The sequence below is a fragment of the Bifidobacterium cebidarum genome (assembly GCF_009193305.1).
Classification (GTDB): domain Bacteria; phylum Actinomycetota; class Actinomycetes; order Actinomycetales; family Bifidobacteriaceae; genus Bifidobacterium; species Bifidobacterium cebidarum.
This window is the reverse complement of the sequence record NZ_WBVS01000011.1, coordinates 1-57157: the sequence shown is the minus strand read 5'-3', so window position 1 is coordinate 57157 and position 57157 is coordinate 1. Positions and strand designations below refer to the sequence as shown.

Genomic DNA, 57157 nt, shown 5'->3' with positions numbered 1-57157 from the left:
TGGATGCGGCATTGTTAATGAGTACGTCGAGCCGGCCGAATCGGCGATTGACTTCGGTCGCTGCCGCCTTGACGCTAGCCTCGTCGGTGGTGTCCATCACCACGTAGCTGGCGGAGATGCCTTGGTCGATGAGCTTCTGGGTGAGCTGCGCGAGCTCTGGGCGGCGTGCTGCGAGGATGACGTGATAGCCGGCTTCGCCAAGCTGACGTGCGGTTTCGTAGCCAAGGCCGCCTTTGCGGCCCGAGCCGGTGATGAGTGCGATCTGCATGATGATGGTTGTCCTTATACGGTGTGATTGATGCGTTTTATGTTGCGGGAGCGTGTCTCAGAATTCGCGGCCGAGCTCGCGGGCCTTCTCGAGATATGGGGTGCCGGCAACCTGTCCCGGCGCGAATACGCCGGCTGCAATCACCGAGCCTTTGATCTTCCAGCCGAGGCTTTCGCCGAAGCACATCTGGTAGTAGCCGAATACGTTCTTGGTGAGCACCTCTTCCGGGCTGGCGCCGGCGACCAGCAGTACGGATTCTTTGCCGGCCAGATCATCGTGCGCGTCGAACGGCAGACGATCCATCATCGCTTTGATCTGTGCGGAGAACTGCATCCAATAGGTTGGTGTGGCGATGACGATGCCGTCGGCGGACTTCATCTGCTCCATGACTTGGGCCATATCGTCGGCTGGCTGGTCGTAACCGGTGAATGGGGCAATGTTCATATCCGCAAGCGTGAGCTTGGTGGCTGTGTTGCCGGCCGCTTCGACACCTTCGATGAAGGCGTCAGCGAGCATATCGGCGTTGCCGCCTTTGGTGGGGCTGCCCTGGATGACGAGGATGTGCTTGCTCATGATGATTCCTGTTCCTTTCGGTGTCGTTGCGGTCGTGCCGCCGTGTTCTTGATAAGGACAGTATGCATCAGTACATATACTTTTCGTCCTTAGAATAAAAAACTGATTTTTGTGATATGGCAGCGATGTTGGTTAGGATGAGGAATTATGAGCGAACGCATAGTAACCGGTGAAACCAATGTAGAAGGCGCAGTCGCGGCATCATCGAAGGCAAAGGCCTCATCGACAGCTGGTCTCACCGCGCCCACCTGCGCAATGGGCTATGCCTTCAAAGCCATCGAAGGCAAGTGGAAGTTGCCGGTCATGTATGTGTTGAGTGAACGCGGTGCCGCACGATACAACGAAATCAAACGCGAACTCGGCATCACCAATATGATGCTTACCAATACGTTGCGCGACCTCGAGGAATACGGCCTCGTCAATCGCACCCAATATAACGAGGTGCCCCCGCGCGTCGAATACTCACTGACGGACAATGGCTACGCCATCATCCCCGCCCTCAAGGAATTCGAAAAGTGGGGGCAGTTCTTGCTTGACGCAAAGGATGGTGGTGCGCAGAGCTAAGTACTGCCTTTGCCGAATTGCTGTTCGGTAATATTGCTGCCGGACCAGCGGCTATTGCGCCCGCCAAATCATGCCGATGTGGGGGATGCCGTCCTCGAGGAATTCATCGGAAACCTGCGTGAAGCCGAGTTGCTCATATAGTTTGCGTGCGTAGGTCTGGGCTTCGATGTGCACGGTGTCGGTGTGCATACGCTCCTGTGCCACCTTGAGGCCTTCGCTCACGATTCTGGTGCCTAAGCCTTGCCTGCGGCGGGTGGCCAATACGCGGCCGATGGATGCTTCGGGGAAGGTGATACCCGGGTCGATGACACGGCAGTACGCGGCGATGCCGTTCTCATCATGCAGGAATACATGCCAGCAGTGACGGTCCGCCTCGTCCACTTCCTGATAGGCACAATGTTGCTCCACAACGAACACCGCCACGCGCACGCGGTAGATCTCGTACAATTCCGCTGCGCTGAGCTCCTCGAACCGTTTCACCGTCAACTGCATGCGGCTAGTGTATAAGCACATATGAATTTCATGCCTGGCATGCATGGCTGGGCATGAGATGGCTGAAATCATGGAAGGCATGAACGAGCCGCACCACGTCGACGGCGCAATCGATGCCATAGCTTTGAAACTCACGGATGAAGAGATCGCCTACCTGGAGAAGCCATACGTGCCGCACAAGCTCGTCGGCGTGATGGCCTTCAACCACTGATTGCTGACGGATGTCGTTTCGCAATTCTATTGCGCATACCACATCACCAGCAGAAAAACCAGTCTGTTGCATCGGTGATTGATTCCGTATGCTTGAGGCCTATGAACGAACGCAACAGTACTATGGCGGCAACGTCCATTGAACAATCGAAGCTACCTCAGGCTGATCGTGGCGCGGAACATATGCAGGGCCATTGGGTGCTGGCCCAGCTTGGTAAGCGCGTGCTCAGACCGGGTGGGGAGAAACTGACCAAGCGCATGCTGGCACACGTGACCATTGCGGGCAATCGTGTGGTGGAATTCGCACCGGGGCTCGGCCGTACTACTCGGCTGATTCTGAACGCTGGGCCTGCTGGTTACATCGGCGTTGACCGCGACGAACAGGTGGTGAAGATCATCGGCCCGTTGGCAGCTTCGGTGGGTGGTACATGCATCAATGCCGACGCTGCACAGACCGGTCTGCCGGACGAATCGGCAGACATGGTGATCGGCGAGGCGATGCTGACCATGCAGTCCGAGCGTGGCAAGCATGCGATCATCAGCGAAGCCCATCGCATCCTGAAGCCAGGTGGATTGTATGCAATCCATGAAATGGGTCTTGCGCCGGATGAATTGGACGACTCCATCAAGGATTCGATTCGTAAGGATTTGGCCCACGCCATCAAGGTCAACGCTCGTCCGCTGACCGCAGCCGAATGGCGAGCCGTACTGGAATCGGAAGGATTCGAAGTGTTGTGGAGCGGCGTGGAACCGATGGCATTGCTCAAAATGCGCCGCAATCTTGCGGACGAGGGTATTGGCGGCGTGCTGCGCATCATGCGCAATGTGTTGACTCACCCGGATCTGCGTGCGCGTGTGTTGGAAATGCGTCGCGTATTCAACAGGTATGGCGATGCGCTCACGGGCATCGCATTCGTTGTGCGACGCAAGGATTGATGCCAGCAATATCGCGGTTGCGAGACTAAGCTACTGTCTAAGTCTCGCAACCGTAGACATAAGCGGTGGCCGGCACTGAAGCCGGGCGCATGTGTTGGCGCCGCCACGTGTGCGATCTGTATATATATAAAGGAGTCTGATATGACTGACGAAACCGCATCCAAGAACACTGAGCCGATGGTCATGGAATTCATCGATGATCTGAATCCGCTGGTCGAGATTCAGCCGGAGGCCACCGTCTCCCGCACGGTGATGCAGGTGGAGGGTGCCAATGTGGTGCTGTTCTCCTTCGACAAAGGGCAGGAGCTCAGCGAACACACCGCCGCCATGCCGGTGCTGGTGCAGTGTCTCGAAGGCCACCTCAAGGTGACCGGCGGCGGCAAGACCGTGGACCTCAAGCCAGGCGGCATCCTGCACTTCCCGACCCGCCTGCCGCACGCGGTCTACGCCGAAGAAGCCTCCAAGATGATGCTCATCATGATGCGTCGTTGATTGGCATCACCGCAGTCATACGTGTCCGATTTCGCGGGCGGGGTTGCCGGCCACAATGGACTTGGCTGGCACATCATGGGTGACTACTGCTCCGGCACCTACGATGGCACCGTCGCCGATGGTCACGTTTTGCAGCACGATGGCTCCTGCTCCAATCCATACATGCTTGCCGATAGTGATGGGCAGGCTCATCGTGGTGGCGCGGTCCATCGGATTCTTGCTGTGATTGATGGTGATGAGCTGCACGTTCGGGCCGATGAACGTGCCGTCGCCGATGGTGATGCCACCGCGGTCCATCAGCGTGCAGCCCCAGTTGATGAACACGCCCCGGCCGATTTCGATGTTATGCCCGAAATCCGTGTAAAACGGCGGATTGAAGCGGAAGGATGGGTCGACTGGGTGGCCGACGATGCGCTCGAATAGCGTGTGCGCTTCGGCTGGTTTGTGGTATCCGGTGTTGAGCTCGGCGCAGAGTCGCTCGGTCTCGCCGATGATGGTGGCTATGGCGCAATAGCCAGGGTCGCATGGATTGACCGGCTTGCCGGTGCGGTCGCGCTCAAGAATATCTGCTGCTGTGGTGGTCATGATGGCTCCTTGGTCGTGTTCTGCCATCATTGAATCGCGTTGATGCGGCACTGTCTAATACTTATGGTTTATGCACGTGCATGCCGCTGGGGCATGCAACGCCAGCACTTGTCTTTTTGCTGCTCTCCCTCAGTCAGCTTCGCTGACAGCTCCCTCACCAGAGGGGAGCCAAAGTCGACGGAAAGCCATCATAGATGTTTACATGGCTTGTAGGAACTTGGCGAACGCAGCGGCCGCGGGGGAGGCAGCTCCTTGCTTTTTCCACACCAGAACCGAGCTGCTTTCCAACGGCGGCGCAAGGCGTATGCCGCGCACGCCCGGATATGTGGTGCCGTGGTCAAGGCACAAATACAGTCCGAGACCGCTGGACGCCATCGCCGCGCCATTGGCCGGCAGATTGCACGTACCGACGATATTGAGATGCGGGGCATAGGGGCCGAACCAGTTCATCACCACACGGCGTACCGGTTCTCGCGAGGGCAGGAGCAGCGCCTCGTTGGCCAGGTCAGCAGGGGAGAGCTGATCGTGGGTTTGCAGCGGGTGGCCGTTCGGTACCATCGCACACCAGTGTTCGGTGATATTGGTGCGGAGGAATTCGTATCGGCTCGTATCCACCGGGTCGGCGAGCAGACCGAAATCCAGTAGGCCTTGCTCAAGCTGATCCTGAATCACGTCCGCGGTGGTACTGACTACATGGAAACGCACGCCTGGGTGCAGTGTGCGGAACGCTGCCATGCGGTCGGCGAGGAATGACATGGCGCGCACTTCGCCGCAGCCGGCCATGATATCGCCGCTTAATTCGTAGCTGGACTGCTTGAGCTCGAATTCCGCCTTGTCTGCCAAGGAGACAATGGTTTGCGCGCGGTCGCGCAACAGTCGGCCTGCTTCAGTCAAAGTAATGGTATGACTGCCGCGTTCGAACAAGGTGACCCCGAGCTCTTCCTCCAGTTGCTTCAATTGCCGGGAAAGCGTCGGCTGGGAGATGCGCAGCAATTGCGCAGCCCATGTGATATTGCCTTCCTCGGCCACCGCCAGAAAATACCTGAGCACGCGCAGTTCCATGATGTATTGTCCCCTGTTCGCAACTGATGTGTTGCAACCATTGTAGAAGGTGGGGTTGTAGGAGCGTAACTGAAGGCTTGAGCGGCGCCTGCGCGCAGTTGCTGCCGGTTTTCCGGTCTATTCAGGCAGTAACTGCGCGTTCTGGCGACGCATATGCGCAGTTACTGCCGTATTTCTTGGTTCTACGGGCAGTAACTGCACGGCCTTGTCGGTACTCGGTTTCAATGAATTGATGAGCTGGGCAATGATATCCGGCAATATGGAATGACTCAGCCATTCGATATTCTCCCGTGTGAACAGTGCAGGTGCTTTGGCGAGAAGACCAAGCATGCCGCTTGAAGCGAATTCCAGTAGTATACGTTGGCCGGGATTCAATGTGTCCGGGTCGCATCCGAGCGTTGCCAACCAGATCTCGACGACGTGGGCTTTCAACTGCGTGGCAAGACCTGTGGAACCGTGAGGGCCGGCGATAAGCGAGAGCCTGTGAATGGCAATGAGACGTTGCGGCATTTGGATGCTTTGCAACGCGTATGCGCGAATGCCTTCCGTGGGTTCATCTTGCCGGATGATATGCGCGATGAACTCGGTGATATCCGGCTGTTCGTAAATCGCCGCGATGGCGTCATCGGCAAGTTCGGGAATATTGCCGTAATGGTAGTAGAACGCACTGCGATTGAGTCCGCTTGCCCGCGTGACATCGCTGATGGTGATTTGGGCGTATGGCTTTTGCTCGAGCAGTTGCCAGAACGCTTCCTGCATTTTCTCCGGTGCGCTGTGCTCGCTCGTCTTCGGTCGTGCCATACTGTCCTCTTTCTGGCTCCTCATCTGCAATCAATAACTCAACATCGTATCGTGTTTTCCGCATGTACTGCGGTTTCGTAGTATAAACCCAACACAATGTGGAATTGCGTGGATTTATTTACCCGACATGGTGATGTATTTCTTGGAGTCGCGACATCATAAAGGCATCGCAAGAGAGGACCGATTGATATGACCTTCCTTGAATTCCACGACGTGGTACGCCAATACGGCAGCGGTGAATCCGCGGTGCTGGCGTTGAATCATGCCAGTTTCGACATTGAACAGGGCGAGCTCGCCGTTATCCTCGGCGCATCCGGCGCAGGCAAATCCACGACGCTGAACATCCTGGGCGGCATGGATTGCGCCACCTCGGGCTCAGTGATCGTCGACGGTAACGACATCACCAAAGCCGATGAAGCGCAACTTACCGACTACCGCCGCTTCGACGTGGGCTTCGTCTTCCAGTTCTACAACCTCGTGCCCAATCTGACGGCGCTGGAAAACGTGGAGCTCGCCTCGCAAATCTGCCCGAACGCATTGGATGCCCGGGAAACCCTGAAGAAAGTCGGGCTCGGCAATCGTCTCGCCAACTTTCCTTCGCAACTCTCCGGCGGCGAACAGCAGCGCGTCTCCATCGCCCGCGCCCTCGCCAAGAATCCGAAACTGCTCTTATGCGACGAGCCGACCGGCGCGCTCGACTACAACACCGGCAAGGAAGTGCTCCAACTCCTGCAGGACTCCTGCCGGCAGCATGGCATCACCGTGGCACTCGTAACGCATAATTCCGCACTCGCCCCGATGGGCGACCGTCTGATTCGCTTCCGCTCAGGCAAGGTCACCGAAATCACGCGCAATTCGAATCCCACACCCATCGCGGATATCGAATGGTAGGGGAGCGGTAGGAACACCCATGAAGAAAACAGCACTCTGGAAAGACGCATGGCGCGCCATCGCCGACAACGGCAAACGCTTCACCGCCATGCTGGTGATCGTGGCGGTCGGCGTGATGATGCTCGGCGGTCTCAACACCATCGCCAAGGATATTCGCGCCGGCTTGGACGACTTCTTCGATTCAACCGGAATGCATGACATCGCCATCATCTCCACCCTCGCCTTCGATGATGACGATATTGCCGCATTGCGGCAGGTCGATGGTGTGGCCAAGGTTACAGGCGAACATTCGGCCAGTGTGACCACATCCGTTGATGGCAAGCAATCCTCAACAACAGTCACCACGCTGAACGATCAGGGCATCGAGCAGCTATATCTGAAGGATGGCAGGCTGCCGAAGACCGGTCATGAAATCGCCGTCACCGAGCAGTACCTGAACGATAGCGGCAAAGCACTGGGCGAAACCCTGACATTCAAACCTGATGATTCCAATACGTCCGGCACGTTTGCGGAAGGCAAGTACACCATCGTCGGCACGGTGATCGACCCGAACGACATCGTGAACCCGACCGGACCGCTGGCTTTGGTCTCCGGTGCAAAAACCGTCTATCCGATGTTCGTTGCCCAAGATTCCCTCAGCGACGACGATGCCCCCTATACTTCGGCGGTTATCACGGTAACCGGTGCGAAAGCGCTGAACACCTACGATGACGACTATCGCCACGCCGTTGATGATGCGATCGCCAATATCGAATCCATTCAGAAGGAACGCGAGCAGGCGCGCACCGATACCGTGCATCAAGCCGCGCTGGACAAGGCCATGGCATCCATCGAAGCGCAAAAGGCCAAAGTCACGGCGCTGCCGGAAGGGTTGCCGGCCAAAACGGCCGCCGAACAGAAGATTGCCGAAGCCGAAGCGCAAGCCAAAAGCACTGTGGATGCCATGCCGAAAGCCAAGTGGATCATCCGCGACCGCAGCGCCGTGACCAGCTATGAGGATGTGAAAACCCAAACCGAAATGATCGCGCGGTTGGGCACCATGTTTCCGGTGCTGTTCCTGGTGATCGCGTTGTTGGTGAGCCTGACCGCCATCACTCGTATGGTTGAAGAGGATCGCGGACTCATCGGCACCTATAAGGCGCTTGGCTACACACGCCACGAAATCATGCTCAAATACTTGGTGTATTCAGGTGCCGCATGTCTGCTCGGCGGCCTGCTCGGCGATGTGCTGGGATTGATTGGTCTGCCATACATGTTCATGCGAAACATCATCACCAATATGTATGTGTTGCCGAACTATCCGCTGCTGGTTGACTGGCGCCTTGCACTGGGCGGCGTGCTGCTGTTCGTGGCGGTGATTACTGGTGCCGCCACGATCGCATGCGCTGGCTCACTGCGGCTGGAGCCAGCTGAATTGATGCGACCGAAGGCGCCAAAAGCAGGTAAAACCATCGTGCTGCAGCGCATCGGATTCATCTGGAATCATTTGAGCTTCCTCGGCAAGGTGGCCGCGCGCAACCTGTTCCGCTACAAGTCCCGTGCGCTGATGGTCATCATCGGCGTGCTTGGTTGCACGGCTCTGATGACCGCAGGATTCGGTATGGGCAGCTCCGCTCTGACGCTGATGCCGCGTCAGCACAGTGAAATCGCGCCATACGATGTGATGGCCGTGACTTCAGCCGCTGACCATGACCAGGCACAGACGGCACTGGACCAGAATAGTGACGTGAAATCCACCTTGCCACTGCAGCTGGGCAGCGTCACCCTTGCCCCGGTGCAGCATTCCGATGCCTCCAATGCTTCCAGAGCGGCGGACGATGCCAAGCTCACCGCGCAGCTGATGGTCATTCCGGACGGCAAATCAACGGATGGTTACATCAATCTGCAAACGCCGGATGGATCGCCCATCGAGCTGGAATATGCGGATGGTGACATCATCGTCACTGCCAATGCCGCGCGCAAGTTGGCGCTCACCTCCGGCTCCAGCGTGAACCTTACCGATCAAATGGCCAATACGGCTGACGTCACCGTGCATGAAGTCGCCCAGTACTACACCGGTAACCTCGTTGTGATGAGCCGGTCCACGTATGAGAAAGTATTCGACACGGATTACGCACCGAACGCCGACCTGATCAATGTGAACGGAGACGACGATGCGCAAATCGCGTTTGCGGATGGTCTTGCCGAACACAGCGAATACCTATCGGTGACGAGCTCCGCCCAGCAGGAGCGTGACTTCTCCAAGAGCTTCCGACTGTTCTTCATCATGATCGGCTTCATCGTGGTCATGGCCGCGATCTTGGCCGTGGTGGTGCTCTATACGCTGGCCAGCACGAATATTTCCGAACGCGAACGCGAGCTGGCCACCATCAAGGTGCTCGGCTTCCGCAAGCGTGAAGTGCATGGCTATGTGAACAAGGAAATGCTGCTGATAAGCGCCATCGGCATTGCAATCGGCATGCCATGCGGACGCGCGCTGCTCGGCTTCCTCGTAAGCCAGCTGGATCTGCCGGGCATGAACATCGTGCCGAACGTGCTCTGGTTCTGCTATGCGGGCGCCGCAGCGCTGGCGCTCGCCTTCACGCTGCTGGTGAGCCTCGCCACCAACCGCTCGCTCGACCGCATCGACATGGTCGGCGCTCTGAAAAGCCCCGAGTGATCGGTTTGCTCGTGGGCGGGGCGGCATGACATACAACACCGTGCCGCCCTTCTGTATACCCGTTGTGGCATAATTGCCGAGGCAATTTTTGGGCATTGCCCTAGAAGTTTGATTTGAAAACAGGTGAATAACGTGGCACAGACTACCAATGACATCAAGAACGGTTCCGTCCTGAACCTGGACGGCCAGCTGTGGACCGTCATGAAGTTCCAGCACGTCAAGCCGGGCAAGGGCCCCGCTTTCGTGCGCACCACCATCAAGAACGTGCTCTCCGGCAAGATTGTTGACAAGACCTTCAACGCTGGCATGAAGATGGAATTCGAGACCGTGGACAACCGCACCCTCCAGTACTCCTACGAGGATGGCGACAACTTCGTGTTCATGGACATGACCACCTACGACCAGATCATGGTTCCGAAAACCCTCGTGGGCGACAAGGCCAAGTTCCTGCTCGAAGGCACCGACTGCCTCGTGTCCTTCCACGACGGCACCCCGCTGAACGTTGATCTGCCGGGCTCCGTGGTCCTGACCATCACCCACACCGAGCCGGGCCTGCAGGGCAACCGCTCCAACGCTGGCACCAAGCCGGCCACCGTTGAAACCGGTGCCGAGATCCAGGTGCCGCTGTTCATCAACGAGGGCGACCGCGTCAAGATCAACACCGAAGACGGCTCCTACACCGGCCGCGAGAACTGATTCTTTCCGCAGCACTGGAGGATTAGCAGCAGTATGGCACGTTCCACCGCGCGTAAGAGAGCTCTGAACACCCTGTATGAGGCAGATGAAAAGAGCCAGGATATCCTGTCTCTGCTCGATGAGCGTATCGCTCACCCGGGTGCTCAGACCCCGCTTCCTGACTACGCCATTGAAATCGTTCGTGGCGTGGCGGAACATCGCCGCCAGATCGATCGCACACTGGATGATTACTCCACGGGCTGGAAGGTCAGGCGCATGGGCGTGGTCGATCGCAATATTCTGCGTATCGCCACGTGGGAGATTCTGTTCAATGACGAGGTGCCGGACAAGGTAGCCATCGATGAGGCATTGGCCTTGGCCAAGACCTTGTGTGATGACGATGCCCCGGCGTTCATTCACGGATTGCTTTCCGCGATTTGCAATGCGAAGGACGCCGAACCGGCTGATGTCGCAGCGCAGGAGCCCGGCGATGGCGAGTCCGCCGACGCCGCTGATTCCGCAGTCCCGTCCGTTGATAATCAGCAGACGGAAGAATAGTTATTGATTAAGCCTCCCCATTGCGGGGAGGCTTTTTCATGGGCAAGTGGCAATTGCTTGCACCATGTGAACCGGTACCAACCGGATGCCTTCGCCAGCGAGGCATGGTTTGCATGCCGTATTCCAGTAAGGCGGCGTGTGAGTCTTAGCTGGCCGTTAACCTTGGTACGAATACCCGAAACAGCATAAGGGGGTTTTGGTGAGCCAGAACGAGTCCGGAACCATCGCTATTCCGATGTATGACAAGGACGATGCAGTCCTCGTTTTGGAAGACGGACAGGTGTATGTGGGAGAGCCGTATGGCGCCCTGGGCAAGACGACCGGTGAGATCGTCTTCGCCACCGGTATGACCGGATACCAGGAGACGCTCACCGATCCGAGCTACGATCGCCAGATCGTGGTGCAGACCTTCCCGCACATCGGCGATACCGGTGTGAACAGCGAAGATCCCGAATCCTCCCGCATCTGGGTCGCCGGCTACGTAGTGCGCGACCCTTCCCCGAACGTGAGCAACTGGCGTGCCGAGGGCAGCCTGGACGATGACCTCAGGAAGAACGGCATCGTGTCCCTGAGCCACATCGACACCCGCAAGCTCGTGCGTCACCTGCGTTCCGCCGGTGTGATGCGCGCCGGCATCTTCTCCGGTGAGGCGCTGCTCAATCCGGAGACCGGCAAGCTGCGCGACATCGACAGCATGCTGGAAGACGTGAAGAACACCCCGCAGATGCAGGGCCTGAGCCTCTATGACGAAGTCTCCACCAAGGAGATGTACACCATCGAGCCATGCGGTGAATATGAGGGCAAGGAGCCGCTCTACACCGTGGCCGCCGTGGATCTCGGCATCAAGGGCATGACCCCGCACCGCATGGCAGAACGCGGTTGCCGCGTGCACGTGGTGCCGTCCACCACCACGTTCGAGCAGATCGAAGCCCTGAACCCGGATGGCGTCTTCTTCTCCAACGGCCCGGGCGACCCGGAACAGGCCGGTCCGGAAATCGAACTGCTGAGGAAGGTGCTGGATGCCGGCTACCCGTTCTTCGGCATCTGCTTCGGCAACCAGCTGCTGGGCCGCTCGCTTGGCTTCGGCACCTACAAGCTGAAGTTCGGCCACCGTGGCATCAACCAGCCGGTCAAGGACCTGACCACCGGCAAGGTGGAGGTCACTGCCCACAACCATGGCTTCGCGGTCGATGCCCCGATCGGCGAGACGGTGGATGCCCCGTTCGAGAACGGCAAGTACGGCAAGGTGTTCGTCTCCCACATCGATCTGAACGATGACGTGGTCGAAGGCCTGCAGTGCGTGGATATCCCCGCATTCTCCGTGCAGTACCATCCGGAGGCCGCAGCAGGCCCACACGATGCGGCCTACCTGTTCGACCGTTTCTGCGAACTGATGAAGAACAATCCGCGCGACGCCCGCGCCAATAGCAAGGAAGGTAAGTGATATGCCGAAGCGCACCGACATCAAATCCGTGATGGTCATCGGCTCCGGCCCGATCGTAATCGGTCAGGCTGCGGAGTTCGATTACTCGGGCACCCAGGCATGCCGCGTCCTTCGTGAGGAAGGCATCCGCGTCATCCTCGTCAACTCGAACCCGGCCACCATCATGACCGATCCCGAGATGGCCGACGCCACCTACATCGAGCCGATTGCCACCCCGATCCTCGAACAGATCATCGCCAAGGAGCGCCCGGACGCGCTGCTGCCGACCCTTGGCGGCCAGACCGCGTTGAACGCCGCCATGGCACTGGGCGAGGCCGGCGTGCTCAAGAAGTACAACGTCGAGCTCATCGGCGCATCCCTCGAAGCCATCGACCGCGGCGAGGACCGTGAGCTGTTCAAGAAGGTCGTGGATGAGGCCGGTGCCGAATCCGCACGTTCCCGCATCGCCCACAGCCTTGAGGAATGCGACAAGATCGCTGAGGAACTCGGCTACCCGCTGGTCGTGCGCCCGAGCTTCACCATGGGCGGTCTGGGCTCCGGCATCGCCCATGATGAGGAGGAACTGCACCGCATCGCCGGCGCCGGCATCCACTACTCGCCGACCGACGAGGTGCTGATCGAAGAGGGCATCGAGGGCTGGAAGGAATTCGAGCTCGAGCTGATGCGCGATCGCAACGACAACGTCGTGGTCGTCTGCCCGATCGAAAACGTTGACCCGGTGGGCGTGCACACCGGCGACTCCATCACCGTGGCACCATGCTTCACCCTGACCGACCGCGAATACCAGAAGCTGCGTGATATCGGCATCGCCATCATCCGTGGCGTGGGCGTGGACACCGGCGGCTGCAACATCCAGTTCGCCATTCACCCGGACACCGGCCGCATCATCGTCATCGAGATGAACCCGCGCGTCTCCCGTTCCTCCGCTCTGGCTTCCAAGGCCACCGGCTTCCCTATCGCCAAGATCGCCACCAAGCTGGCTCTTGGCTACACGCTGGACGAGATTCGCAACGACATCACCCAGTCCACCCCGGCATCCTTCGAACCGACCATCGACTACGTGGTTACCAAGGTGCCGCGCTTCGCCTTCGAGAAGTTCCCGGGCGCCGACCCGACCCTCACCACCTCGATGAAGTCCGTGGGCGAGGCCATGGCATTGGCCGGCAACTTCCAGGAGTCCCTGGGCAAGGCCATGCGTTCCATCGACAAGCGCCACATGGGCTTCAACTGGGATGGCGCCAAGCCGTCCGCCGAGGAAGTCGCCGAACTGCTCGAACAGGTGCATGTGCCGACCGAGCACCGCTACCTGCAGCTGATGCGCGCCATCTGGGGCGGTGCCACCGTTGAGCAGCTGTACGCCGCCACCAAGATCGACCCGTGGTTCTTGAAGCAGATCACGCTGATCAACGACATGGCCATGACCGTTCGCGCAGCCGAAACCCTGACGCCGAAGCTGCTGAAGAAGGCCAAGCTCGCCGGTCTGTCCGACGTGCAGATCGCACATCTGCGCGGCTTGGGCGACGAGGGCGAGAACACCATTCGTGAGCTTCGCTGGAACTACGGCATCCGCCCGGTCTACAAGACCGTGGATACCTGCGCCGCCGAGTTCGATGCGGCAACGCCGTACTACTACTCCTGCTACGCCGACGAAACCGAACTGCGTCCGCGTGAACGCGAAGCCGTGATCATCCTCGGCTCCGGCCCGAACCGTATCGGCCAGGGCATCGAGTTCGACTACACCTGCGTGCACGCCGTGCAGGAGCTCGGCAAGGACTATGACACGATCATGGTCAACTGCAACCCGGAGACCGTATCCACCGATTACGACATGTCCGACCGCCTCTACTTCGAGCCGCTCACCTTCGAAGACGTGCTCGAAATCTACGAGGCCGAGAAGAAGATGGGCCCGGTCAAGGGCGTTATCGTGCAGCTCGGTGGTCAGACACCGCTGTCTCTGGCGGCACGTCTGAAGGCTGCCGGCGTGCCGATTCTGGGCACCACGCCGGAATCCATCGACTTGGCTGAGAACCGCGAGCTCTTCGGCGAAGTGCTGAAGAAGGCGGAGATGAACGCTCCGCGCTACGGCACCGCCCTGAGCCTCGAAGAGGCCATGGACGCCGCCCACCGCATCGGCTACCCGGTGCTGGTGCGCCCGAGCTACGTGCTCGGCGGCCGCGGCATGGAAATCGTCTACGACGACAAGCAGCTGACCAAGTACGTCGATCGCGCACTGGCCCAAGCTCAGGCCGATACCGTGGTCTCCGGCCGTCTGCCATCCCCGCTGCTCATCGACAAGTTCCTGCAGGACGCCATCGAAATCGACGTCGACGCCCTGTTCGACGGCGAGGAACTGTACATCGGCGGCATTATGGAACACGTCGAGGAAGCCGGCGTGCACTCCGGTGACGCCGCCTGCACCCTGCCGCCGTCCACCTTGTCCGACGACCAGATTCGTCGCCTGCGCGAAGGCACCTACGCCATCGCCAAGGGCTGCCACGTGCAGGGCCTAATCAACGTGCAGTACGCCTTCATGGCCAATACGCTGTATGTGATCGAAGCCAACCCGCGCGCCTCCCGCACCGTGCCGTTCGCATCCAAGGCCACCGGCGTGGCCTTGGCCAAGGCCGCGGCCCGCATCATGGCCGGCGAGACCATCGAAGACCAGCGCAAGAACGGCCTGCTGCTGCCCAAGGGCGACGGTGGCGTGATGCACCGCGGCCAGCAGGTGGCGGTCAAGGAATCCGTGATGCCGTTCAAGCGCTTCCGCACCCCGGTGGGCAAGACCGTGGATATCCTCCTCGGGCCTGAGATGCGCTCCACCGGCGAGGTCATGGGCTTCGACCGCGACTTCCCGCACGCATTCGCCAAGAGCCAGCTCGCAGCCTACGAAGGTGGCCTGCCGACCTCCGGCAATGTGTTCATCTCCGTGAACGACACCGATAAGCGCCAGTTGCCGCTGCTCGCCGTGCGTCTGGTGGAACTCGGCTTCAAGATCTGGGCCACCGAAGGCACCGCCTCCGTGCTGCGCCGTTATGGCATCGACTCCAACATCGTCGACAAGATCAGCACGCGTATGGACTCCGATCCGGAAGCGCCGGTGGTTGTGCATCACGCCGAAGGTTCCGTGGGCAAGAACGTGGTTCAGCTCATCGAGGACGGCAAGATCGACATGATCCTCAACACGCCGAACTCCCGTGGCTCCCGCTCCGATGGCTACTCCATTCGTGCGGCCGCTATTGCCGCCGATTTGCCGCAGTTCACCACCGTTACGGAATTCCAGGCAGCGCTGCTCGCCATCGAGGCCGTGAAGCATAATGATTACCAGATCATGAGCATCCAGGATCATTCGAAGCAGCTGTTCGAATTGGAGAGACAGGAGTTCTGATGGTTACCACCAGCGGCGAGGAGCTACAAGCTCAGCGTTCCGATTTCGGTTTACGATTGAGCAATTCGATGGCCAAGTACGGACCATTATGCGTAGGCATCGATCCGCATCGAAAGCTCCTCACCGACTGGGGGTACAACGTCGACGCCGAAGGCGCCGAACTCTTCTCCATGCGTATGCTGCAGGCAGCCAACGGCAGAGCGGCTGCAGTGAAATTCCAATCGTCCATGTTCGAGCGCTACGGATCCAAGGGATTCGAAGCGCTCGAGCGCGTGCTCTATGCAGCCCGTCAGATGGGCGTCATCACCATCGTGGACTGCCTGCACGGTGGCCTGTCCACCACCATTTCCGCCATCGCCGATGCCTACTTCAAGCCGGGCGCACCAATGCTGGCTGATGCCATCACCTTGCTGCCGTATTATGGCGCCCGTTCATTGAACGGACTGATTTCCGAAGCATTGGAAAACGGTCGCGGCGTCTTCATCGCATCGCTGACCTCGAATCCCGAAGGCATGAGCCTGCAAACGTCGATTCGTCAAAGCGGTGAATATAAGGGCCGCACGGTGGCATACGGCATCGCCTCCACCGCGCAGAAGCACAATGCCGGCATTGACGGCATGGGCTCTGTAGGCCTGATCATTGGCGCAACCATTGGTCAATGGATGCAGGATTCCGGCGTGGATCCTTCCAAGTTCACCGGTCCGATTTTGTCTCCGGGATACGGCTGGCAGGGTGCCGAGGCCAAGGATTTGAAGACCGTGTTCAAGGGTACCCGTGGCAACGTACTGGTCACCGTCTCCCGCTTTATCGCCTCGCACGGCCCGGATATCGCGGCCCTAAGCCAGGCCACCGAATCCATCGCCCTTGACGTGCGCCAGGCGTTGATGGAGGCCACCGCTGAAGGCGAGCAGACCAAGTAAGCCCTGAAGGACTTCCGGTCGTAAGCATGTGAGGAATTCACTGCTTGGCTAGTGATTGGGAAACGTACACATATATCGGCATTCAGCATACGAGTGCCGATATTTCGTTATTCATCAAGTTGGTATTGAGGAGAAACTATGAGCGAACATACGCCTGCAGGCCGTCTGATTGTGCTTACCGGCCCGACCGCTGTGGGCAAGGGAACCGTGGAAGCGAAGCTCCGCGCCGATCACCCTGAAGTATGGGTGTCCGTTTCCGCCACCACCCGTCAGCCCCGCCCGGGTGAGGTCAATGGCGTCAATTATTGGTTCCTCACGGAAGATGAATTCCTGGCCAAGGAGCAGGCCGGTGAATTCTTGGAGACCGCTGTAGTGCACGGCATGGCTCACTATGGCACCCTGCTCAAGCCGGTGGAGGAGCATCTGGCCCAGGGTGTGCCGACGATTCTCGAAATCGATCTGCAGGGTGCACGTCGCGTCAAGCAGCGTGCCACTGAACTCGGCCTCGAAGTGGTGTACGTGTTCATTGCGCCGCCGAGCTTCGAAGAGCTGAAGCGTCGCCTTATCGGCCGTGGTACCGAAACCCCCGAGCAGCAGGCTCGCCGATTGGAGACCGCGAAGGTGGAACTGGCTGCGGAAGGCGAATTCGACGTCACCATCGTCAACAACACCGTTGATCAGGCAGCCGAAGACCTTTGGCATGTCATCGCCAAGGAATACGGCCTATAATCGCACAGAATATAACCGTTCAATTATCGGCGGTTCCCGCTTAACAAATCGTTGGAATGCTCCTACCGTATGAAGTATGAGCATTCCAACCAAATATCCAATGAAGCAATATCTGGCTGGCATCGTTGAAGCTCTGAAGTCCGCTCCAGGCAATGGTGCCAACCCCAATGATGTGGAAACCATTCGTTTCTACTCCGAACTCGGCAATGACGCGCCCGACTCGCAATGGCCGAACGTGCTGGTGGCCATCGCGCACGTCACCAAAGCCGCTTCCTATGACCCGCAAGCCAAAAAGGCGTTTGCGGATGCCGGTGGCTTTGAATATGTGAAAAACGCACAGCATGCCATTATGGAATCGCTAACTGCGGATGCCGAAAAGCTGGTCGCCAAACGCGGCTGATTGCAGTCAGCCGTAGCACCGCTGGACGCGGTTGCACACATCAGCGGTCTGCCAAGCAATCAATGCTTCGATAGGAAGCCCCTCGATATGCGCAGGGGCTTCCTTCGTATTGGAAGACGATTAACGCAGTATAAGCTGCTGATGGATGATTTCGGTGCTGGTTTTCGCCGGCACCGAACGCCAGTCGATGGCTGCGGCGTCGCAGTGTTCAGCGGTGTACTGATGCATCCATTCGAGGCATTCCTGGGTTTGGATGGCATCGCTCAGCGCACGGTGCTCCTCGTTTTCCGCAATGCCAAAACGCACGATAAGATCAGCCAAGCGATGATGCTTATGCGCAGGGAAGAGCACACGGCTGATCTGCATGGTGTCATAATCCATGCATGCAAAAGGCACGCCGGCAATATGACGGGTGTTGTAGTCGAGAAAGCGCAAATCAAAGCTGACATTATGACCCACGATGGGCTCGGCAATGGAATCCGCCTGCGTATCAGCCAGCCAACTGATGAAGCGGGGGAGCACGTCATCAATCGGATCCAAATCCGCCACCATCGCATCACTGATACCGGTCAAGGCCGTGATTTGCCGCGGAATCGGACGAAGTGGATTCACCAACTCCTGGAACTGGTCGACAATATGCCCGTCACGCACACGAACGGCACCGATTTCCGTAATCGCACACCGATTCGGGTAGAAGCCGGTGGTCTCCAAATCAAGCGTCACATAGTTACGAGGGAAGCCTAATGCATCCGGCTCGGATGGAACCTCATACGCCGCCTGCGTTTGAGAGGGTCTTCCGAAAACGGTAATACCGGAATTAGTCACGATTGCTCCTCATGGTGCTTCAACATTCAGCATTGTTCGGCATTGTTGTGCATGCTCGCATGGTTATTGTAGCGGAATCGACATGGTACGACCCCGCTGGTGTGGTGGTGTCATGCCGAAGAATCAGCGGAACGCACGCCAACGGGGTCGGGCGATAGGGCCGGATTAGATGCGAGACTACTTCGCCCGTTCGGTGATGATGTCTTGCAGTTTGTCGGTCAGATCATTCAGCTCCTTGGACGGATCCGCGTTCTCTTCGGCATCCCTGAACTCATCGCTGAGCTTGGTCGACGCGTCATACGGGAACTGCACCTCATAGAACTTGTCGATCAGGTCAGACATCTGGGTGTACGCGTTGGTACCGTATTCGATGGTATCCGGGTTCCCCAATGCCTGCATTTGCTTGAGAATGTCGCTAACCGAGGTCAGATAGTCCTTGAGCGACTTCGCATATTCCGGAATACCGCTCACCTTGGAATCAGTGAGCTTATCCAAGGCGGCGGTGCAATCGGAGATATACGTATCGTACGAGGTGTAGAAATCACTGTCATACAAGGAGGAGGAAGGCGCCTGATCGCAAGCTTGCGTGGCCTCGCTCATCGGCACGGCGGTGTCGGCAAGATTATTCGCCCACGTGGAGAACTTCTTCGCCTTGGTCTGATACTTGTCGAACGCCTGCTTGACATCCTCGTCCTTCTGGTAGGCCTTCATCTGAGCGAACTGGGCGTTGGCGTCATCGAATGCCTTCACCTTGGTTTTGATCTTGGACGCGTCATCCTTGGTGAACTTGGATGTGGAACTGTATGCCGTAGACATGGCGTTCACCAGGCTGGAGGAAACCCTGCTGTACTTCGTGTACATCTCAGTGGTTTGCTTGTGCGCATCAATGTAATCGTCCTGAGCCAACGATCCTGGCTTCACCACAAATACCACGATAAGAATGATGGCAATAACAGCGGCAATAGCGCCGACGATGATGCCGATAAGGGCTTTGTGCGACAGCTTCTTGTTCGGTGCCGGCATACCGGGTTGCTGTGGATATCCGGGAACCGGTTGGCCTGGAGGCACCGGTGCTCCAGGACGAGCTGGCATAGGCTGTTGCCATGCTGGGGCATTCTGCCCGGCAAACTGCTGCCCGGGTTGACCCTGTGGCGTGTTCGGCGCAAATTGATGCTGACCAGGTACTTGTTGCCAGGGTGCTGGTTGCCCGGGCTGCCCCTGAGCGGGTTGTTGCGGATACAAGTATGGCTGACCTGGTTGTTGACTGAACTGCGGATAGTTGGCTTGGCCTGGCTGGTTCGGGATGGACTGCTGCCAGGGTGCCGGGGTCTGTTGCCAAGGTTGTGGTTGACCTTGAACAGGCTGCTGCCAAGGCTGCGGCTGGTTTGGTAACGGCTGTGTAGGGAATTGCTGATTTGGCGCAGAGGGCTGTGCTGGTTCATTGGCCGGCTGAGTATCAGGTGCCGGAGTGGAGGGCTGGTCAAATGGTATTTGCCCGTTGCCTTGAACTTCGTCGTTGGTGTGTTCGTCGCTCATGCTGTGAGTCCTTTCTCTCACCATTCGCCTTAGCCCAACACTGGACTCCCCACAGGCGAACGTGTACACAAAGCCTATCACCGTCAACAAATTCCAACAGACCATGACAAGCGATTCGGAGCGATAATCTCCGTGAATTCATGGAAACGATACGTTCGGGTTCGTCTTGCGTTCGTGAGCGACGCCATCGTATATATTGGTGTGGGTTGAGGCGGGCGAAAGCTGGTCGGAAAGCAGGGAGTATGAAGCGGATCGTAGCGGGCATTGTGGCACATGTGGACGCCGGCAAGACCACGTTGTCCGAAGCGCTGCTGTATCGATCCGGTGAGATTCGCAAGCTCGGCCGCGTGGACCATGGTGACGCGTTCCTGGATACGAATGCGCTGGAAAAGGCCCGAGGCATCACGATTTTCGCCCATCAGGCATTGGTGGAGCATGGCGACCTGAAACTCACGTTGCTGGATACGCCAGGCCACGTGGATTTCGCCGCGGAAACCGAGCGAGTGTTGAATGTGCTGGATTACGCGATCCTGGTCGTATCCGGCACCGATGGCGTGCAAGGCCATACGGGGACATTGTGGCGCTTGCTGGCCCGCTATCATGTGCCGACATTCATCTTCGTCAATAAATGCGATGCCGCAGGCTTCGATAGGGAAGCGGTGCTTGCCCAACTGCGCAAACGCCTCAGCGACGCGGTATCCCCATTCCCGTGCATCAAGGACCCCGCCAATGTTGATGCAACGAGTGCTGTGGATTTCGGCGATGATGCCGAGGATATCGCCACACTTGATGAACAAGCGATGAACGAGTATCTAGACCATGGGGAGCTGACTGTTGATCGGGTTGGCCGTATGATTCAGGCGCGCGAGCTGTTCCCTGCGTATTTCGGTTCGGCATTGAAGCTGGACGGAGTAGAGGAATTCCTCGACGGCATGGAGCTGTTCACCCGCGAACGTGTCTGGCCCGAGACATTTGGCGCAAAAGTCTTCAAGATCGCGCACGATGGTCAGCACAATCGCATGACATGGCTGCGAGTAACCGGTGGTGTGCTCAAAGCCAAGGAAGTGGTGCATGGTAACGCTTCTGCTTCGGCCGCGGACCCGGAAACGCAGCAGTGGAGCGAGAAAATCGATCAGGTTCGTGTCTATAACGGTGCCAAATTTGAGACCGTGACCGAAGTGCCGGCTGGTGGGGTATGCGCGGTAACCGGATTGACCCAGACCTTTCCTGGTGCAGGGCTCGGAGCAGAGCCGGATGCAGGGGCTCCTGCATTGCAGCCGGTGCTCACCTACACGGTATTGCCGGCAGGTGCTGAAGCATCAGCCGGCACCGGTGCGGGAGTGCGTGATACCACCACGGCTGAAGATGCATCTGAGGATGCTGGCGAGTCGCAGAAGGCGTCTGCGAACGAAGCCGCAGTTCCACGTCCGCAATTCGATGATCTGACCCTGCATAAGGTGCTTGCCGCCCTGCGTGAATTGGAGGATGAGGATCCACTGCTGCATGTGGTCTGGGTGGAACGTTTGCAGGAAATCCATGTGCAGTTGATGGGCGCGGTGCAACTGGAGATCATCCAACAGACCTTGGCTGAACGATTCGGCTTGGATGTGTCGTTTGGCACCGGTTCGATTCTCTACAGGGAGACGATTGCCGAGCCGATTGAAGGCGTTGGCCATTTTGAGCCGCTTCGCCATTATGCCGAAGCGCATATTCTCCTTGAACCCGGTGAGCCGGGCAGTGGTGTGCGCGTCGCCTCGGCGATGTCCGAAAACGATTTGGATCGCAATTGGCAGCGACTGGTTCTCACCCATCTGACCGAACGGGAGCATCTGGGTGTGCTGATCGGCGCGCCGCTGACCGATATCACGATGACCTTGGTGGCCGGCAAAGCACATTTGAAGCACACCGAGGGCGGTGATTTCCGCCAAGCCACATACCGGGCGATTCGTCAGGGCCTTATGGAGGCGCATGCCGGAGTCGACGGTCATCCGCAAACGCCGGTTGACGAACGTCCCGATACGAGCGAGCCTGGCAATTGCCGGATTCTGGAGCCGTGGTATCGGTTCAGGCTTGAGGTGCCGAGCGACATGATCGGTCGCGCGATGAGCGACATTCAACGGATGGCCGGCACGTTCGACCCGCCTGCCGACGATGGCGAGTACGCGGTGATCACCGGTTCTGCTCCGGTATCCGAAATGCGTGACTATGCGATGGAGGTCAGCCAGTACACGCATGGCCGTGGCCGATTCTCCGCCACATTCGGTGGATACCGGCCATGCCATAACGAGGATCAGGTGATTCGCGCAGCCGGGTATGACCCGGAATCAGATTTGGAGAACACCCCGGATTCGGTTTTCTGCGCGCATGGTGCCGGCTATCCGGTCAAATGGTACAAGGTGCCCGAGTTCAAACACCTCGACTACGCGAGCTGACCTACCAGATTTGCGGCCGTACGAAATCATTCGATTCCAGGAACCGCTGAATATCGCGCATTTCCGGCATATTGATGGAATGCGCCATGCCGGGATAGATTTGTTCGGTGAGTGCGCTGTGCTCAGCCCAGAAAGCGCTCATGGCCTGCACGTCGGCGGCGGGGAAGATGTCATCAACCGCACCGTGGCCATAGAACACCGGGCGTTGCAAAGTCTTCAGCTCCGCGTCACCCGGCATCGCGCCGGGAGCGAGCCAGCCTGAGCAGGAAACCGCAGCCGCATATCGTTCAGGATTGAATCGCAGCATATGGCAGGCCAATAGGCCGCCTTGCGAAAATCCCATCGTCACTACAGGACGGTCCGCAGGAATGTTGTCACTGACCCAGGCGTCGATGGCCTGAGCGGCTTCGAGCGCTTGACGTTCGAGCGAAGCGCCCTCCGGCACACCTTCGTGCGCCCAGTCGCCGAACCATGTGTATCCCATGCCATAGGCGATGGGAGCCTGAAGGCTCGCATAGTCAGCCGAGCCGGCACCGCAGTAGTTCAGCAGGTCAGGCAGATCGTATTCATTGGAACCCCAGCCATGCAGCAGCAGGAACACGGGGGAGGATTCAGAGCCCTTGAGCCGGGTCAGCGCCTTGGATATCTTCATGCCTCACAGTGTAGTCACCGAGCAAGCTATCGGCTCAAATCCGCGCAGCGCACAGGCCTGAGCGGGAGTGCGCATAACCATCTATAAGCAACCTATATAGCCACGCCGGTGACATTGCGGGCTTGCCGCGTTATCGTCGTAATCGTGCCGCGTGGGGAACGGCCCTACGCAATGGCTCGCGCTACGAAACACTTAAAGGGGGTGCGCAATGACCAGGTTCAACACTCAGCTCGTCCACGGACTGCCGGTTGACGACAACAACACCGGAGCCGTGAACCCGCCGATCTACAACTCAACGACATATGCCTTCGAGAGGGTCGACGCGATGCCCCGCTACGATTACGCGCGCAGCGGCAACCCGACCCGTGACTTTCTGGAACGCCAGATCGCCCAGCTTGAGGAAGGCGCGCGTGGTTTCGCGTTCGCTTCCGGCCTGGCTGCGATTCATGCCGTGCTGTCCATCTTCAAACCGGGCGACCGCATCGTGGTGGGAGACAACATCTATGGCGGCTCCTACTCGCAGTTCAATGAATTCTTTACCCGCTGGGGTCTCAAAGTCGTCTCCATCGACACCCAGGACCTGACCGCTCTCACGGCTGCCGTGCAGGGCGATCCCGCGAACGGCATCGCGCCAGCGCAAGCCGTCTACTTCGAAACCATCACCAACCCGCTGCTCAAGGTCAATGACGTGCGCGGCATTGCAGCAGTGGCCCACCGTTTCGGTGCGCTCGCCATCGTGGACAACACGTTCGTGACCCCATACCTGCAAAAGCCGCTGCAGCTCGGTGCCGATGTGGTGATTCACTCCGCCACCAAGTATTTGGCCGGGCATTCCGATGTGAACGCCGGTCTGGTGGTGGCCTCCAGCGAGGATGTGGCCAACCGCATCTACTTCGCGCAAAACCGTTTGGGCGGTGTTCTGGCACCGGCCGAATGCGATGCGGTTCGTCGCGGCATCCAGACGCTGGCACTGCGTATGGATCGTCAGCAGGAGAATGCGCTCGCCGTGGGCCGCTACCTGCTTGCCCATCCGCTTGTTAAATGCGTGCATTACCCGGGTCTGCCCGGCGCGGGCGACCAGCGCCTTGCCGCCAAGGGTCTGAAAGGCGCGGGCGGTGTGCTGAGCTTTGAAGTGGTGCCCGGCGTGGACCCTGCGGATGTGCTCAACAACCTGCACGTGTTTCGTCTTGCGGTATCGCTGGGCGCGGTGGAGAGCCTCGCCGAACTACCGTGTCGCATGACGCATTTCGAACTGCCTCGTGAAGAGCGTCTCAAGGTCGGCATCACCGATGAACTGGTTCGTCTGTCCATCGGCATTGAAGACGCCGTCGACCTGATTGAAGATCTCGGTCAGGCGTTCGATATCGCTTTCGAACGCTATATCGAGCGTCACGCCCAGTCCGACGTTTTCAACCAGCTGACTTCCGGGGTATTTGCCTGATTGCTCGCATATGCTCGATATGGTGGTGGCCTCGGACCAGCCTGCTGCGAGGCAAGTCCGAGGCCATATCGAGCATGTATGTTGTTTGGCCTATGGTTCGCGAAATCATCCTCAGCGGGAACCGGTTCCTGCCGTCCTCCCCTGTGACGGCTGTCACCCTCCATTGAGCCAAAGTCGTTTGCTGATATGCCACATGCGTCATGCGTGTTATGCGTGTATGCGTATGTGCATATAAACGTGGCTTATGGACTTGCACATCAAACCGCGATAATAAGCCCAACGTGTTGCTGATGGGGATGCTTTAGATTGAGTCCGTTGCTGGTAATGGCATGTGAATGGTATTCGAATCCGCCAATAATACTGATGAGGACGATACAGTGACTGACGATAATAACCGGTATGGCTTTGTTGACGGCAAGGCATATCTTGCCCGTGATCCCGAAACGATTGAGGATTACCGTGATACGGCACTTGCCGCTGAACGCTACATCAGTAGGTTCCAGGTCTCGGATGCAGACGGCATCTATTGGAGGGTCCCTGGTGAGGATCGCATCGACGTGACGCTGCACCATGGTTCAGCCGGCGGCTACTACTTCTATATCAAGCTATATAAGGCTTTGGGTGATGAACGATACAAGAACATAGCCAAAGGCGCTGCGGATTACACGGCCGAACATTGGCATCTTGGCATTGAATCCCCGTCCAATCCACCGTTCCCTCTTTCGGAGCTGGGACTGCACTACGGCATTGCAGGGACCGGGTTGGGACTGCTTGATGCATACCAGGAATTTGATGACGAGCGGTATCTCCAGGCAGCGGAGCGGATTGCTGATTTCTATCGTGGCCAAGTGCATAGCCAGGCGACCGGATCGTACTGGACGGATAACGCCGTGTTGATGTTGGATGGTGGCGTATTGCTGTTTCTTGCGCAGCTATACCTCGCTAAGAAGCAGCACGACGAGACGTTGCGTGAACTTATCGAATCGGCGGCTCGCCATATATTGTCCAAGGGAATTCGCACTGATAGCGGAGCATTGCGTTTCGACGAATTCCGCGCATACAGTGATGCCACTATTCCCGGATTCATGGTAGGCAGTGCGGGCATCGGATATCTGTTCGCAGTCCTTGCTGACGTATTCGATAATGCAACGTATTTGAAGGCCGCCAAAGATGTGGCCTTGTATCTCGATGAGCAGGCGACGCCTGTTGGCGGCGGCGTGCTCAACGCCACTTCCTCCTCGCAGGAAGGGTCGACGTATTGGCTCGGCATTTGCTCCGGTGTGGCGGGCATTGCGCGATTGTTCTTCAAGCTGTACCAGCTCACCGGTGATGACGCTTATTTGCATGCCATCGGCAATCGTGTCGACGGGTTGGAGGCGTTGGGGGCTCCTGAGCATGAGTCTCTTGGCTTGTGGAACACGCTGTCGTATTGCTGCGGTGTTCCCGGGCTCCTGCAATTCTTCATCGGATTGTATGCGCATGACGGCGATCCGCGTTGGAAGGCTTTGGCTCGGCGGTCGGCACGAGTGCTTCTTGGCCAGGCTGAAGTTCAGGATGATGGCTCCGTAGTGTGGCCTCTAGCTTGGGAGCATGCGCACAAGGATGTCATTACCCGCCCGATTGGGTATTTCAATGGTGCACAGGGCATTGCCGCATCATTGATTCAGCTGTACCAATTGGAGCGCGGAGCATTCGCCTGGAGCCGGCTCATTAGCGACCCGCTACCTGCGAATCTTGAGTTTCAGGCTCAATGAGCATTGTTGATGCTTGGGCCAATCGCATTATTGCTATCGAATCAGAGAAAAGAAAGAAGAATAACCATGAACGCATTATCTACTGCCAAGCGTGTGGCCGGCATCTGTTTAGCCGCTGCAACCGTTTTTGGGCTTACCGCTTGCGGCGCGGCGGGGAGCGCGAGTGGAGAACAGACCACGACCGTTACCATTGGCGTGAACAATGCCTATAAGCCGTTTGATTATCTCAATGAGAATGGTGATCTGGACGGATATGAGATTGCCGTGCTGAAAGCGGTTGATGACGCGCTGCCTGATTACAAGTTCGATTACAAGCCGCTGGATTTCCAGAACATTATCGTTTCCTTGGACTCCGGCAAGGTGGATGTTGCATCATGCGTGTTCACCGTCAACGCGGAACGCAAGCAGAAGTACAACCTCACTGAGCCATACCACCTGTATCTTCCGGCGTATATCTATGTCAGCAACAACAGCAAGGCCTCCATCAAGGGCATTGAAGATCTTGCCGGCAAGAAAGTAGCAGCTACACAGGGCACGGATGTGGCCAACACGCTGGAAGAGTTCAATAAGAAGAATCCTGACAAGAAGATCGATCTGGTGTACGCGAACTGGTCTGGCGAGCAGCTCGCTACTGCTCTGGAAAGCGGTGCGGTGGATGCCACCTATTCCGATCCTGTTTCCTTCGATCTGGGGCAGCTGAAGGGCAAGGCCAAGAAGGTCGGCGAGCCGATTCAAGAGTCCGAGACGTCGTTCCTGGTCGGCAAGAAGGACACCAAACTGGCCAAGGCCCTTGATGAGGGTCTGAAGAAGATCTCTGACGACGGCACGCTGAGCAAGTTGTCTCAGCAGTATCTGGGGGATGACTACACCAAGTCGGTGGCCTGAGTATCTTCCATACGTTGCTGCGCACAAACGGGGAAACGAGGAATAGTGGGGGATTACTTTACTTGGAATGGTTTCATTCATTTCATTCCAAAGATCGCGGCGCAACTGCCTATGACATTGCTCATCGTCGGCGGTTCGTTGGCCATTGGCGTCCTATTGGGATTACTGCTGGCCTTCGTGCGGGTATTCTCCATTCCTGTTGCCAAGCAGATTGCCATTGTCTTCACCTCGTTTGTGCGCGGCACTCCTGAAATCGTCCAGGTATTCATCGTGTATTACGGCCTGCCGCTACTGGTGCAGTCGATTACCGGTGTGGACATCGACGCTTTATCCGCGTTGTATTTCGTCATTGTGGCATTCGGCATTAATACGGCCGGATATCTCGCGGAATTATTCCGTGGCGCTTTGGAATCGGTTCCTCGCGGGCAATATGAGGCTGGTGAGGCGGCAGGGCTGACTCGGGGAGCGATCTTCAGGCGAATTGTCATCCCCCAAGCCGCCAAGTTCGCATTGCCTGGATTCGGAGTCAATGTGGTGTATTTGTTCCAGTCCACTTCCATGGCAGCGGCTGTTGGTGTTATGGACATGATGGGCAAGGCCGCCAATCTCGGTAGCGCAACAGGGCGATTGCTGCAGTCATATGCGGCGGCGGCGGTGCTGTTCATCATCATCAGCATCGTATTGCAATGGGCTTTTACCCTGTTGGACAAACGCGTCACGTTTGGCAGGTGAGGATACGATATGGAATTCCATTGGGACTCGTTTCTTTCTGCACTCATCGCCGGATTGCACGCTATTCCTCAATCGTTGATCATGGTCATCGGACCGTTTTTCTTGTGCACCGTGATCGGATTGGCCATCGTGGCATTGCGCCTGTTCCAGGTTCCGGTACTGCCGCAAATCATCCAGATCGTGCTGACTGTTCAAAAAGGCATACCGCTCTACCTGTTTATCGTATTCGGCCATGTGCTCTACATGCTGTGCTTCAATCCAGTGGCGTCGGCTTTGCACCTGTCCGTGCGGGTCGGTGATGTCAATATCATGTACTTCGCCGTTTTTATTCTGAGTTGGGCCTTTATTCCGATGTTCACGGAAATGTATTGGGGTGCCGTGCTTTCCGTTCCGAAAGGCCAGTACGAGGCTGGATACGCGGCAGGACTTACCCGATGGCAGGTCATCCATCGTCTTGTCTTGCCGCAGATGGTTCCTGCCGTGATTCCGAATCTTACGAACATGCTGATTGGTTTGTTGAAAGCCTCGGCTCTGACCTATTTGGTCGGAGTCATGGATGTGATGAATTCGGCTCTGCAGCCGGTAATGCAGTCGTATAACCTTGTCGAGGCATATGTGGCGTCGGCTTTGATCTATTGGGGCATCGCGCTGATCATCGAATGGTGCATGGCGGGGTGCTTGCATGTTCTCGGACGATATCGTGCGTGATCTCGCATGAAACACGATATTCGGATTTCAGTGCACTGAATAACGTAAGGAAGATGGATATATGGCAGATGCTCAGGTGATCGTCTCTGGCGTGAAAAAATCGTTCGAAGACAATCTCGTGTTACGGGATGTCAGTCTTTCCCTGCAATCAGGCGACGTCGTGGCGATACTCGGCCCGAGCGGATCGGGCAAGAGCACGTTTCTGCGTTGCCTGGACTATTTGGAACGGGCTGATGCCGGCACGTTGCAGCTTGGCAATGATGTATACGATTTGCATGATGCCTCCAATAAGCAGATTCTTGAGGTTCGCAGACGAACAGGGTTTGTGTTCCAGAATTACAATCTCTTCATCAACAAGACGGCGCTGAAAAACGTTATGGAACCATTGGTTTGCGCGCATCGTGTGCCGAAAGAGGATGCGGAACGAATCGCAAAGGAAGCATTGGATAAAGTCGGTCTGTCGGATCGATACGACTACTATCCCTCCCAACTTTCCGGCGGTCAGCAGCAGCGTGTGTCGATTGCACGTGCGATTGCCGTTAAGCCCGAGGTCATTTTCTTCGATGAGCCGACCTCCGCTTTGGACCCTGAACTGATCGGTGAAGTGCTATCTGTAATGAAGAATCTGGCGAATCAAGGCATCACCATGATCGTAGTGACTCATGAGATGAGATTTGCCCGTAATGTCGCTACGCATGTGGTCTTCATGGAAGGCGGAGTCATTGTGGAGGAAGGATCTCCGGAGCAGATATTCGAGCATCCTCAACAATCTCGTACCAGGCAATTTCTTCAGCAGATTGCCGACGATGCCGCAATCGGCTGAATATGCGCACCTCCTGACTTTGCGAGCCATACCTCTAACAGCCCATAAGCAATGCGTATAACAACGCCGGGTTATAGGCATCGCAGGTGAAGTATGGTCATATCAAGCCCAAAAGCCTTCTGGACTATGGAGCACAACAAACAACTGATGCAGCTGACATGAGGAATGTCAATGCCTCGCGCGTTGACATGATCGCATCGACAACATGCTATCCGCATAACGAGGGGGAATATACGTTATGGCACGATTCAACACGCAACTCGTTCATGGCTTGCCAGTACACGACAACGATACGGGGGCTGTGAATCCGCCCATCTATAATTCCTCCACCTATACGTTCCCGTTCGTGGGTGCCTCACCACGTTATGACTATGCGCGTAGCGGCAATCCGACCCGTGATTTCCTGGAACAGCAGATCGCTCAGCTGGAACACGGTACGCGTGGTTTCGCGTTCGCTTCCGGTCTGGCTGCGATTCATGCTGTGCTGTCCATTTTCAAGCCGGGCGACCGCATCGTGGCCGGAGACAATGTATATGGAGGCAGCTATTCGCAGCTGAACGACCACTTCACCCGTTGGGGACTGCGATTGACCACGGTGAACACATCCGATGATTTCGAGCGTCTGGAGCGCGCCATCAGCGGCAATGGCGACACCGCGCCAGCCAAGGCCGTCTACTTCGAGACCATCACCAACCCATTGCTCCAGGTCAATGATGTGAATCGCATTGCGGCCATCGCCCATCGATACGGCGCATTGGTGATTGTGGACAATACGTTCGTGACCCCATACAACCAGCAGCCGCTGGATCTGGGCGCTGACGTGGTGCTCCACTCCGCCACCAAGTATCTTGCCGGCCATTCCGACGTGATTGCCGGTCTGGTGGTCACCTCCAGCGAGGATCTGGCGGAGCGCATCTATTTCGCGCAGAACCGTTTGGGCGGCATACTGCCCCCGGCCGAATGCGATGCGGTTCGTCGCGGCATCCAGACGCTGGCGCTGCGTATGGACCGCCAGCAGAAGAATGCCGCCGCCATCGCGCATTATCTGCTGAAGCATCCGCTGGTCAAGACGGTCCATTACCCGGGCCTGGGTGAGGGCGGTGATCGTGAACTTGCCGCCAAGGGGCTGAAAGGCGCCGGTGGTGTGCTGAGCTTCGAGGTCAAGGATAGTGTGGATCCGGCCGTGGTGCTTAACAACCTCAAGGTGTTCCGTCTCGCGGTGTCTCTGGGCGCAGTGGAAAGCCTGGCCGAGCTGCCGGCCCGCATGACGCATTTCGAGCTGCCTCGTGAGGAGCGTCTGAAGGTCGGCATCACCGACGAGCTGATTCGTCTGTCCGTCGGCATTGAGGATGTGGATGATTTGATTGAGGATCTTGGCCAAGCGTTGGAAAAGGCCTATGAGGCACTTGGTGATCAGCAGAGCGATATTGAAGGCCTCGATCAACAGATCGACAATCTGCTGTCATAAAATCAATCAGTGTGTTTGAATAAACGAATCATCGATAGCATACGATGATTCAAGCTTGCTATGCGCGGTACGTTGCACGACGTATCGCGCATATTTATATCCCGCATATAAGCGAATCATATACCGTGCTATCGGATATCCAGAACCCAAAAACGTTGAAATCTCGCGGTTTTACCGACGTTGCGAAGTAGTATGAAAGTACTTCGCAAGAACGTGGACTTGTTGGGTATAAGCCATGAGACAAGCGAGGGGCGAAAGCAATCAGCAATCGCGAATTATCAATGAGAACCATTTATGCAGAGCGGTATTTATTGATGCTCTACAAGTAGTGTGGAATGGCTCAGAGAGAGGGGTTGGGGAAATGCTTACTAAGCATCGTCTCATCATGCAAGGCACTGCCATTTTCGGCGTGCTGCTGACCGTACTGACATTTGGTGGCTGTGGAGTAAGCACCTCTGCACCAAGCAGCAGCACGGGTAGCTCCAGTTCCAATACCGCTAGTGCCGATTACAAATACGGCACAGTGGAATTCCCGAAGTCCAGCTCGCTGTGCAGCTCGCCGATCGGCATTGCACTGGCCAAGGGCTTCTTCAAGGAGGAGGGCATCAACGCCAAGCTGGTGACCGCCGATACCGAAACCCGTAAGGTCGGTCTTGATACCGGTCGTTTCGCCGTGACCAACGGCGACTTCCAGTTCTTCCCGTCCATCGAGAACGGCGTGAAGACCAAGGTTGTGGGCGCACTGAACAAGGGCTGCATCAAGATCGCAGTCAAGAAGGGCTCTTCGATCAAGACCGCTCAGGATCTGAAGGGCAAGACGATTGGCGTTGATGAGATTGGTGGCACGCCATATGAGGCCGCCAACCTGTGGCTCGGCGATGCGGGCCTCAACGTGGATCAGAAGAACGGTGATGTGAAGTATCTGCCGTTCGACGACGCCAACCTCGAGTTCGAAGCTCTGCAGAACGGCCAGATCGATGCCGCCGCCCTGTGGGATCCGCTGCCCACCATCCAGGAGCAGAAGGGCACTGTGGACATCATCTTCGATCTGGGCTCCGATCCGAAGTTCGCCAAGCGCTTCTGCTGCTTCCTCTACGGCTCCGAGAAGATCATCAAGGAGAAGCCTGACGAGATGGCCGCCATCATCCGCGCCCTCAACAAGGCTCGTGACTATATCGCCCAGCACCCTGAGGAATCCGCCGACATCGTGATGCAGAACAAGTACTCCACCATCAACGACAAGGCGTTGATCGTCAAGCTGTTCAAGGACTACGACTACGGCGTTCAGGACAACGAGGCCGCACAGATTCAGGACGATGTGCAGTTCTTCTCCGAAGGTCTGAAGAAGATCGGCTTCCTGAAGACCAACGATCCTGACGCCTTCGCCAAGGAGGCCTACCAGAAGATCGATCTGTGATCCGAAGGGCATATACACAACCAGCAATGACATGACGGTCGGCCCTGATGCTTCACGTTGAGCAGTGATTCGACGAGTGAAGGTTAATCAGGGCCCTCCGCCCTGGAATTGCGGGACTGGCGTTTCACGGGAACGCGGAACAATAATCAATCGTTATCGGAAGGAAACCCGAAAATGAGCAGTATCACAGCCGACGTAGTCAAGTCGCCGGCCTCAGCCGTCAAACTGGATGCGCGGGATGCGCAGCAGGCGGCATCCGCATTGAAGTCAGTTGCCGCTGCAGCTGAAGAAGTGGCTTCGGGTGTTGAAGCAAAGCGCAAGGAGCAGCGCGTGGTGCGGGCGGTACCGTATCCGCTTGTCGTGGCGTTCTCCGCTGCGGGATTCGTCATCGCGGCCATCATCAATCTGGTGTTCCCGCAGGTGGCTCCAGTTGAATTCAAGCAAGGGCAGATTTGGATTTTCCTGTTGAACGGTCAGGAAGCGTATCTGTTCCTGCTGGCGGCACTTACCGTGCTGTATGTGGTGATCGGCGTGGTTGACGGCCGCAATCCCAAGGATGCCGCACGATTCCGGTACCGTGCGCAGTTCCGTTTCGTCGCAGGTCTTGCCTTGGCGCTGTGGGATGTGACCGGCACCAAGCTGCAGGTGTTGCCGCAGCCGTTCTTCCCCGGCCCTTCCCAGGTGATGGAGCCGTTCGTCACCGATGGTGCCTACGTGGCCTTGAACACGTTCTATTCCGTACGCCTGTTCGCCGCCGGTTTCGCTTCCGGCGTGGTGTTGGGCGTACTGACCGGCGTGCTGATCGGCTGGTTCGCCCGCGCCTACTACTGGGTGTTCCCGGTGCTGAAGATCACCGGTGTGATCCCGGCAGTCGCCTGGATGCCGTTCGCTTTGACGCTGATGCCCACCCCGTTCATCGCCGCGGTGTTCCTGCTGTTGATCTGCTCCTGGTTCCCGGTGGCGTTCCTCACTGCCCAGGGCATTCAGAGCACACCGAAGATGCTGGTCGAAGCATCCCGTACGTTGGGCGCGAAGACCCCGTACATCCTCTTCCATGTGGCCATCCCTCACGCCATGCCCAGCATCTTCACCGGCATCGGCATGGCCAACAGCCTGTCCTTCCTGACCTTGGTCATCTCCGAGATGATGGGACAGCCCGGTGGCCTCGGCTACTACATCGATCAGGCCAAAGCCTGGTCCGCATACAATGAGATTCTCGCGGCCATTGTGGTGATGGCTGTGCTGTTCTCCCTGATCATGAAACTTCTTGAAATCGTGCGTGGCCGTGTGCTGCGTTGGCAGAAGGGATTGGTGAAATGAGCGCCGCAGTGGCAACCGAAACGCAGACTTCCTCCGCTTCCGTGGATTGGAACGTCAACGAGCTAATCATCTCCATCAAGCATATCGAGCGTGATTTCGTCGCTGATGACGGCAGCGTCACCCAGGCGTTGTCCGACGTGAACCTTGATATCCGCAAAGGCGAGCTCATCTCCATCATCGGGCCTTCCGGTTGTGGCAAAACCACGTTGCTTCGTCTGATTTCCGGATTGGACAAGCCGCAGCGCGGTGAAGTGACGTTCAAAGGCCATGAGATAGAAGGGCCGAATCCTGAACGTGGCTACGTGTTCCAACAAGGCAGTTTGTTCCCTTGGCTGACGGTGGAGGAGAACATTGCCTTCGGTTTGAAGGCGCAGGGCAAATACAAGGAACATAAGGATGAAGTCGGCGAATATCTCAATAAGGTGGGACTCGCCGGATTCGAAAAATCATATCCGCATCAGATTTCCGGTGGTATGGCGCAGCGCGTGGCCATCGCCCGCGCGTTGATCGATCATCCGGAAGTGCTGCTGCTCGACGAGCCGATGGGCGCTTTGGATTCCTTCACGCGTGCCGATTTGCAGGATCGTCTGTTGGATTTGTGGGAGAAATACCACATGACGATGATTCTGGTGACCCACGATGTGGATGAGGCAATCTACTTGGGCAATCGTGTGGTCATCATGACCCCGCGCCCAGGTCGCATCAAGGAAATCGTGCCGATTGACCTTGCACATCGCGATCGCGTCTCCGATGACTTTACCGCTTATCGTAAGGAGTTGCTGACCAAGCTGCACTTCAACGTGCACAATCACGACTGATTCATCGTAGTTTTCCTCCTATTCATGCGGCTTCCCTCGATTGAGGGAAGCCGTTTTTTGATTGGGAGAGGTATGCATGCCGGCTGAGGAAACCAATCGAGAACAATGAAAGGTATGCTTGGCTCATAAAGAAAGGGACGATCGCTGTGATCGTCCCCTTGTGTTTGCGCCTGATAGGTGGGATGTCAGTCGTACACCTTTTCGAACGCCTGTTGCAGATCGGCGATGATATCGTCCGGATTCTCCAGACCAATGGACAGTCGAATAGTGGTGGCGTCCACGCCGTTGATGCGGCGGGCCTCTTCGGTGAACTCACGATGCGTGGTGTTCACCGGGTCCACAATCAACGAACGCGCATCGCCGATATTCGCCAAATAGCTGAACAATTTCACGCTATTGATGAACGCGGCGGTCTGCTCGGCCCCGCCTTCCAGTTCAAACGACAGTACCGAGCCGATGCCCAGCGGGTAGTGCTTGGCCACCAAATCGGCTTGTTTGCTGCCGGGAAGTCCGGAATAATTGACGGCGGTGACATGTGGCTGATTGGACAGGTACGCGGCCACCTTGCCAGCCGAGGATGTCTCCTTGGATACGCGCTCGCTCAGCGTCTCCAAACCGATAAGCTGCAGATACGCCTCGAACGGGCCAAGCACGGCACCGGTCAGGCGCAGATACTTCAAGCGCAGGCGGCGGATGAACGCCAACGGGCCGGCGGCCTCAACAAAGCTGCGTGGTTTACGGCCGGCCGCCTCGCCCAAGATGAACTCAGGCTTGGTGAACTGCGGGTACCGGCCATTGCTCCAATCAAAGGAGTCGCCGGAGGTCACCACACCGCCGATGGCATTGCCGTGGCCGCTCAAGGCTTTGGTGGTGGAATACACGACGATATCCGCGCCATGCTCCAATGGACGATAGAGATACGGGGTAGGCAGCGTGTTATCGATGATCAGCGGAATGCCATGACGATGGGCCAGCTCAGCCAGAGCCTCGACATCGGTGATCACCGTGGTCGGGTTGGAAACCGATTCGGCGAAGATCGCCTTCACGTCGGTCTCGCCCTTGCCGTCCGGGTCGCCGATCAACGATGCGATGTGGTCAAGGTCGTTGATGTCTTCCACGAAATCCGTATGCACGCCGAACTGGGGCAGCAGCGTACGCAGCGAATCGAAAGTGCCGCCATATACGTCATAGGGGGCGATGATGCGGCCGCCGCCTTCCGCCGCATTAAGCAGGGCATAGGTGATCGCCGCCATGCCGGACGCGACCGCAACGGCTTCCTTGGCGCCATCCAGTTCCGCGATGCGCTTCTCCAGGAACGATACGGTGGGATTGGACACACGCGAATACAGGAATCCCGGAGTATCACCATTGGCCACATCATGGCCTCGTTGTGAGTTCTCAAGCCAGAATGCCGCATTCGAATAGATGACAGGCGTCACCGAATCGGCGTTGGCGCCGGGATCGAATCCGGCATGCACTTGTGAGGTATCGAATTGATGGTCAGACATGAAACCCCTTCTTGGTAGTGATTCATTGGCGATAACCAATGGAAATCGACGTTCCCCGGCATCCCCGGCCGGGGTCTTTGGCACACAATCTATCAGCTTCGGCATTCAGGCGTTCCGGGCTACTCATCGGTAAAATTTATGGTCTCGTCAATGTGTGGATTATGGTCGCAGCCGGCCGGCGAACTCCTCTATATCCATTGCTTATACCCGTCTCAGTGTTCCCGTTATAGCGGTCGGTGAACCAGGCTCGTTGAGACGCGCAAAACCGCCATATGCGAACGGGCTCAATATTCGGCTTATACCGCGAATGGCTGAAACACGGCTTTTTCGACGGTTGACGTGCCATGCCGACATCCATACGATTGCCAGCAATTCAACATTGCAAGCTTTGCGAATCGGGGGATTCCACTATTTGTGGCTGGCAAAGATCGAGGGGTTCCATTGACTACCAACGCACATGACGCACTCGCGAACGAGGCTCAAGCTGCCGGCGATGAGGCTGTTGCCTTTCTTCGACGGCTGATTCGCTTTGATACGCGCAACAATGGCGATGGCACCTGCAATGAGCGTCCCGCAGCCGATTGGGTGCGCGAGCAGCTGAGCGAAGTCGGTATCAATGCCACCATTGAGGAGAGCGAGCCGGGCCGCGCGATTCTCGCAGCGGAAATCACCGGCATCGACCCGACGCTGCCGACCTTGCTCGTGCACGGCCATCTCGATACCGTGCCTGCCAATGCATCCGATTGGTCCGTGGACCCATTGTCCGGTGCAATTGCAACCGACCCAGACGGCATCGAATGCGTCTGGGGACGTGGCGCGGTGGACATGAAGGACATGGTCGCCATGGCGCTTGCCGCGATTCGTTCGCTGGCCAGGCGAGGCGTCCGCCCGCGGCGCAATGTTCGATTCGTGCTGTTGCCGGATGAGGAGGCCGGTGGCCATATCGGCTCGGACTGGGTTACCAAACACCACCCTGAGCTGTTCGCCGATATCGGCTATGTGATCAGCGAAACCGGCGGATTCTCCGACTACGTGGAAGGCAGACGCGTCTACTACGTGCAGGTGGGGGAGAAAGGCACGCAATGGTTCAGGCTGGAAGCCTCCGGTACGCAATCGCACGGCTCGCAAATCAACCACAACAATGCGGTGGTGCGCGTCGCTGAAGCGGCGGTACGCATCGCGCACTATCCATGGCCGGTGGAATTGAGCCCGGTGACACGGGCGCTGCTTAACGGACTGAGCGCAGTGGTCGATCGTACAGAGAGTCGCACAGCGGCATCAGACGCACAGCGGTATGATGCCCAGACGATTCAACGGCTCATCCAGTCGGCGGGATCCACCTCGCCATGGGTGGCATCATCCTTGCGCAACACGTTCAACGTTAGCTCAATCGATGCGGGCAGCACAGTGAACATCGTGCCCGCCAAAGCCACCGCCTTGGTGGATGGGCGCGCACTGCCCGGCCAGGAAGACCACCTCTTCGAGACGCTCGCCTCATTGGCGGGCCCCGACATCAGCGTGAGCCCGATTCACCGCAGCAACGGTTACCTGACCGATCCCGACTCCGAACTCTTCACCAGCATTGCGGCGGTGCTGCATGCCCTCGATCCCGAGGCCGAAGTGCTGCCTTTCCTATCATCCGGTGGAACCGACAGCAAGGAGGTGAAGCAGATCAGCCCGAATGCCGAGGCCTGCGGATTCATGCCGCTCAAAGTGCCTCAGGGGTTCAGCTATATCGCCCAGTTCCACGGCATCGACGAGCGCGTGCCGGTCGAAGCCTTGCGCTTCGGTGAACAGGCGTTGGAACGGTTCATCGCCACGTTCTAACGGCCGGCAGCCTTCACTGCATTACCCATATCTACCGTCAACCCAATCATCAACCAACCCAATATCAACCACAGAAGGGAAACCGCCAATGACCAGACTACTCACCTCGGAATCCGTGACCGAAGGCCACCCGGATAAGGTCTGCGACATCATCTCCGATTCGATCCTCGACGCCTATCTCGCCCTCGACCCGGATTCACGCGTGGCCGTGGAAACCTCCGCCAAAGACGGTCTGGTCGTCGTGGAAGGCGAAGTATCGGCGCCGCGCACGCTCGATCATGTGGCCATTGTGCGCAAGGCCATCGCCGATATCGGCTATACGGACGCCGCAAGCGGTTTGGATCCTGAAGGCGCCGGCGTGATTAACAACATCCGTCCGCGTGAATTCGACAGCAACGACGGTGGTGCCTGGGGCAACTACGGCGACGATAAGCAGGTTAGCAAGGAGGAAGCCTACAACACGTTCGGCGGTGACCAGGGCCTTATGGTGGGGTATGCCGCGGACGATACCAAGGCGCTGCTGCCGTTGCCGATCTACGCGGCCAGCCGTCTTGCCGAACGTCTCGCCTACGTGCGTAAAAATGGCATCATTCCGCTCCTGCGCCCAGACGGCAAAACCTTGGTCTCCGTGGAATACGCGAACGACAACATCACTTCGCCCAAGGCCATACGCCATATCCTGATCTCCACTCAGCACTCCGACAAGATCGCCGTGGAGGACGTGCGCGAACAGGTGCGCAAGGAAGTGCTTGAGCCGGTGCTCGCCACATTGGACGTGGACGCGAACGAGGCCGAAGTGGTGATCAACCGTTCGGCGTTCATCAATGGCGGCCCGAAGGCGGATGCCGGCCTGACCGGTCGCAAGATCATCGTCGACACCTATGGCGGCATCGCCGGACACGGCGGCGGCGCATTCTCCGGCAAGGATCCGCGCAAGCCCGACCGTTCCGCCGCCTACGCCGCACGCTGGGCCGCCAAGAACATCGTCGCCGCCGGCCTCGCCCGCCGTGCGCAGGTGCAGCTCGGCTACTTCAACCGTGTGGCCAAGCCCATCACCATCGACGTGGAGACCTTCGGCACTGAAACCGTCGATCGTGAAAAGATCCAGCGCGCGGTGGCTGCAACCTTTGATTTCCGTCAGCTGGCTATCATCGATGAGCTTGACCTGCGCCGACCGATCTATCGCAAGACGGCCGCCTACGGTCACTTCGGCCGCGATGACGCCGATTTCACTTGGGAGCGTACCGACAAGGTCGACGAGCTTTTGAGGAACGTCAAATGACCGATGTGTTCCGCCACGAGTACTTCGATGACTTCGAGCGCGAGCATGCGAACATCTTCGCTTCGAAGCTCGCGCTTGTGAAAACAGCCATCACTCTGGGTGCCACGCGGCAGAGCGGATACACGGTGTCCGTGGGCGCAGGCACCGGCTCATATGAAGACGCGTTGCGACGCGATGGCTATACTGTGCATCGCATCATCGAACCTTCGGCCAATCTGGCGGCCGAGGCTCGGGCACGTGGCTTTGAAGTCACTGAGGCATTGATTCAGGATGTGCCGTTCGAGGAATTATCGATAGATACGATCTTCTACAACGGCAGCGCCTTCGGATTCATCAATGAGCATGATCTTCGGGATATATTCCAGGCGCATTATCGCCAATTGAAGCCTGGCGGTGTTCTGGCGCTGCTTGATGTGCCGCCTGCCAGCGCATTGGGGCTGGCGGTGCAGGCATCATTCCGAATCGACGGTGAATCCTATATCTCCCAGGTATTGCGCGCCAGTTGGTACAGTGCCGAAACGCCGCACAAGGAATACTGGCGGACCACCGAGGATTACCAGGCATTGCTCGAAGATGGTGGATTCTCGCGGTTCCTCACTTGGCAGACGTTGCGCAGACATCTGATCTATCAGAACGAGAGCGTAGAACCTGTGGTGCCGGGTTATCAGGAAGGCAGTTACGTGGCGCTCGTCGCGGTCAAATAACCACAGGGAATCATAACGAGAAGGGGAAAGAACACTATGGCAATCAATTCTTGGAGCAAAGCGGCGTTCGGCGTGCTGTGCGCGGCATTGCTGACCGTGGGGCTGGCCGCCTGCGGCAATACGACCAGCACTGATGCAACGCAATCATCCAGCACTTCCAGCACGGTCAGCGATCATGCCGACCACGCTGACCACAGCGCCCATCAGGCTGCCGACCCGGTAACGGATAAGCTCACCAATCAGACCGGCACAACCACCACTGAAGACGCTGACGCTGCGGCTTCCGGCGGCTCCGGTTGCTGCAACGAAGAATAAGGAGATCGCTGATGAGCGAACCATACATCGACCGATATCAGGACAACGGTGCGATTCTTGACGAGACGTGGAAGGCGCGCCCCAACATCTATGAATCCCGCTTGCGGCTGCTGCACCGGGCGTTGACGACGAAAGACCCCGGCAAAATCCTGTCCATCGGTATCGGGTCGGGCATTTTCGAGACGTTGCTGCGCGAACGGTATGGCATCGAAGTGGCGGAAGCCGTGGAGCCTTCGGCCGCTTTGGGCGCCGAAGCCCGAAGAAAAGGGCTTCATGTCACGCAAAGCACCGCGCAGGACTACGACTATGCGGGAGCGCCGTACGACACCATCGTCTATAACGGGTCCAGTTTCGGCTTCATCCCGGATGATGAGATCGAGGAGACCTTCGCCCGCAATCGTGACGTGTTGGCGGAAGGCGGGCGTCTGGTACTGACGGATGTGCCTGAGGAAAGCGCGCTGGGCATTATCCTGCAGCTGGCGCAGAAATACGACATCGACCGCAATGATATCGATGATCTTCTGGCCGGCACGACGTTCTTCAATCTCAATACGCATGCCTACAAGCCGAACTGGCATACCATCAGTTGGTATGCGGCGTTGCTTGAACGTATCGGATACCGTGACCTTAAGTTCTTCCAGACGGTGCTTGCCAATCCTCCGTACCAGAAGGATGCCGTTGAAGACCCGATCGAGGGGTATACCAAAGGCAATTACGTGGCCATCGTGGCCAGCAAGTAGTCGCAAGGGGCTTTCGGAAGTGGCGAAAGCCCCTTAACTGTGGCGAATTGTTCGTATGTTCGCGCAACTGATGACATGTGCGCGAACATACGAACAATTTAGCCTGTCAAAGCCTTTGTATGTTCGCGCAGGTTCCGTATTGTGCGCGAACATACAAAGAATCAGAGATTGTGATCGAAGTAGATCACATCAGGACGGGTGTTCCAGCCCTGCTTCTTCCAGAATTCCTGGCCCTCGACATTGTCGGCCACCACCAGAATGCCGATTTTGACGATGCCGACGGCCTTGAACACGTCGTAGATGCGGTTGATCAGCGTGGTGCCGATGCCATGCCCGCGCCACTGCTCAGCCACCGCCACATGGTAGAGGTAGCCTTTACGGCCGTCCGTGGCGCCAAGCGCGGTGGCAACGACCCTGCCGTCGGCGTCCACCGCTACGAAGCAGGAATTCGGGTTCTTGGTCAACAGCAGCGCAATGCCGCCATACGTGTTGTTCAGCGATTGCAGATGCATGCCGGGCGTGCGCTCCCACAGTGCATATGCCTCCTCATAATCCTCGGGCACCATGCGGCGGATGCGAATGCCTTCGTCTTGCCAAGTGGTCATGTTGATGTTCCTTTCTCATTCCTGCCGCCGTATGCGTTCCTAGGAAGAGCGCATACGGCAATGAAGACGCAAATATTCAACTGTTATGCGATTGATTGTCATACGGGGCAATTTCATGGGGGCTTGAGCCGCCGGTGATGAGCGCAAGGGCATCATCCAGGGATTGCCACACCATGTTCTTGACCGCGATATCGGTGAAGAAGGCGATATGCGGCGTGATCACCACATTGTCCATCGCGTGAAGCGCGTTGTAATAGGGGTTGTCAATGGGGGCATCGGCATCCAGCTTGTTGCCGAACAGTGTCGCCTCGCCCTCGAGCACATCGATGGCCGCCCCGGCGATCTCGTGGTTGTTGAGCGCGTCAATCAGCGCCGGGGTATCGACCACGCCGCCGCGGGAGTTGTTGACGAAGTAAGCGGTCGGCTTCATCTGCGCGAAGCGATGGGCATCCATCAGATGCCGGGTGGTGGCATCGAGATAGGTGTGCATCGTCACCACATCCGCGCGGGCGAGCAGCTCATCCTTGCTCACCCAGGTAAGCATATCGTCCAGCTCATGATTCGGGGCAATGTCATTGCCCAGCACCGTGGCCCCCAAGGCGTGGAAGATGCGCGCCACGGTGGAGCCGATGCGGCCCACGCCGATGATGCCGATCGTCAGCTCGCTGATTTCGCGCGAAATCAGACCATATACGGAGAAGTCGTGGCGCTTGGCGCGGTCATCGAACTGCGGCACATGGCGAATCAGACGCATGATATGCGATAACGTCAGTTCAGCCACCGCGGAAGGGGAGTAGGAGGGCACGTTGGTGACGCGGATGTTATTGCGCGCGGCTTCCATCAGATCGATGGTGTCATAGCCGGCCGAGCGCAGGGCGATCTGCTTGATGCCGTAGGCGCTCAATCGTTGGTAGAAGTCCGGGCGATTGCTTGGCGCGCTGCGCTGCTTGTAGGAGACGCCGTCGAACCCCTCAATGGTGTGGAGCGTGTCCTCATGCAGTTCGAACGGGAAGCATGCCACATGAATGCCGTGGTCCGCCGCCCATTGTTCGGCGAACGGCTGCTCCTCCTCGATGCAGTGGTACAAGGCGATGGAAGTCATGATGCTGGGGTCTTTCTTTGCTATCAGGGTATGGGTTGAACTGACGGGATTGGTTGAACGGGCTAGCCGGCGCGGTGACCGGATGCAATGAACTCGCGGATTCGATGCACGGCTTCATGCAACGTATCGAGGCTTGCCGCGTAACTGAATCGCACATAGCGGGAGGATCCGGGGGCAAATGCCTCGCCGGGGATGCCTGCCACGCGCGCCTGCTGCGCAAGTAGCCGCGCATAGTCATATCCAGTACCGGAAAACTCGGCAGGCACATTGACATACACGTAGAACGCTCCGGACGGGCGCGCCATCGAAAAACCAAGCTCTCGAAGCGCGTTCACCAGATAATCGCGACGCTCGCGGTATTGCCCCACCATAAGGCCGATGGACTCGTCCCCATGCTCGTAGGCGACCTGAGCTGCATCCATCGTGAACGTCGCCGCCGTGGAGACATGGATTTGATGGACCTTGCCTATCTGCAGGGCCAGCGCATGCGGGGCGGCAAGAAAACCAAGACGCCAGCCCGTCATCGCATAGCTTTTCGATGTGCTATCCACCACGATGGTGCGATCAGGCGCAAACTGCGCAATGGAAGGAGCCGGGCGCACATCATAGCTGATTTCCGCATATACCTCGTCACTCAATACCGTGACGTCATACCGTTGCACAACCTGAGCCAGCGCCTGCAATTGATCGGCGGTGAAGGTGACGCCGGTCGGATTGTTCGGAGAATTAAGCACCAATACCGTATTACGCCCCTGCGTTGATTGCAGTGCGCGTTCCAAAGCGCTTGGAGTGAGCACGAAATCGGTGTCTGTGGTGTCGATCGGGATGCTGGTGGCTCCAGTAAGCTTCGCCATGCTGGCATACAGGCCGAATGCGGGAGTCGGATACACCAAGACCGCATCCGGATCCAGCAGTGCCGTCAATGCGCTGCTTAGCGCCTCGCTCGCGCCTTCGGTGACGATGATGTCTTCTGCCGAATAATTGAGATGGCGGCGGCGGTGCAGATAGTCGGCGATGGTCTGCCGCAGACCGGGCGTGCCGGCATTCGGCGAATAATGCGTGCGATGCCGGGCAAGACTGGCCACAGCCGCATCGGTAATGAACTGAGGGGTGTCGAAATCGGGTTCGCCAAGTGTGAGCTTGAGAATACCGGGAATGGAGGAGGCCTCACGGTCGAACGCACGAATCACCGAGGCCGTGAGATTGCCCAGTTGCGGAATGACGGCTTGGGGTGGATCGAAATGCTGATTCACCGGATTGGGGTCGCGATGACGTGCCGGAGCATCGCGTTGTACAGATTGCTGATTCATGGGTTACTGTGCGGGACCTTCGTATTGATTGCTATGCCATGTTTGTGGAACACTGACGTTTGCGCGCTCGCCGATGGTGATGAGTTGGCGGAACGTCGCGGCATCAACGGGTATGGAATCCTCATTGTTTTGTGCTGCTTCTCGCTCCTTGTCGCCGGCCACCAGCACGGGATGTCCGTCGACTGAGGGCAGGGCGCGTAGTCGGGCGGATAATTCGGCGACGCGCTCGCCAATCAACTGGGCCCCGCCGAACGCCTCCAAGTCGATTGCGGCGAAGCAATGACAGATATGCTGCCCTTTCATATCCCAGGACAGCACGCCTCCGGAGAGTATGCCAGTGAGGATTTCCACAATCATGTTGAGCCCATAGCCTTTATAGCCGGCGTTCATCTCGCCGGATCCGCCGAGTGGAGTCAGGCCGCCAATACGTGGCGAGGCACTGATTTTGCCCATCATGCGGGCACTGTCATGCTCGGCGGCACCATGCTCATCCACCGCCCAATCACCGGCGATGGGTTCGCCGAGTTTCACCAGCACTTCGATTTTGCCTAACGACACCGTGCTGGTTGCCGCATCATAGACGAATTGATCGTCTCCTTGCCCCACGGCGAAGGCGATGGGATTGCTGCCCAATGCCGGCAGACCGGCGTGAGTGGGCGCGGTCAACGGATTGCTGTTGGTCATGGCGACGCCGATCAATCCCTGATTGGCGGCCATACGCGCCCAATAGCCGGCGGTGCCGAAATGATTGGAATCACGCACCGAGACGACGCCGATGCCATGTTCCTGGGCCTTGGTGATGGCCAGTTTCATCGCGTCGCGGGAGATCAGCTGTCCCATGCCGCTATGCCCATCCAACACGGCGCATGCTTTGATATCGCTTACTACGCTGACCTGTGCGGCTGGGTCGATCATGCCGTGGCGCAGTTTGTGATCATACATGGCCATGCGTTGCATGCCATGGGAGGCGATGCCCCGCCGGTCGGCGTCGATCAGCGTCTCGGCAATGAAGCCGGCATCCGGCGCGCTAAAGCCACGGCGCTCGAAAACAGCAGAAAGAAAGCCCTGCAATGCTTCGATGCCGACGCGGACATACTGCGACATGCTATGACTCCCCAAACCGACGAATACGATCGATTACGTTGGCGGGTGCGAGCCGATGGCTCTCTCCCATACCGATTTTGAACCTAGCACGGCAATGGCGGGAAGCGTAGGGCGTGGCAATCGGGAAAACCGATAACAGGTTACAAGTCGATTGTCTACCAGTGCGGGCGGTGCATGGCTGTCAACGGGTATCGCTGTGAGCTGATGGAATCATGGCTGGGATACGATATTGCCATTGTGATCTCCAATAGCTGCCTATAGGTAATGCATATAGCCACGCCGTAGCGTGGAAAAATCGGCATGGCTATAGTAAGGCGAATATGCGGGATCAACTATGCCTTGCGGATGTATGTATGAGAGGAAGCCAATGATTCGGATCAGGGGAGTGAGCAAAAGCTTTGCGGGCACGAAGGTGCTTGACGGGCTTGACCTTGACATCCCGCGCAAAAGCGTGGTCACCGTCATTGGCCCCTCTGGCTCGGGCAAATCCACGCTGCTGCGCATTCTCGATTTTCTTGAGCATGCGGATGCCGGCACGGTTGATTTCGGCGATGGACCGGTGGATCTGACCACCACGAAGTCGGCGGAAATCCGGAAAGTTCGTTCGAAAATAGGATTCGTGTTCCAGAATTACAATCTGTTTTTGAACAAAACCGCATTGCAGAATGTGACTGAGCCGCTGATCTATTCCAAAGGAATCAAACCGGAGGAAGCCCGCAAGATCGCAGCCGAGCAGCTCGATCGCGTGGGTTTGGCTGATTTTCATGATCGGTATCCAAGCACATTGTCCGGTGGCCAGCAACAGCGTGTGGGCATTGCCCGCGCCGTGGCGTTGAACCCGGAACTGCTGGTGCTGGATGAACCTACTTCGGCATTGGATCCGGAGATGGTCAACGGCGTGCTGGAAGTCATCAAACAGCTCGGCGAAGAAGGCATGACCATGCTGATGGTCACCCATGAGATGCGGTTCGCCTATGAGGCATCGGATCAAGTGGTATTCATCGAAGGCGGTCATGTGATTGAACAGGGTAATCCCAAGCAGATCTTCGAACATCCGAAAGAGCAGCGAACCGCGGAATTCCTTTCATCCACCAACAATGTGCTGATGATTCCAGCGGCTCAAGCCTGATGTGCAAAGGGTATAAAACCCATACGTATGCAGTTGTGCACACTATGACAATTATGAGAGAGGATTTTGTCATGTCTAAGAATCATGTAATCCGCAAGGCCGTCGCCTTGCTGTCCGGCGTTGCCGTGCTGTTCTCTTTGGCTGCCTGCGGTTCTTCCTCCGCTGGTTCCAGCTCTGATGCTGCTTCCTCCAGCGCGCTGGAGCAGGTCAAGAAGGCCGGCAAGATCGTGTTCGCAACTGAAGGCACCTATGCGCCGTTCAGCTACCATGATTCCAAGACCAACGAGCTGACCGGTTACGATGTTGAAGTGGCCACCGCCATCGCCAAGGAAGTCGGCGTCAAGGCCGAGTTCGCCGAAGGCAGCTTCGATTCCCTGCTCGCCGGCGTGGATGCCAAGAAGTACGATACGGTCGCCGACCAGATCTCCGCCACCGATGAGCGCAAGGCCAAGTACGACTTCTCCGATCCATACACCTACTCCTACGGCGTGGTCATCACCACCAAGGAGAACCCGAAGGGCGTGAAGTCCTTCGACGACGTCAAGGGCCTCAATGCCGCCGAAACCGGCACCTCCAACTGGAACAAGACCGCCCAGGAGAAGGGCGCCACCATCGTGCAGGTCAACGACTTCGGGCAGGCCGTCGACGCACTGACCACCGGCCGTGCCGACGTGACCCTGAACGACGGTCTTGCCGCCCTCGACTACCTGAAGCAGAAGCCGGACGCGGACATCAAGATCGCAGCCAAGTCCGAGAAGACCCCGGCCGCCTACCTGCCATTCCGCAAGGGCAGCGACGATCTGGTCAAGGAAGTCAACAAGGCCATCGCCAAGCTGCAGAAGGATGGCACGCTGACCAAGATCTCCGAGAAGTACTTCGGCGAGGACTTCTCCCAGAAGTGATCGCTCAGGGCCGATAGCCTGAGATCTATCGGCCGCAATCATATATGACTCCCCTCATCGCGAGGGGAGTCGCCGTTGTCTCAGGCCCACAACAAAGGAAGACCCAATGGATGCACGAGTATGGGGAATCGTTGTAGATTCCTTTACCAAACTGCTGATTCCCGGTATTACCGTGACCATCCCGCTGACGTTGATTTCCTTCGCCATCGGTTTGGTGCTGGCGATCGTCGTGGCACTGGTCCGCGTGGCCAAAGTGCCCGTCGCCTCGCAGATCGCATGGTTCTATGTATGGGTGTTCCGCGGCACGCCGCTGCTGGTGCAGCTGTTCGTCATCTTCTTCGGCCTGCCGTCGGTGGGCATCACCATCCCGGCCTTGCCCTCCGCGGTGATTGCATTCTCGCTCAATGTGGGCGCCTACGCTTCCGAAACGCTGCGTGGTGCGATCCTAGCCGTGCCGAAAGGCCAGCTGGAGGCCGGTCTTGCCGCGAACATGCCGTATGTGACGATTATGCGCCGCATCATTCTGCCGCAATCGTTCCGTTCGGCGTTCCCCGCACTGTTCAATTCGTTCATCGCATTGGTCAAGGACACGTCCCTGGCCGCCAACATCACCGTGGTCGAGATGTTCATGTCCGCCCAGCGTGTTGTGGCCATCTACTATGAGCCGTTGGCGCTGTACATCGAAGTCGGCCTGATCTACCTGCTCTTCTGCACGGTGCTTGGATGGCTGCAGGACTACTGCGAGAAGAAACTCAACGAACACTTCTGATACGTTCGATATGGCGTTCAACGTATCAATCAACGACCATCACAGGAGTTAAGGAGAAACCGGTATGGCTATTGATGTTTATGGTGCAAGCTGGTGCGGCGATTGTCACCGCGCCAAAGCCGCTCTGAACGAGTACGGTGCGTCGTTCACCTGGCATGACATCGAGACCGAGGAAGGTGCCGCGGATAAGGCCGTGGCCATTAGCGGCCAGAAGCATATCCCGGTCGTCGTGTACTCCGATGGAGCATTCCAGGTGGAGCCTTCCGCGCTTGACATCAAGCACAAGCTCGAAGAACTCGGCGAACTCAAGTAGTTCGCGGATGTAATTCATCAGTAGCGTGTGATGGGCTCCCCTATGGGGAGCCTTTTGCATAATCGATTACCGACATATGGTCGAAGAAGGGGAGTGCATCATGGCCGATACCGCATTGCAGCAGGAACTGGAAACCTATTACACCTGGTTTCACCAGCATCCGGAACCGAGCTATCAGGAACACGAAACCACGAAGCGCATTGCCGAAATCCTTGAGGAGCACGGCATCACCATCCTTGCATCCGGGCTGACCACCGGCTTGATCGCGAGTATTACCGGCGAAGCAGCGGACCATGAAGGTGCCGGGCATATCGTGGCGATACGAGGGGATATCGACGCACTGCCGATTCACGAAGCGACAGGATTGCCTTATGCATCCGTAAATCCGGGATATCTGCACGGTTGCGGACACGATTACAACCTGACGGTGGCATTGGGCGCGGCGTTGCTGCTGCACGAGCGCCGCCATGATTTCTCCGGGGAAGTCAAGGTCATATTCCAGCCGGCCGAGGAGGTAGCCGCCACCAAGGAGACGCCTACCGGTGCGGTAACGGTACTCAATACCGGTGCGCTGGATGATGTTGAGGCGTTCTTCGGCACCCATGACACCAATGCCGGTGAGCCGGGTACCGCATTCATTTCCGCCGGACCAGACAGTGGTGCCGTGGATAAATTCCGCATCACCGTGCATGGTCGCGGCACGCATGCGGCTCGCCCGAATGGCGGGGCCAATCCGATCCGCGTGGCCGCCGCTTTGATTGACGGCATTCAATCGATTAGCGGGCAGGATGTGGACCCGGTGCATCCGCGCGTAGTGACCGTGACGAATATCGAAGCGGGCAACACCTGGAATGTGGTGCCGGACACCGCGTTCCTGCAGGGCACGGCACGCACCGCATATCCAGAGGATCGCACAATCATCCATGATCGAATCGAAGCTTTGGTGCAGGGCGTATGCGCGGCCTATGGCGTAAGCGGTGATTTCGCATGGGAATATGGTTCGCCGTCGGTGGTGAACGATGCGAGCTGGGCGCGATTGGCGGCGGATACCGCTGCAGCGATCGGATTTGATGTTCAGCCTTCCGTTCCTTCGCTCGGTGGCGAGGATTTCTCATATTATCTGCAGAAAGCGCCTGGTGCGTTCATTCATCTTGGTGTGGGCAATGGCGACCGCCCGATGCATGGACCTACGTTTTTCGCCAACACCGATGCCATCGCCGATGGGGCGGATCTGTTGGCCACGCTGGCTCAGCACGCGTTGGCGCGCCTATCGGAACGCGCATGAAACAACTGCAACGCGGCAAGACTTTGATTGCGGGTCCTTCGATTCCAATCCCCACACTGGTAGCATGGAAGCTGTTGGGTCACGGCACAACGATATGCCGTGCTTAGCCCTTGGAAAGGGGGGCTTCAATGACCATTGCAGCCATGTTGGGAGGAACCATGCTGTTGCTGCTGATTGTGTTGATCATTATTATTCTGCTGCTGTTCGCCGCGATTTTCGTGGTTCCGCAGCAGCAGGCGTACATCATCGAACGATTCGGCAAGTTCTTGAAGGTGCAATTTGCGGGCATTCATATGCGTATCCCGTTCGTTGATCGCATCGCCATGAAGACCAATATGCGCGTGAACCAATTGAACGTGCAGTTGGAGACCAAGACGTTGGATAACGTGTTCGTCACCGTGGTGGCATCCACGCAGTTCCGTGTGAACCCGAACGATGTGGCCACTGCCTACTACGAGTTGCGCGACCCGGCCGGCCAGCTGAGGAGTTACATGGAGGATGCCCTCCGTTCCGCCATCCCGGCCCTGAGCCTTGATGACGCATTCGCCCGCAAGGACGATGTGGCCTCCGATGTGCAGAAGACCGTGGGCAACGAGATGAGCCGCTTCGGTTTCACCGTAGTCAAGACCCTGATCACCGCCATCGATCCGAGCCCGCAGGTCAAGAACGCGATGGATTCCATCAACGCCGCCCAGCGTGAGAAGGAGGCCACCCGCCAGCGTGCCGAAGCCCAGCGTATCCAGATTGAGACCCAGGCAGCCGCAGAAGCCGAGAAGACCCGCTTGCAGGGTGAAGGTCAGGCCAACTACCGTCGTGAAATCGCCAACGGTATCGTCGACCAGATCAAGAGCTTGCAAGCCGTGGGCATGAACATCAACGACGTGAACAATGTGGTGCTGTTCAACCAGTATCTCGATGTGATGCGTTCGCTGTCCGAATCCAGCAACGCCAAGACCGTCGTGCTGCCGGCATCCACGCCGGGAGGGTATCAAGATCTCTACGAGCAGGTCACCAAGGCCATGCTCACTGCATCCGAAACCAAGTAGGCGTTTCATCAGGTCATCGTTTCGGCCTGATTATCCTTTTCATGCGCCTTACTGTCATACTGTCTGTAAGGCGCATGCATTGTCCCCATTGACTGTAGGTTTTTGAACACTGACTGTAGGATATTTGACACTGACTGTAGGTTTTTGAACGTAATTCGTTCGATTTCCTACAGTCAGTGTTCAAAAACCTACAGTCAATGTTGGATATCCTACAGTCGCAGTCGGGGTGAGCGGCTTGAATACATGGAGGCGAAGGGATTTTCTATTTGCCGAGAAACTCCGGAATGGCTTCAGCAGCCGCGTATCCCTTGCGATACATCATCTCCAGGCCTTCGAAGTTCTTCTTCAGAGTATTGAGACCGTAGAGATCTTCAGGGGCGAGAATCAGCACCTTGCCCTCTTCCTCATACCGCTTGGCGAGTTCGATTTCGCCGTTATAGGTCTTATAGCGCTCGCGTAGACGTTCTGCGGCAGCTGGATATGAGCGTTCAAGAATGCGGGCCGGCGGAAGATCCTTGCGCTGCTGGCGCACCTCATCGCGCAGTCGGGACAGAATAAGAATCACACGTTCGTATCCATCGTCCAAAGCCTTCTGTACCGGTACCGGGTCGGCAATGCCGCCATCGAAATACGGCACACCATCCACCACATACGGTTCACAGGCAACCGGCACAGCCGATGAGGCTTTAACGACATCGAAATCATCAAAACGAATACGCGACTTATCGAAATACTTCGCCGAACCATCCTCGGCATTGCAAGCCACCACGGTGAAGCCGGTGGAATTGGTCTCGAATGCCTCGAAATCAACCGGATATTCGCCGTCGTGATTGCTCAATGTGCCGTAGATGTAATCCAGATTGGCGAAATTATGGTTCTTGAAGAAGCTTTCCGCGCTGGCGTATTCCTTGCGGAACGCGTACTTGGTGTAGAACGTATGGTTGCGGCCGTGCTGACGGGCAATGAATGAGGTCATATTGGCCGCACCGGCCGAAACGCCGTAGCACATATCCACATCGATGCCGTCTTCAAGCATGCGATCCATTACGCCGCAGCCGAAAATCGCGCGGAATCCGCCGCCTACATCGATCATTGCAGTTTTGTATGCCATGGATTACCCCTTCTTAGCCAATAGTCTGTTGCCGAGCTTACGCGCGTTCGCTGGACAACGGAATAGACAGTATTCACCCCATCGTGGGGTTCTAACGGTTCAGTAGCTCGCGGGAGAGCGCGGCAATACGCTCCGATGGATCGGAATTGGCAAGTTCCACGCTGCCAGCCGAACCTTCTGGCGCTAATTTGCCCAAGGACTCCAATACCACGCCCAGATGCCGTACAGTACCTTCATTGCCGTCGATAATGGCCGCACGTTCCGGTAGCAGTTCACGGAAGTAATCGCGGTAGAACACGAAGTGCGTGCACCCCAGCACCACTGAATCAATGCGGTTCAAGTCGTATTGATCGAAATACCTGTGCAGTGTGTCCATCACCAGATCATGATCGCCCAGTCTGCCGGATTCCACGATTTCCACCAAATCAGGGCATGGCTCCTTGTAAATCTCATTATCTGAGTCGAAGCGCTCCATGAGTTTCGCGAATTTCTGCTCGCGCAAGGTCAAGGGGGTGGCGGCGACGATGACCCGTTGCGGAATATGATGCGGATCGGAAGGCACGTCCCCGCGGTCGCATGCCACTTTCAGCGCCGGCTCCATGCCGATGATTGGGATATCGTACTGTTCGCGTAGATCGTTCACGGCAGCGGAAGTGGCGGTATTGCAGGCAATCACCACTGCTTTGACGCCTTGCTTCATGAAACGTTCCACGATGGCGAAGCTCAGTGCTTTGACCTGCTCCGGCGTTTTCGTGCCATAGGGCGCGTTGGCGGAATCGCCGAAATACAACACATGCTCAGCCGGCATATCCTTGGCGATCTGCCGGGCTACGGAAATGCCGCCAAGACCAGAATCGAACACGCCGATGGGCGCTGTTGAGCTCATGCCTGATTCCTCCCTGTTGTTGTGTCGATTACTAGAGTACTCTTACAAGGCATGAGCCTTCCGAAACAAGTAACCAAAGCACATGGCACCGGCAATGATTTCGTGGTGTATCTCGACCGTTCGGGCAAGTATGAGCCCACGGCGGATGAAGTGCGGTTTTTGTGCGACCGTCATTTCGGCATTGGCGCCGATGGGCTGATTCGTCTGACCCGTCCTGATTTCGTCTCCGATTTGAACGACGATCAGATTGCGGCCATGCTTGCCGGCGGTGCACGCTGGTTTATGGATTACCGCAATGCGGATGGTTCCTTGGCTGAGATGTGCGGCAACGGCACTCGCGCCATTACCTTGTTCGCGCAGCGCGAAGGCGTGGCGGATTCCACTGAGCCGTTCCGCTTGGGCACACGCGCCGGTGTGAAGATCTTGACCCCGCGCGGCAATATGAAGCCGTATGGCGCCGACGTGTTCCAAGTGGAGATGGGCGCATGGAAAATCGGCGAACTTGATGCCTATGAGGTGACGATACCCGGCACTGAGGGGTCCGCTCGCGGCACGTTCGTTGACATGGGCAATCCGCATGTGGTGGCGGTGATTGAGGATGCGTTCGCATCATTGCCGGTGGTCGAGGATCTTGATCTGGTGACCAAGCCGGTGGTGGCGCCGAAGATCGAATCCGACCAGAACGTGGAATTCGTGCGCGTAGACGATATCGATGAGGCTGCCGGTTCAGGAGAGGCCACGATGCGTGTAAATGAACGCGGTTGTGGAGAGACGCTGTCGTGCGGTACCGGCCTCTGCGCCACTGGTATCGTGCTTCGCGCCAAGACCGGCATCGATCATTGGGATATCACCGTGCGCGGCGGCACCTTGCGCGTGGATGTGACCGATAAGGATGTGAAGCTCACCGGTGCCGCCACCTTGGTGGCCGATATCACGCTGCTGTAGCGGCAAAGCATTGGCTCCCCTCTATGAGGAGGGGAGCCAATGCTTTGCATCGATAATCATCGAATGCGTATCGAATATATGCTGTGATTATGCCGCAAATAATGCGGCGCCTTCAGTCACGAAAATCAGAGCCACAATGGCCACGATCCACAGCACGTCAATCATCAGGTCGAAGTTGAGTCGATAGTACTTGTTGAGTCCTGACGGTACTTCGCCGCTGTTCTTGCGGCTGCCCGGCAGTGCCTGTACCGCTACGGTGGCATGGCTCAACGCCATGAACTGAATCGTGGTGGAGAACATCAGCGTCAAGCACCACGGGCACAGTGCATGAATCACGAACAAAGACTGCGTGCTCAGCCAATACGAGTAAGCGAGGGCAGCCAAGCCTCCGAACCAGGTGCATGCGGCGAACCAGCGCGGCACACGCACGCGAGCCAAACCAATCACCGCAATGGTCACGAATACGGATTCCGCGGCGATACCGAAGAATGCATTCGGGTAGCTCAGCCCACCGAACTTCACGATTTCCGCCTGCCAGGATTGCGCCACGGTGGTACAGGAGATCACGGAGTTCACATCGCAACCGAGCTGGGCATCGGGATGACGGGCCAGCTGCAAGGTCTCTGCAGACAGAATGAACGATGTGCCAAGTGCCACCACTGAGGCAATCAGCATGATGAGATATGTCCACGTGGCACTATGGCGCCAGCCCGTGAGTGGCGTCGTCGCGGTGATGATTCCGGCCTCATTGATATCGTGTTCGTTTTCGGTGTTGCGAGCCATGAACTCCCCTTACATTCGACTGTGCTCTACCATAGCCGCGCCCCTCGCCGGATTATCGGTATGCATTGCCGATGAATATTGACATAGCGGCCAGGCGGTCAACACTTGGGAATTGTACGGCATGATGTTGTGCTCCTAGAGGAACGTATCAACGCTGAAGTCTTGTTGTGATTGGCGCGGACGCGTCATACATGAGGTTACGATGGAACGTATGACTGGATATGAGATGCCTGTGGCCCCACCGCAAATCGGGTGGGATATTCACTGCCACACCGTGTTTTCCGATGGCACGGAAACGCCTGCCGTGCTCGCTGAGCAGTGCAAGGTGCGGGGGCTGAAGGGTGTCGCCATTTCCGATCATGACACCACGGCCGGTTGGTCGGATGCCGAGGTAGGGGCTCGTGAAGTGGGATTGCCGTTGCTGCGTGGCACGGAGATTACCGCCACGGATCAAGGCGTTTCCGTGCACATGCTTGGGTTCCAGTATGATCCCGAAAGCCCTCATATCGTCGACTTATTCGCCTCGACCCGAGCTGCTCGATTGCGGCGTACGCAGCGGATGGTCGAATTGATGTCCCGGGATTATCCGATTTCCTGGGAGTCGGTTCTGGCTCAAGTCAAAGAGGGTGGGAAGACCACGATTGGACGGCCTCATATCGCCGATGCGTTGGTGAGCGCCGGCGTGTACCGGAACCGGTCCGAAGCGTTCTCCGATGCGGTCAATTCCTCGTCCAAGTATTATATTCCAACTCCTTCGCCTACCACGCATGAGGTGGTGGCTGCCGTCAAGGAGGCCGGAGGCGTGATTCTGGTGGCGCATGCCGCGGATTTGAGCCGCAATCGCCGGTTGCTGTCCGATGAACAGATCGCCGCGCTGGCAAATGAGGGGCTGGACGGTTTGGAAGTTTGGCATCGCGGCAATCCGCCGGAGCAACGCAAACGGCTGCTGGGGCTGTGTCGTCGATTCCGCCTGCTGGTGACGGGAGGATCGGACTGGCATGGCAAGGGAAAGCCGAACTTGTTAGGCGAGAACTTGACTGACGAAGCCACGGTTGCCGAGATCGTGCGTCGTGGCGTGCTGCCGCTATACCGATAGTCCCATCAATGGATTGATTCTGTTTGCCTAATACTAGGCAAATCGTTGCGTGTCGTGCAGTTTGACATTTTGGTACACAGGTGTATCATCATAGGTATTGGTACACAGTTGTACCAAAGAAACATCCCGAACAATGGGGTAGGAGGAGAATCATCATGCGCAACTCTCAGAAGGTCATCGCGGCAACCGCGGCCGTAGCTACGCTCGTCGGTCTTGCGGCTTGCGGCAATAGCAGCGGCGATGCCAGCGCCAACAAAGGTGACGCCGACAAGGCCGAACTGGTGTTCTGGGGCTGGGATTCCGGTAATTCGATGAAAGACATCATCGCCAAGTTCGAAAAGGCCAACCCTGGCATCACTGTGAAGTTCAACAACACCGGTACTGCCGAGAAGACCTCCACTGCGCTTTCCAACGCCATCGCCGCAGGCAACGGCGCTCCGGATGTGGTGATGCTCGAAGACCCGACCGTCACCCAGTTCGCCGTCACCGATGGCCTCGTGGACCTGAGTGAATTCGGTGCCGACAAGCTCGCTGATGATTTCGCAGCCGGTCCATGGAACAAGCTTCAGTACAACAACAAGCCGTACGCACTGCCGATTGATTCCGGTCCGGAAATGTTCTTCTACAACAAGGCCGTGTTCGATAAGGCTGGCGTTGACGGCGAATCCATCAAGACCTGGGATGACTACTACGAGGCAGCCAAGAAGATTCGCGCCACCGGCTCCTACATCACCAACCTGGCCGGTACGTCCGGCGACTACCAGCCGTTCACCGCGCAGATCTGGCAGGCTGGAGCCCAGCCTTGGAAGGTTGATGGCGAGAAGATCACCATCAACATGACCAAGGACGAAGGCATGCAGCGCTACATCAAGTTCGTCCAGAAGCTCATCGACGAAGACCTCGTGGACACCAAGACCCCGAACTGGTCCGATGATTGGAACCGCGAGCTCAACGACGGCACCATCGCATCCCTGACCATTGGCGCTTGGATGCCGATCAACCTGATGACCGGTGCTCCCGACCAGGCCGGCAACTGGCGCGTCGCCCAGCTGCCGCAGTGGGAGGAAGGTAAGGAAGTTTCCGCTGAAGACGGTGGTTCCGCGCTTGCCGTGGTCAAGCTGTCCAAGAACCAGGCCGCGGCCTACAAGTTCATCGAATACATGACCCACGGTGATGGTGCACAGACCATGGCCGACACTGGTACCTTCCCGTCCCTGAAGAAGATCCTCACCTCTGACTCCTTCACCGATCCGACCACTGAAGCCAACAAGAAGACCAACGACTACTTCGGCGGCCAGAACGTTAACGAAGTGCTCTCCGAGGCGGCACAACGCCCGACTGAGAAGTTCCAGTACCTGCCGTACAACCCGTTCGCCCAGTCCGCTTACGGTGACGAGGTCTCCAAGGCCTACACGGGCGAAATCACTCTGGAACAGGCGCTCGAGAACTACGGCAAGAAGCTGGCCGAGCAGGGCGAGCAGCAGGGCTACACCGTCACCATCAAGTAATCCATAACCCGAGGCCACGTCGTTTACTCCTTCGGGCGAGGCCGATTATCCCAAGGCGGGGATGCTCCCCAAAGTATCCCCGCCTTTGTCATGTCTTGTTCCATGCCCGTAATTGTTTGAAGCTTTCCCGATACCGAATATGTGATGACCGGGATTGAAGGCAGCGGCCTTCCATAAGGCATGGATTCCGTTGAATCAGCAAGAAATCATTATTCATCATGTCAGTACACACAACAACTGCGTCTGCGCAGAACGTGGGCATTCTGCCCGAATGGGCGGGGCGGCATACGCCCGAAGCCCGAATCAACAAGCATAAGGCGGATTGGCGTGGGTGGAAGTTCATGTGGCCTTTTGCGGTGGTGTTCGTGTTCGTGTTCATCATTCCGATCGTGTATGCGGTCTATATCAGTTTCTTTAAGAAGCAGATGATTG

At 57.4% G+C, this 57157-nt stretch carries 55 protein-coding genes and 1 pseudogene (1 of these 56 cut by a window edge); 39 read left to right on the top strand and 17 right to left on the bottom strand.

What is annotated here, in order from left to right:
- Together F7D08_RS09005 and F7D08_RS09000 are read right to left on the bottom strand one after the other, a co-directional pair.
- Positions 1–268, bottom strand: the beginning of a protein-coding gene (locus F7D08_RS09005; protein WP_152210303.1) for an SDR family NAD(P)-dependent oxidoreductase. 452 nt of this gene lie to the left of the window's left edge; 268 of the gene's 720 nt are visible here — the first part of the coding sequence; it begins with the start codon at positions 266–268; its stop codon lies off the left edge, out of view.
- A 57-nt stretch (positions 269–325) separates the two neighbouring features.
- Positions 326–841: a flavodoxin family protein gene (locus F7D08_RS09000; RefSeq protein ID WP_152210302.1), complete on the bottom strand. Its 516-nt coding sequence runs from the start codon at positions 839–841 to the stop codon at positions 326–328.
- 147 nt (positions 842–988) lie between these two features.
- Between F7D08_RS09000 and F7D08_RS08995 the strand changes: the two genes are divergently transcribed.
- A complete protein-coding gene (locus F7D08_RS08995) occupies positions 989–1405 on the top strand; it encodes a winged helix-turn-helix transcriptional regulator (protein WP_226803458.1) in 417 nt (138 codons plus the stop codon).
- Positions 1406–1456: 51 nt separating this feature from the next.
- Here the strand turns inward: F7D08_RS08995 and F7D08_RS08990 are convergent, their stop codons facing one another.
- Positions 1457–1897, bottom strand: a complete 441-nt coding sequence (locus F7D08_RS08990; RefSeq protein ID WP_152210301.1) for a GNAT family N-acetyltransferase — start codon at positions 1895–1897, stop codon at positions 1457–1459.
- Between the two features lie 43 nt (positions 1898–1940).
- Between F7D08_RS08990 and F7D08_RS08985 the strand changes: the two genes are divergently transcribed.
- The 3 genes from F7D08_RS08985 (at position 1941) to F7D08_RS08975 (ending at position 3535) form a co-directional block, all read left to right on the top strand.
- The gene (locus F7D08_RS08985) at positions 1941–2108 is read left to right on the top strand and encodes a hypothetical protein (protein ID WP_226803457.1); all 168 of its coding nucleotides are present in this window, start codon (positions 1941–1943) and stop codon (positions 2106–2108) included.
- A gap of 101 nt (positions 2109–2209) precedes the next feature.
- Positions 2210–3043 carry a class I SAM-dependent methyltransferase gene (locus F7D08_RS08980; protein WP_226803456.1) on the top strand — a complete coding sequence of 278 codons (834 nt, stop codon included), beginning with the start codon at positions 2210–2212 and terminating at the stop codon, positions 3041–3043.
- Positions 3044–3184: 141 nt separating this feature from the next.
- Positions 3185–3535, top strand: a complete 351-nt coding sequence (locus tag F7D08_RS08975; protein ID WP_152210300.1) for a cupin domain-containing protein — start codon at positions 3185–3187, stop codon at positions 3533–3535.
- A 15-nt stretch (positions 3536–3550) separates the two neighbouring features.
- On the opposite strand, the gene F7D08_RS08970 is transcribed toward F7D08_RS08975, so the two are convergent.
- From F7D08_RS08970 to F7D08_RS08960, 3 genes are all read right to left on the bottom strand, one after another.
- A complete protein-coding gene (locus tag F7D08_RS08970) occupies positions 3551–4120 on the bottom strand; it encodes a sugar O-acetyltransferase (protein WP_152210299.1) in 570 nt (189 codons plus the stop codon).
- Between the two features lie 198 nt (positions 4121–4318).
- Positions 4319–5182, bottom strand: coding sequence for a LysR family transcriptional regulator (locus F7D08_RS08965; RefSeq protein WP_152210298.1), 864 nt, complete (start codon positions 5180–5182; stop codon positions 4319–4321).
- Positions 5183–5299: 117 nt separating this feature from the next.
- A complete protein-coding gene (locus tag F7D08_RS08960) occupies positions 5300–5983 on the bottom strand; it encodes a TetR/AcrR family transcriptional regulator (RefSeq protein ID WP_193316282.1) in 684 nt (227 codons plus the stop codon).
- A 189-nt stretch (positions 5984–6172) separates the two neighbouring features.
- Here F7D08_RS08960 and F7D08_RS08955 point away from each other — a divergent pair, with 189 nt between their 5' ends.
- The 9 genes from F7D08_RS08955 (at position 6173) to F7D08_RS08915 (ending at position 17644) form a co-directional block, all read left to right on the top strand.
- Positions 6173–6874, top strand: a complete 702-nt coding sequence (locus F7D08_RS08955; RefSeq protein WP_152210296.1) for an ABC transporter ATP-binding protein — start codon at positions 6173–6175, stop codon at positions 6872–6874.
- A 19-nt stretch (positions 6875–6893) separates the two neighbouring features.
- Positions 6894–9533: an FtsX-like permease family protein gene (locus tag F7D08_RS08950; RefSeq protein WP_152210295.1), complete on the top strand. Its 2640-nt coding sequence runs from the start codon at positions 6894–6896 to the stop codon at positions 9531–9533.
- A gap of 132 nt (positions 9534–9665) precedes the next feature.
- A complete protein-coding gene (gene efp / locus F7D08_RS08945) occupies positions 9666–10229 on the top strand; it encodes an elongation factor P (protein ID WP_033889801.1) in 564 nt (187 codons plus the stop codon).
- A gap of 33 nt (positions 10230–10262) precedes the next feature.
- Positions 10263–10766, top strand: a complete 504-nt coding sequence (gene nusB, locus F7D08_RS08940; protein ID WP_152210294.1) for a transcription antitermination factor NusB — start codon at positions 10263–10265, stop codon at positions 10764–10766.
- A 235-nt stretch (positions 10767–11001) separates the two neighbouring features.
- Entirely contained in the window at positions 11002–12210 is a 1209-nt protein-coding gene (carA, locus tag F7D08_RS08935; protein ID WP_404979671.1) for a glutamine-hydrolyzing carbamoyl-phosphate synthase small subunit, read from the top strand.
- 1 nt (position 12211) lies between these two features.
- Complete coding sequence (gene carB / locus F7D08_RS08930; RefSeq protein ID WP_152210292.1) at positions 12212–15595, top strand: carbamoyl-phosphate synthase large subunit; 3384 nt, start codon at positions 12212–12214, stop codon at positions 15593–15595.
- Complete coding sequence (gene pyrF, locus F7D08_RS08925; RefSeq protein WP_152210291.1) at positions 15595–16515, top strand: orotidine-5'-phosphate decarboxylase; 921 nt, start codon at positions 15595–15597, stop codon at positions 16513–16515. Before carB ends, pyrF begins: the two co-directional genes overlap by 1 nt.
- Positions 16516–16653: 138 nt before the next feature.
- Positions 16654–17244 carry a guanylate kinase gene (gene gmk, locus F7D08_RS08920; RefSeq protein WP_152210290.1) on the top strand — a complete coding sequence of 197 codons (591 nt, stop codon included), beginning with the start codon at positions 16654–16656 and terminating at the stop codon, positions 17242–17244.
- A 76-nt stretch (positions 17245–17320) separates the two neighbouring features.
- Positions 17321–17644, top strand: a complete 324-nt coding sequence (locus F7D08_RS08915; protein ID WP_152210289.1) for a hypothetical protein — start codon at positions 17321–17323, stop codon at positions 17642–17644.
- 120 nt (positions 17645–17764) lie between these two features.
- Here F7D08_RS08915 and F7D08_RS08910 read toward each other — a convergent pair whose 3' ends face one another.
- Both F7D08_RS08910 and F7D08_RS09770 read right to left on the bottom strand, forming a co-directional pair.
- Positions 17765–18469, bottom strand: a complete 705-nt coding sequence (locus F7D08_RS08910) for a 3'-5' exonuclease (protein WP_152210288.1) — start codon at positions 18467–18469, stop codon at positions 17765–17767.
- A gap of 177 nt (positions 18470–18646) precedes the next feature.
- The gene (locus tag F7D08_RS09770) at positions 18647–19492 is read right to left on the bottom strand and encodes a hypothetical protein (protein WP_193316281.1); all 846 of its coding nucleotides are present in this window, start codon (positions 19490–19492) and stop codon (positions 18647–18649) included.
- A 755-nt stretch (positions 19493–20247) separates the two neighbouring features.
- Here F7D08_RS09770 and F7D08_RS08900 point away from each other — a divergent pair.
- Positions 20248–22437 (top strand): elongation factor G, encoded by a 2190-nt coding sequence (locus F7D08_RS08900; protein WP_152210286.1) that lies wholly within the window; start codon positions 20248–20250, stop codon positions 22435–22437.
- A gap of 1 nt (position 22438) precedes the next feature.
- Here the strand turns inward: F7D08_RS08900 and F7D08_RS08895 are convergent, their stop codons facing one another.
- On the bottom strand, positions 22439–23089 hold the full coding sequence (locus F7D08_RS08895; protein ID WP_152210285.1) for an alpha/beta hydrolase: 651 nt from the start codon (positions 23087–23089) through the stop codon (positions 22439–22441).
- A gap of 208 nt (positions 23090–23297) precedes the next feature.
- Between F7D08_RS08895 and F7D08_RS08890 the strand changes: the two genes are divergently transcribed.
- The 10 genes from F7D08_RS08890 (at position 23298) to F7D08_RS08845 (ending at position 34455) form a co-directional block, all read left to right on the top strand.
- Positions 23298–24530: a trans-sulfuration enzyme family protein gene (locus tag F7D08_RS08890; protein WP_152210284.1), complete on the top strand. Its 1233-nt coding sequence runs from the start codon at positions 23298–23300 to the stop codon at positions 24528–24530.
- Positions 24531–24907: 377 nt separating this feature from the next.
- Positions 24908–26284 carry a lanthionine synthetase LanC family protein gene (locus F7D08_RS08885; RefSeq protein WP_226803455.1) on the top strand — a complete coding sequence of 459 codons (1377 nt, stop codon included), beginning with the start codon at positions 24908–24910 and terminating at the stop codon, positions 26282–26284.
- Positions 26285–26350: 66 nt separating this feature from the next.
- On the top strand, positions 26351–27169 hold the full coding sequence (locus F7D08_RS08880) for a transporter substrate-binding domain-containing protein (protein WP_193316280.1): 819 nt from the start codon (positions 26351–26353) through the stop codon (positions 27167–27169).
- Between the two features lie 45 nt (positions 27170–27214).
- The gene (locus F7D08_RS08875; RefSeq protein WP_193316279.1) at positions 27215–27901 is read left to right on the top strand and encodes an amino acid ABC transporter permease; all 687 of its coding nucleotides are present in this window, start codon (positions 27215–27217) and stop codon (positions 27899–27901) included.
- Between the two features lie 9 nt (positions 27902–27910).
- Positions 27911–28609 carry an ABC transporter permease subunit gene (locus tag F7D08_RS08870; RefSeq protein WP_152210280.1) on the top strand — a complete coding sequence of 233 codons (699 nt, stop codon included), beginning with the start codon at positions 27911–27913 and terminating at the stop codon, positions 28607–28609.
- Between the two features lie 61 nt (positions 28610–28670).
- The gene (locus F7D08_RS08865; RefSeq protein ID WP_152210279.1) at positions 28671–29432 is read left to right on the top strand and encodes an amino acid ABC transporter ATP-binding protein; all 762 of its coding nucleotides are present in this window, start codon (positions 28671–28673) and stop codon (positions 29430–29432) included.
- Positions 29433–29670: 238 nt separating this feature from the next.
- Complete coding sequence (locus F7D08_RS08860; protein ID WP_152210278.1) at positions 29671–30900, top strand: trans-sulfuration enzyme family protein; 1230 nt, start codon at positions 29671–29673, stop codon at positions 30898–30900.
- Positions 30901–31261: 361 nt separating this feature from the next.
- Entirely contained in the window at positions 31262–32317 is a 1056-nt protein-coding gene (locus tag F7D08_RS08855; protein ID WP_152210277.1) for an ABC transporter substrate-binding protein, read from the top strand.
- A gap of 174 nt (positions 32318–32491) precedes the next feature.
- Positions 32492–33637: an ABC transporter permease gene (locus tag F7D08_RS08850; protein WP_152210276.1), complete on the top strand. Its 1146-nt coding sequence runs from the start codon at positions 32492–32494 to the stop codon at positions 33635–33637.
- Entirely contained in the window at positions 33634–34455 is an 822-nt protein-coding gene (locus tag F7D08_RS08845) for an ABC transporter ATP-binding protein (protein WP_152210275.1), read from the top strand. The genes F7D08_RS08850 and F7D08_RS08845 overlap by 4 nt, the downstream gene beginning before the upstream one ends.
- Before the next feature lie 185 nt (positions 34456–34640).
- Here the strand turns inward: F7D08_RS08845 and F7D08_RS08840 are convergent, their stop codons facing one another.
- Positions 34641–35963, bottom strand: coding sequence for an O-acetylhomoserine aminocarboxypropyltransferase/cysteine synthase family protein (locus F7D08_RS08840; RefSeq protein WP_152210274.1), 1323 nt, complete (start codon positions 35961–35963; stop codon positions 34641–34643).
- Between the two features lie 441 nt (positions 35964–36404).
- Here F7D08_RS08840 and F7D08_RS08835 point away from each other — a divergent pair, with 441 nt between their 5' ends.
- From F7D08_RS08835 to F7D08_RS08815, 5 genes are all read left to right on the top strand, one after another.
- The gene (locus F7D08_RS08835) at positions 36405–37790 is read left to right on the top strand and encodes a M20/M25/M40 family metallo-hydrolase (protein ID WP_193316278.1); all 1386 of its coding nucleotides are present in this window, start codon (positions 36405–36407) and stop codon (positions 37788–37790) included.
- 88 nt (positions 37791–37878) lie between these two features.
- Positions 37879–39072: a methionine adenosyltransferase gene (gene metK / locus F7D08_RS08830; RefSeq protein WP_152210272.1), complete on the top strand. Its 1194-nt coding sequence runs from the start codon at positions 37879–37881 to the stop codon at positions 39070–39072.
- Complete coding sequence (locus F7D08_RS08825) at positions 39069–39776, top strand: class I SAM-dependent methyltransferase (RefSeq protein ID WP_152210271.1); 708 nt, start codon at positions 39069–39071, stop codon at positions 39774–39776. The genes metK and F7D08_RS08825 overlap by 4 nt, the downstream gene beginning before the upstream one ends.
- Before the next feature lie 36 nt (positions 39777–39812).
- Entirely contained in the window at positions 39813–40091 is a 279-nt protein-coding gene (locus F7D08_RS08820) for a hypothetical protein (protein ID WP_152210270.1), read from the top strand.
- An 11-nt stretch (positions 40092–40102) separates the two neighbouring features.
- The gene (locus F7D08_RS08815) at positions 40103–40831 is read left to right on the top strand and encodes a class I SAM-dependent methyltransferase (protein ID WP_152210269.1); all 729 of its coding nucleotides are present in this window, start codon (positions 40103–40105) and stop codon (positions 40829–40831) included.
- Positions 40832–40992: 161 nt separating this feature from the next.
- Here F7D08_RS08815 and F7D08_RS08810 read toward each other — a convergent pair whose 3' ends face one another.
- The 4 genes from F7D08_RS08810 to F7D08_RS08795 form a co-directional block, all read right to left on the bottom strand.
- Entirely contained in the window at positions 40993–41436 is a 444-nt protein-coding gene (locus tag F7D08_RS08810; protein ID WP_152210268.1) for a GNAT family N-acetyltransferase, read from the bottom strand.
- 76 nt (positions 41437–41512) lie between these two features.
- The gene (locus tag F7D08_RS08805) at positions 41513–42538 is read right to left on the bottom strand and encodes a D-2-hydroxyacid dehydrogenase (RefSeq protein WP_152210267.1); all 1026 of its coding nucleotides are present in this window, start codon (positions 42536–42538) and stop codon (positions 41513–41515) included.
- Between the two features lie 62 nt (positions 42539–42600).
- Positions 42601–43848: a pyridoxal phosphate-dependent aminotransferase gene (locus F7D08_RS08800; protein WP_152210266.1), complete on the bottom strand. Its 1248-nt coding sequence runs from the start codon at positions 43846–43848 to the stop codon at positions 42601–42603.
- Between the two features lie 3 nt (positions 43849–43851).
- Entirely contained in the window at positions 43852–44952 is a 1101-nt protein-coding gene (locus F7D08_RS08795; RefSeq protein WP_152210265.1) for an Ldh family oxidoreductase, read from the bottom strand.
- A 367-nt stretch (positions 44953–45319) separates the two neighbouring features.
- Here F7D08_RS08795 and F7D08_RS08790 point away from each other — a divergent pair, with 367 nt between their 5' ends.
- The 6 genes from F7D08_RS08790 to F7D08_RS08765 all read left to right on the top strand — a co-directional run bounded on the left by F7D08_RS08790 (position 45320) and on the right by F7D08_RS08765 (position 50396).
- Complete coding sequence (locus tag F7D08_RS08790; RefSeq protein ID WP_152210264.1) at positions 45320–46081, top strand: amino acid ABC transporter ATP-binding protein; 762 nt, start codon at positions 45320–45322, stop codon at positions 46079–46081.
- A gap of 71 nt (positions 46082–46152) precedes the next feature.
- Complete coding sequence (locus tag F7D08_RS08785; RefSeq protein ID WP_152210263.1) at positions 46153–46983, top strand: transporter substrate-binding domain-containing protein; 831 nt, start codon at positions 46153–46155, stop codon at positions 46981–46983.
- 106 nt (positions 46984–47089) lie between these two features.
- The gene (locus tag F7D08_RS08780) at positions 47090–47752 is read left to right on the top strand and encodes an amino acid ABC transporter permease (RefSeq protein WP_152210262.1); all 663 of its coding nucleotides are present in this window, start codon (positions 47090–47092) and stop codon (positions 47750–47752) included.
- 64 nt (positions 47753–47816) lie between these two features.
- A complete protein-coding gene (locus F7D08_RS08775; RefSeq protein WP_152210261.1) occupies positions 47817–48065 on the top strand; it encodes a mycoredoxin in 249 nt (82 codons plus the stop codon).
- 100 nt (positions 48066–48165) lie between these two features.
- Positions 48166–49350 (top strand): amidohydrolase, encoded by a 1185-nt coding sequence (locus tag F7D08_RS08770; protein ID WP_193316277.1) that lies wholly within the window; start codon positions 48166–48168, stop codon positions 49348–49350.
- 158 nt (positions 49351–49508) lie between these two features.
- Entirely contained in the window at positions 49509–50396 is an 888-nt protein-coding gene (locus F7D08_RS08765; protein ID WP_404979670.1) for an SPFH domain-containing protein, read from the top strand.
- Positions 50397–50658: 262 nt separating this feature from the next.
- On the opposite strand, the gene F7D08_RS08760 is transcribed toward F7D08_RS08765, so the two are convergent.
- Complete coding sequence (locus F7D08_RS08760; protein WP_193316276.1) at positions 50659–51507, bottom strand: patatin family protein; 849 nt, start codon at positions 51505–51507, stop codon at positions 50659–50661.
- Between the two features lie 91 nt (positions 51508–51598).
- On the bottom strand, positions 51599–52393 hold the full coding sequence (gene murI / locus F7D08_RS08755) for a glutamate racemase (protein ID WP_152210258.1): 795 nt from the start codon (positions 52391–52393) through the stop codon (positions 51599–51601).
- Between the two features lie 51 nt (positions 52394–52444).
- Here murI and dapF point away from each other — a divergent pair, with 51 nt between their 5' ends.
- Positions 52445–53338: a diaminopimelate epimerase gene (dapF, locus tag F7D08_RS08750; RefSeq protein ID WP_152210257.1), complete on the top strand. Its 894-nt coding sequence runs from the start codon at positions 52445–52447 to the stop codon at positions 53336–53338.
- Positions 53339–53425: 87 nt separating this feature from the next.
- Here dapF and F7D08_RS08745 read toward each other — a convergent pair whose 3' ends face one another.
- Positions 53426–54121: a vitamin K epoxide reductase family protein gene (locus F7D08_RS08745; RefSeq protein WP_152210256.1), complete on the bottom strand. Its 696-nt coding sequence runs from the start codon at positions 54119–54121 to the stop codon at positions 53426–53428.
- 202 nt (positions 54122–54323) lie between these two features.
- Here F7D08_RS08745 and F7D08_RS08740 point away from each other — a divergent pair, with 202 nt between their 5' ends.
- From F7D08_RS08740 to F7D08_RS08730, 3 genes and pseudogenes are all read left to right on the top strand, one after another.
- Positions 54324–55217: a PHP domain-containing protein gene (locus F7D08_RS08740; RefSeq protein ID WP_152210255.1), complete on the top strand. Its 894-nt coding sequence runs from the start codon at positions 54324–54326 to the stop codon at positions 55215–55217.
- 155 nt (positions 55218–55372) lie between these two features.
- Positions 55373–56725, top strand: a complete 1353-nt coding sequence (locus F7D08_RS08735) for an ABC transporter substrate-binding protein (protein ID WP_152210254.1) — start codon at positions 55373–55375, stop codon at positions 56723–56725.
- A gap of 218 nt (positions 56726–56943) precedes the next feature.
- A pseudogene (locus F7D08_RS08730) lies at positions 56944–57157 on the top strand (carbohydrate ABC transporter permease); the annotation flags it as partial.

What these genes read in the sequence shown, in the direction of transcription:
- F7D08_RS08825 (WP_152210271.1), top strand. Translation starts at nt 39,069, where the DNA reads ATGACCGATGTGTTCCGCCACGAGTACTTCGATGACTTCGAGCGCGAG.
- F7D08_RS08765 (WP_404979670.1), top strand. Translation starts at nt 49,509, where the DNA reads ATGCTGTTGCTGCTGATTGTGTTGATCATTATTATTCTGCTGCTGTTC.
- F7D08_RS08775 (WP_152210261.1), top strand. Translation starts at nt 47,817, where the DNA reads ATGGCTATTGATGTTTATGGTGCAAGCTGGTGCGGCGATTGTCACCGC.
- F7D08_RS08815 (WP_152210269.1), top strand. Translation starts at nt 40,103, where the DNA reads ATGAGCGAACCATACATCGACCGATATCAGGACAACGGTGCGATTCTT.
- F7D08_RS08895 (WP_152210285.1), bottom strand. Translation starts at nt 23,089, where the DNA reads ATGAAGATATCCAAGGCGCTGACCCGGCTCAAGGGCTCTGAATCCTCC.
- F7D08_RS08800 (WP_152210266.1), bottom strand. Translation starts at nt 43,848, where the DNA reads ATGAATCAGCAATCTGTACAACGCGATGCTCCGGCACGTCATCGCGAC.
- F7D08_RS08960 (WP_193316282.1), bottom strand. Translation starts at nt 5,983, where the DNA reads ATGGCACGACCGAAGACGAGCGAGCACAGCGCACCGGAGAAAATGCAG.
- murI (WP_152210258.1), bottom strand. Translation starts at nt 52,393, where the DNA reads ATGAGCTCAACAGCGCCCATCGGCGTGTTCGATTCTGGTCTTGGCGGC.
- F7D08_RS08805 (WP_152210267.1), bottom strand. Translation starts at nt 42,538, where the DNA reads ATGACTTCCATCGCCTTGTACCACTGCATCGAGGAGGAGCAGCCGTTC.
- gmk (WP_152210290.1), top strand. Translation starts at nt 16,654, where the DNA reads ATGAGCGAACATACGCCTGCAGGCCGTCTGATTGTGCTTACCGGCCCG.
- F7D08_RS08880 (WP_193316280.1), top strand. Translation starts at nt 26,351, where the DNA reads ATGAACGCATTATCTACTGCCAAGCGTGTGGCCGGCATCTGTTTAGCC.
- F7D08_RS08850 (WP_152210276.1), top strand. Translation starts at nt 32,492, where the DNA reads ATGAGCAGTATCACAGCCGACGTAGTCAAGTCGCCGGCCTCAGCCGTC.
- F7D08_RS08970 (WP_152210299.1), bottom strand. Translation starts at nt 4,120, where the DNA reads ATGACCACCACAGCAGCAGATATTCTTGAGCGCGACCGCACCGGCAAG.
- F7D08_RS08950 (WP_152210295.1), top strand. Translation starts at nt 6,894, where the DNA reads ATGAAGAAAACAGCACTCTGGAAAGACGCATGGCGCGCCATCGCCGAC.
- F7D08_RS08785 (WP_152210263.1), top strand. Translation starts at nt 46,153, where the DNA reads ATGTCTAAGAATCATGTAATCCGCAAGGCCGTCGCCTTGCTGTCCGGC.
- nusB (WP_152210294.1), top strand. Translation starts at nt 10,263, where the DNA reads ATGGCACGTTCCACCGCGCGTAAGAGAGCTCTGAACACCCTGTATGAG.
- F7D08_RS08845 (WP_152210275.1), top strand. Translation starts at nt 33,634, where the DNA reads ATGAGCGCCGCAGTGGCAACCGAAACGCAGACTTCCTCCGCTTCCGTG.
- F7D08_RS08745 (WP_152210256.1), bottom strand. Translation starts at nt 54,121, where the DNA reads ATGGCTCGCAACACCGAAAACGAACACGATATCAATGAGGCCGGAATC.
- F7D08_RS08975 (WP_152210300.1), top strand. Translation starts at nt 3,185, where the DNA reads ATGACTGACGAAACCGCATCCAAGAACACTGAGCCGATGGTCATGGAA.
- F7D08_RS08820 (WP_152210270.1), top strand. Translation starts at nt 39,813, where the DNA reads ATGGCAATCAATTCTTGGAGCAAAGCGGCGTTCGGCGTGCTGTGCGCG.
- carA (WP_404979671.1), top strand. Translation starts at nt 11,002, where the DNA reads ATGTATGACAAGGACGATGCAGTCCTCGTTTTGGAAGACGGACAGGTG.
- F7D08_RS08855 (WP_152210277.1), top strand. Translation starts at nt 31,262, where the DNA reads ATGCTTACTAAGCATCGTCTCATCATGCAAGGCACTGCCATTTTCGGC.
- F7D08_RS08955 (WP_152210296.1), top strand. Translation starts at nt 6,173, where the DNA reads ATGACCTTCCTTGAATTCCACGACGTGGTACGCCAATACGGCAGCGGT.
- F7D08_RS08810 (WP_152210268.1), bottom strand. Translation starts at nt 41,436, where the DNA reads ATGACCACTTGGCAAGACGAAGGCATTCGCATCCGCCGCATGGTGCCC.
- F7D08_RS08915 (WP_152210289.1), top strand. Translation starts at nt 17,321, where the DNA reads ATGAGCATTCCAACCAAATATCCAATGAAGCAATATCTGGCTGGCATC.
- F7D08_RS09770 (WP_193316281.1), bottom strand. Translation starts at nt 19,492, where the DNA reads ATGCCGGCACCGAACAAGAAGCTGTCGCACAAAGCCCTTATCGGCATC.
- F7D08_RS08860 (WP_152210278.1), top strand. Translation starts at nt 29,671, where the DNA reads ATGGCACGATTCAACACGCAACTCGTTCATGGCTTGCCAGTACACGAC.
- F7D08_RS09000 (WP_152210302.1), bottom strand. Translation starts at nt 841, where the DNA reads ATGAGCAAGCACATCCTCGTCATCCAGGGCAGCCCCACCAAAGGCGGC.
- F7D08_RS08780 (WP_152210262.1), top strand. Translation starts at nt 47,090, where the DNA reads ATGGATGCACGAGTATGGGGAATCGTTGTAGATTCCTTTACCAAACTG.
- F7D08_RS08990 (WP_152210301.1), bottom strand. Translation starts at nt 1,897, where the DNA reads ATGCAGTTGACGGTGAAACGGTTCGAGGAGCTCAGCGCAGCGGAATTG.
- F7D08_RS08790 (WP_152210264.1), top strand. Translation starts at nt 45,320, where the DNA reads ATGATTCGGATCAGGGGAGTGAGCAAAAGCTTTGCGGGCACGAAGGTG.
- F7D08_RS08840 (WP_152210274.1), bottom strand. Translation starts at nt 35,963, where the DNA reads ATGTCTGACCATCAATTCGATACCTCACAAGTGCATGCCGGATTCGAT.
- F7D08_RS08870 (WP_152210280.1), top strand. Translation starts at nt 27,911, where the DNA reads ATGGAATTCCATTGGGACTCGTTTCTTTCTGCACTCATCGCCGGATTG.
- F7D08_RS08740 (WP_152210255.1), top strand. Translation starts at nt 54,324, where the DNA reads ATGGAACGTATGACTGGATATGAGATGCCTGTGGCCCCACCGCAAATC.
- metK (WP_152210272.1), top strand. Translation starts at nt 37,879, where the DNA reads ATGACCAGACTACTCACCTCGGAATCCGTGACCGAAGGCCACCCGGAT.
- F7D08_RS08995 (WP_226803458.1), top strand. Translation starts at nt 989, where the DNA reads ATGAGCGAACGCATAGTAACCGGTGAAACCAATGTAGAAGGCGCAGTC.
- F7D08_RS08735 (WP_152210254.1), top strand. Translation starts at nt 55,373, where the DNA reads ATGCGCAACTCTCAGAAGGTCATCGCGGCAACCGCGGCCGTAGCTACG.
- F7D08_RS08980 (WP_226803456.1), top strand. Translation starts at nt 2,210, where the DNA reads ATGAACGAACGCAACAGTACTATGGCGGCAACGTCCATTGAACAATCG.
- F7D08_RS08760 (WP_193316276.1), bottom strand. Translation starts at nt 51,507, where the DNA reads ATGGCATACAAAACTGCAATGATCGATGTAGGCGGCGGATTCCGCGCG.
- F7D08_RS08865 (WP_152210279.1), top strand. Translation starts at nt 28,671, where the DNA reads ATGGCAGATGCTCAGGTGATCGTCTCTGGCGTGAAAAAATCGTTCGAA.
- F7D08_RS08900 (WP_152210286.1), top strand. Translation starts at nt 20,248, where the DNA reads ATGAAGCGGATCGTAGCGGGCATTGTGGCACATGTGGACGCCGGCAAG.
- F7D08_RS08985 (WP_226803457.1), top strand. Translation starts at nt 1,941, where the DNA reads ATGGCTGGGCATGAGATGGCTGAAATCATGGAAGGCATGAACGAGCCG.
- carB (WP_152210292.1), top strand. Translation starts at nt 12,212, where the DNA reads ATGCCGAAGCGCACCGACATCAAATCCGTGATGGTCATCGGCTCCGGC.
- F7D08_RS08890 (WP_152210284.1), top strand. Translation starts at nt 23,298, where the DNA reads ATGACCAGGTTCAACACTCAGCTCGTCCACGGACTGCCGGTTGACGAC.
- F7D08_RS08795 (WP_152210265.1), bottom strand. Translation starts at nt 44,952, where the DNA reads ATGTCGCAGTATGTCCGCGTCGGCATCGAAGCATTGCAGGGCTTTCTT.
- dapF (WP_152210257.1), top strand. Translation starts at nt 52,445, where the DNA reads ATGAGCCTTCCGAAACAAGTAACCAAAGCACATGGCACCGGCAATGAT.
- pyrF (WP_152210291.1), top strand. Translation starts at nt 15,595, where the DNA reads ATGGTTACCACCAGCGGCGAGGAGCTACAAGCTCAGCGTTCCGATTTC.
- F7D08_RS08965 (WP_152210298.1), bottom strand. Translation starts at nt 5,182, where the DNA reads ATGGAACTGCGCGTGCTCAGGTATTTTCTGGCGGTGGCCGAGGAAGGC.
- F7D08_RS08770 (WP_193316277.1), top strand. Translation starts at nt 48,166, where the DNA reads ATGGCCGATACCGCATTGCAGCAGGAACTGGAAACCTATTACACCTGG.